Below are 57671 nucleotides of genomic sequence, written 5' to 3'. Positions count from 1 at the left end.
ACGGAGGAGGATTTAAAATGACACCATTGTTCGAAGAACGGTTGATGGCTGATTTATTTTCATCCACAAATAATCCGAGTTACGGTTTACCGACTTTCCCCGTATATGAAACAGATGGGTTGACGAAAGAGGTACAAGCACGTATTGTTAATGATGCCGAGCAAAAATCCTTGAGTTTAGGAATAATTCAATCAAGAGAGGAAGAACATGTATGATTCAGCAAAATACAGTTCGCGCTTGGCTCGCTAGTCGAATCAAAAAATAATGATCTACCAGGATTACCTATTTTCCAAAACGATATAGCGCGTCAGCGCGCATGATAAAGAGCCGAAGCGGATTCCCGCCTCGGCTCTCTTTTGTTATTTTTTAATTAATCCTTCTTCAATCAAGAAGTCACGTGCCACATCTTCCGGACGTTCTTTTTCGACATCCGCTTTAAAGTTCAATTCTTGCATCTTTTCATCTGTGATTTTATCCTTCAACAGATTCAAGACTTCCTTCAGTTCCGGATGTTCTTCCAGTGTTTCTTGACGCACAATCGGGACTGCATAGTACGGTGGGAAAAACTCTTTATCATCCTCTAGGACCGTCAAATCAAACTTCTTTAACAAGCCGTCTGTCGAAAAACTATCGATGACATTCGTTTTTCCATTTGTCAATGCAGTATAACGAAGTCCACCATCGACAGGCTGAACATCTTTGAATTTCATATCAGGATATTTCTCTTTCAATCCGAGGTATCCATCTTCGCGGTTCGCGAATTCAATCGTTGATCCGAGAATAAGACGATTACTGACCGCTGCCATATCGGATACCGTTTTTAAGTCGTACTTTTCAATATCTTCTTTTGTCATTGCTAAGGCATACGTGTTATTAAAACCAATTGAATCGAGAACATCGACTTGACTTTTCTCAGGAATCATTTTGCTGACCTTTTCATAAACGGCTTTCGGATCGGTCTCGACATCTTGTTTCAAGACATCGATCAATAACGTGCCTGTATACTCGACGTAGGCATCGATCTCACCCGTTTCTAAAGCGCCGTAGGCAACTTTCGTTCCCCCGAGATTAAGTTGACGTTCAACTTCTAAATCGGTTTTGTCTTCAATTAAATCAGCTAACATATTTCCTAAAATCAATTGTTCCGTAAAGTTTTTTGAACCGATGACGATTTTATCCGTTTTTAAGAACGAGTACGCGACAGTTCCGCCAATCAACAGGAAAATGATACTCACAATCGCAATTTTCTTTCCGGCCGTCATCGCTTTTCGGCGTTTACGCGCTTTATTTTTAATCCGACCGTCTGCCAGTTGAATTCCGTTTGGTGCGACAGAATATTCAATTCGACTGACGATGAAATCGATCGCAAGGGCTAAGATACCTGCAGGAATCGCTCCGGCAAGGATTTGGTTATTATCGACGGTCTGGATACCCGAGAAAACGAGATAACCAAGTCCACCGGCACCGATGAAGGCGGAAATTGTCATCAGACCAACAGCCGTCACGGCAGAAATCCGAATTCCAGCCATCATGATCGGTAACGCAAGCGGAATCTGTACCTTTCCTAAAACTTGTCGTTCGGTCAATCCAATCCCTTTTGCAGCTTCCAACATATCTCCTGGAATACTTGATAAACCTGTGTACGTATTTTTGACAATCGGGAGTAAGGAATACAAGACAACCATGATAATGGCTGGTGTTGATCCAATCCCGATAAATGGAATCAAGAATCCAAGTAAAGCAAGGCTAGGGACGGCTTGGACGACACTCGTCAAGGCGAGTACGGGTTTTGCAAATCGTTGATACCGTGTAATCAGAATACCGATTGGAATACCGAGAACGACCGCAATGACGACGGCAAACACAGTTAACTGTAAGTGTTCGAGTAATAAGTCAAAAATCTGACCGGTATTGTTCTGCACATAATCTAAAAATCCATTCATTGTACTTCCTCCTCCTGAATGAACTGCTCACTCAAGACGGAAAGTAAGCTACTTCTTGTAATTAACCCACGTAATTGACCCAATTTGTTGGTAACGGGTAAATAACCTGTTTCTTCATGGTTCATGACTTCAAGTACATCGAGCAACGAGTCTTGTTCATCGACGGCGACGAGTTCACCTTCCATGACGTCTTCAATCCGTACCCCTTTGTCAGGCGCCGTTTGAATATTCTTCAGTTTGACGATTCCCTGGAGGATGCGATCACGATCTGTGATCAACAGGCTGTCGACTTTTCGGCCCCGCATGATTTCAATCCCTTGCAGCAGGGTCCGTTTCCCACTGATGGAAACAGGATCTTCAATCATGATGTCCTCTGCTTTAATGAACGCCGGACTGCTCCAAATTTTATTTTTCCCAATAAAGGATTCGACGTATTCATCTTTCGGATGCCGTAAGATTTCTTCCGGTGTATCAAACTGAACGATTTCTCCATCGCGCATGATACAAATTCGATCCGCTAGTTTAATCGCTTCATCCATATCATGGGTGACGAAAACAATCGTTTTCTTGACTTCTTCCTGGAGGTTGAATAATTCTTCTTGGAGGTCATTTCGTGTGACGGGGTCAAGCGCACTGAACGGTTCATCCATTAGGATGACGTCCGGATCATTCATCAAGGCTCGGGCAAAACCGACGCGTTGCTGTTGTCCACCACTGAGTTCACTCGGGTAACGGTCAATGAATTGTTTTGGATCAAGGCCGACCATTTGCAGCAACTCTTCCGTTCGAGCATCCATCTGATCGTGGTCTTTTCCTTCAAGCCCGGCAATCAATTGAATATTCTCTCGTACAGTCATGTGCGGAAAGAGACCGGTCTGTTGGATGACGTATCCCATATGACGACGTAATTCAATCGTATCCGTCTTCATGATGTCCTTTCCATTGACTAAAATCGTTCCTGACGAGGGTTCAATCAAACGATTGATCATTTTTAAGGATGTTGTTTTTCCACATCCACTCGGTCCGATGAATACAACCAGCTCGCCCTCTTTGATTTCGAGAGTCAAGCCTTTTAAGACAACGTTGTCTTTAAATTGCTTCCCGACGTTTTTAAATTCAATCATCCATTTCCACTCCTTTTACTATTTCCATATACCATATGTTCCCTATTCATTTCCGGACTAAACAATTATTTGAGTTTATTCCGTTTAAACTCATAATAATTCGGGAATTATTTCCCTCTTTTTTAGTTTTTTTGCTCAAAAAGGGTAATAGATAAGTAGAGACAAGTGAGATGTAGTCATCCTAGAAAAAGGAGGCGACGTACACATGCACGGGAAATGGATTCGGATCATCATGATCATGTTAATATCGCTTTTTCCTTTCTTCAGTTACGGTTTGACAGCAGATGCAGCCAGTTCGACATTTGTTACAAAAGGATCGACGACCAGTAAAGTCGTCGCACTGACATTTGATGACGGTTCAGATGGTGGCAATATCACGAAGATTCTCAGCATCTTGAAAAGTAACAACGTCAAAGCAACCTTTTTCCTGACCGGTGCAGGGGCGAACAATCATCCTCAACTGATCAAAAACATCGCTACTGCGACTCCGACACATCAGGTTGGAAATCACTCATACACGCACCCTGATTTTACGAAATTAACCGCCACCCAAATGACGAGTGAACTATCAAAAACCGAAAACTTAATCAAATCATTGACCGGTCGGACGACTAAACCGATTTTCCGCGCACCGTTTGGCGCCAGTAACAGCACTGTCCTTGCTGCCGTCGGCAATGCCGGATATACCAAAACGATTCAATGGAACATCGATACGACCGACTGGAAAGGCATCAGTTCAACGGCCATCTTGGCGCGTGTCGTGCCGAACGTCGTACCGGGTTCCATCGTCTTGATGCACACCGGTGTAGGAGCACCGGGTACTCCTGTCGCTCTTCCCTCGATGATTTCGCAACTCAAAGCCAAAGGATATAAATTCGTCACGATCTCCGAATTACTGAAATTGCCTCCAAGCGGCAGTAAAACGTATACGGTTAAATCGGGCGATACCCTTTATAAAATCGCGAGCCTCTACAATGTCACAGTTGCAGCTCTCGCTAAAGCTAACAACATCACGAACTACAATCTGATCACTGTCGGGCAAGTCCTTGTCATCCCGGGGACAACCCCACCTCCAACCACTACCGTCACCTATACTGTCAAAGCCGGTGACACGTTATATTCCATTGCAACGAAGTATGGCGTGACTGTCACGGCTCTTGCCAGTGCCAACAAAATCACCAATGTCAATTTGATTTCGGTGGGACAAGTCCTTGTCATTCCGAAATAACTAAAAAACACCTTCGTCCGCTAAAGACGAAGGTGTTTTTGGGTCATTTTAAGAAGATGGAATGTTTTCCAATCCCAAATCACACTGAATCAAATCGGCATACGTCTGGCGACGAACAGCTTCGCGAGACTCACCTTCGTTGACGAATACGACAGCCGGTCGTAAAAATTGATTGTAATTGCTCGCCATCGAATAGTTGTAGGCACCTGTTCCGAACACAGCCAGTGTATCTCCACTGACAGGTTCCGCTAGATCAGCTGACTCAGCGACTAAATCTCCTGATTCACACGCCGCACCAACAACCGTTACATGACGTGTTTCTCCCTTGATTCGATTGGCGATGACGGTTTCATACACAGCACCATACAGTGCCGGACGGATATTGTCCGCCATTCCGCCGTCGACTGACAGATACGTTCGGACGCCCTGCACTTCCTTGATGGCACCAACTGTATAAAGCGTCGTCCCGGCATTCGCGACGACCCAACGCCCCGGTTCAATCCCGATTCGTGGACGGTCAATCGCAAGACGCGTTGTCTCTTCATCGATGATCGCCATCACCCGCTCCATCGTTTGTTCAAAATCAAGCGGCTGATCGTCTTGCGTATAGGCAATCCCGAATCCACCGCCGAGATTCACTTCGCTTGCGATGAAGGATGTCCGTTCATGAATCGTTTCGACAAATCCCATCATCGTCCGGGCCGTCCGTTCAAACAGCTCAATCTCCTGAATCTGTGACCCGACGTGACAATGAATACCAAGCAGTACCAGGTGCTCCGCTGCCAGAATCGCTTCGACGGCTTCCAGATATGAATCATCATGCGTCGAGAAACCGAACTTCGTATCGACACCGCCGGTTTGGATCTTCGTGTGCGCACCGCCAATGACTTGCGGCACAATCCGAATCAATACCTGAACGGTTTGACACGCTTCTGCGGCAATTTGATTCAGCTGGGCGATCTCTTCATAATGATCGATGACGATTTTCCCGACAGCCTCTTCGACGGCATACCGTAAATCCTGAGTCGATTTGTTCGAGCCGTGGAAATAAATCCGTTCCGCCGGCACACCGGCTTTACGGGCGATGAATAGTTCACCGCCTGTCACGACGTCAATGCCAAGACCATGTCGGACAACTTGCTGATATACGGCACCAATCGTCAAGGCTTTAGAAGCAAACGAGGCGTACGTATTCGGAAATTTTTCTAAAAAGGCATCGCGTACGGTCGCCAGACGGTCCGTCAATTCACGTTCTGCCATGATATAGAGTGGTGTCCCGTATTGTTCGGCGAGCTTTGTTGCTTCCACCCCGTCAATCTGTAGTGCATTGTTTTGTTCCGTCAAATATTGGCTTCCGTACATCTGAATTCCCCCTTATAAATAACGATGTGTTAAACGCCACGAACGGGCGCACATCTGCTCCGAATTATTGGCTGTCCCGGTCCGGGTGATATCATCGATTTCAATACCATCGCCGTATAACACCACTTTATCACCAATCTCAACCGTCGAATCCACGGCAATGAACGTATGACTCATAAACAACTTACTGATGATCGGATAACGTTTCCCGTTGATAATGACGGGCAGTGAGGACCGTCCGCGAACGACCCCGTCCCCGTACCCGACCGGCAGAACCGCAACACGAATCGCTGTCGGTGCCGTATACGACGTACCGTAGCCGACGTGTTCGCCTGCTTCCACTTGACGAATCTCAACGACTTCCGTCGTCATCCGGAGCGATGGCACGAGCCAATCCATTTTTTCAATCGGTGAGTAACCGAACAGGAAGATGCCGGGCCGAACGTAATTGCAACAGGCAAGGCGCGGATCATGTTTGACGATCGTTGCACTGTTTTCGGCATGGATGTATGTGAACGCGTGTTTCTCCTGTAACGGATTCCCGATTTTGAGGAATCGTTCGACTTGACCGTCATGATCGGCTCCCGGCTCATCGGCAAGCGGGAAATGCGTATAGAGACCCGTCATGATCAGTTCCTGCTCCTGTACGGTTTCGAGCACTGCTAACGCTTCTTCCAGCGAACTGACACCAAAACGGTTCATCCCGACATTTATTTTTAGATGAAGTTCAATTCCCGATAAATCCGCCTGATGGCGTTGCAGCCAGTCGAGCGAAGGAATTCCGAGCGCTACTCCGTGCAAGCGGACCTCTTTAAAATCCGATGCCGGATTCATCGCCAGGACATAACTGTCTGGAAAATTCGTTTTGATTTCAATTGCTTCGTAGACTTCTGCCACTGCGAAATGCCGGACACCGGCTTCCATCAATGTGGCGACCATCTCAATCATTCCTAAGTTGTAAGCATTGTTTTTGACGACGGCAAAAATCTGCTTATTGGACCGGGCGAAAACCGATGCGACATTATGCCGCACCGCTTCCCGATCGATTGTAACGATAGTTCGTGAACTCATTATTCTGCGATGGCTGGTGTCACGTAAGTCAACCACGATGCATATTGTGGCAGTTGACCCGAGACCGCTTGACGGTAAAGACCAAGTAACTCATCTGCGACAGCCCGTGTTCCGCCGTTGATGACGATATGATCAATTTCACCGACACTTGTGATTTCTGCAGCCGTACCTGTTAAGAAGATTTCATCTGCAACGTATAACTCATCACGGCCGATGTGACGCTCGACGACCGGATATCCCTGATCCTGTGCGAGACGCATGATGACTTGACGTGTGATTCCGTCTAGTACTGAACAATCGAGTGAAGGCGTGTAGATCGTGCCGTTTTTCAACATGAACAAGTTGGCAACACTCGCTTCACTGACATTTCCGTTCATATCAAGAGCAATCGCCTCGTCAAATCCATCGCGAAGTGCTTCCCCTTTTAAGAGTTGCGAGTTCATGTAGTTGGCGGCAGCTTTTGCCTGCATCGGCATCATCGTTGACGAAACACGGCGGTAAGAAGCGACTTTCGCCCGGATACCGGTACCTTTGTCAAAGTATTCACCAAGTTCCCAACAAGAAATACCGACGTGAACCGTCGTATCTTTTGCCATCAGTGCCTGCCACGGTGTACCGAGGAAAACAAACGGGCGGATGTAACAAGACTCAAAGCCGTTTTTGGCGACAAGATCAATCGTCGCTTGAACAAGTTCTTCCACTGTATAAGGAATCGTCACGTGATAGAACGCGCAACTGCGGAACAGACGTTCAATGTGTTCCGTCAATTGGAAAATCGCCGGACCATCCGGTGTCGCATACGCACGGATGCCTTCAAAAAATCCGCTTCCGTAATGAATCGCATGGGACATGACGCTCGTATTTGCCTCTTTTGGATCATGAAAAACCCCGTCTAACCAAATTGCTTCTCCATACTGTGTATCCACTGCCATGTGTTTTCCTCCTCTTCGACGTCAATCAGAGTGAACGTAAATCATCCACCAGTTGCGTCTTCTCTGCTGTTTTTGCATCTTTCTGTTTGATGACACGTGCTGGCGTACCAGCCACTACGCTGCCTGCAGGAACGTCTTCTGTGACGACACTGCCTGCTGCGACGACCGCATCTTTTCCGACACGGACACCTTCTAGGATGACGGCATTCGCTCCGATTAAGACACCATCTTCAATGATGACCGGTGTTTTTGAAGGTGGTTCAAGAACCCCTGCGACCACGGCACCGGCGCCGACATGAACGTTTTTGCCGATTGTGCCACGTGCTCCGACAACGGCGTTCATATCAATCATTGTACCATCTCCGATTGATGCACCGATATTAATGATTGCGCCCATCATGATGACCGCGTTATCGCCGATGACGACATGATCGCGAATCCATGAACCCGGTTCGATCCGGGCATTCAAATGACGTGTATCAAGCATCGGCACGGCACTGTTGCGGCGGTCATATTCGACATGCACTTCAGTAATCCGGTCTGCATATTCTTCTAAGAAAGTTGAAGCAAGTCCTGCATCAGCGAAGAAAATTTTTGATTGATCCGTTCCGAATGCCGTCGCTCCTTCAATCGTCAGTCCTGCCAAGTCACCATTGACGTATAGTTTAACCGGTGTTTGTTTTTTAGCATCTTTAATGAATTTTGCAATTTCATAAGCATCAGTTAATAACATGTGAATCCTCCTGTGTGTAAAGCGTCTCCAGTGTATAGAGTCCCGCTGATTTTTGAATGAGCGCTTCCGCCGCTTTGATGGCACCTGAAGCGAATACTTTTTTTGATAACGCCGTGTGTTTGATTTCAATCAATTCATCGACGCCCGCAAACAATACTTCATGTTCGCCGAAAATCGTTCCCCCACGCATCGAGTGCATGCCGATTTCGTTCGCTTCACGCTTCTCACGGGTCGACTCCCGTTCATAGACGGGTTTGACGTCCCGCAGGTCTTGAATCGTCCGCAGTAAAAGTTCCGCCGTCCCGCTCGGTGCATCGACTTTTTGATTATGGTGTTTCTCAAGCAGCTCGATATCGAATGCTCCGGCGAGCGGAACCAATGTTTTTAACAACTGTTGCATCATCGCGATCCCAAACGACATGTTATACGATTGGAAAATCGGAATTTGTGTCGAAGCATCGTGAATCGTCTGCAGCTCTGCTTCCGAGAAACCGGTCGTCGCGATGACGAGTGGTGTCTTCGTTTTAATGCCATAATCCAGTAGATCCGGCAACAAGCTCGGGTGTGAGAAGTCAATGATTGCATCGACCGATTCCGTCATCTCGGCGAGCATGCCGTATGAGGGAACACGTTCCGCCGTTTTCGTTTTGTCGATGACGGCGACGACAGCATCCGGTGCCAGTTCATGCACGTAATGTCCTGTCGCTCCGTATCCGTGAATGGCGAGTCTCATCCAACCACTCCTTTATAACTCCGCATCGTCTCAAGCAGGTGCGCATGTCCCGCTTCCGACTGACGGACGAGCGGCAGACGGGGAGCACCAACAGCAATTCCGATTTCTTCAAGTGCTGCTTTGACGGGAATAGGATTGACATCGCTGAACAAGGCGGAAATGACGGGCATCAGATCACTCTGAATCCGGCGTGCCGTGTCGTAGTCATTTGCGAGCAGGGCTTCTGCCAAAGCTTGCGTCTCAGCTGGATACGGATTCGACAAGACGGAAATCACGCCTTGTGCCCCCCATGCCATATAAGGAAGAATTTGATCATCGTTACCGCAGAAGACTGCAAAGCCATCTGGTAAGGCCGTCATCAATTCCCCCATGAAACTGACGTCTCCACTTGCTTCTTTAAACGCTTGGATGTTCGGATGTTTGGCAAGTGTGACGGCTGTTTCGACGGAAATCGCGACCCCTGTCCGTGACGGAACATTGTAGAGCATGATTGGCAAATCGACTGCATCCGCAACCGCCGTGAAGTGGGCGACGAGTCCTGCTTGTGATGTCTTATTGTAGTAAGGTGTGACCAGCATGGCAGCATCAGCACCAAGTCGGGCTGCCGTCTGTGTTTTTTCAATCGTTTGAGCCGTATTGTTCGTTCCTGTTCCGGCAATGACCGGGACACGTCCAGCTGTCACGCGGACTGCCGTTTCAAGTAACGTTTCAAACTCTTCATTCGTCAACGTTGACCCTTCTCCGGTCGTTCCCCCGACGACTAACGCTTGAATGTTCGCTGCGAGTTGTTGTTCGATCAGTTGTTCAAATACCGCTAAATCCAGCTCACCGGTTGATGTAAATGGTGTAGCCAGTGCTGTTCCTGCTCCTTTAAACATATCGGATTCCTCCTCGTTTCTTACGAATGGATTGAACTTTCAAGTGCTTGCCGTGCTACCTGGACAGCGTTCGAAGCGGCCCCTTTACGGATATTATCGGCGACACACCAGATGTGGAATGTATTCGGCAGGCTCTGATCCTGACGAATTCGTCCGACATAGACGTCGTCTGTTCCGCTTGCATCAAGCGGCATCGGATATTGGTTTTGACTGACATCATCGACCAAAACGACGCCTGGTGCTTCAGCTAATGCGGCGCGGATGGCTGCAACGCTTGTCTCCTGCTCGAATGTCACGTTGATCGCGACAGAATGAGAGTTCGTGACCGGGACACGAACACATGTCGCACTGACCGGTAACTCCGGTAGCTGGAAGATTTTTCGTGTTTCGTCAATCATTTTCTGTTCTTCTTTCGTGTAACCGTCCGGTAAGAAGACATCGATATGCGGCAGAATGTTATCGTGAATCGGATGCGGATAATTGACCGGCTCTTCGCCGCGGCTGCCGCGGGCTAAATCCTCGATTCCTTTTTGACCGGAACCGGACACGGCTTGATACGTCGTATAGTTAACACGTTTCAAACCAAATTGTTGAAGTGGTGCTAGGGCGACGACCGATTGAATCGTCGAACAGTTCGGGTTGGCAATCAAACGGTCATTTGGTCCGATTGCTTGTGGATTCACTTCCGGTACGACAAGCGGGATATCGGCCTGCATCCGGAAGGCGCTTGAATTGTCGACGACCAGTGTGCCTGCTGCAGCCAGTAACGGTGCATACTGCTCACTGATGCTGCCGCCTGCTGCAAACAGCGCCACATCGATGCCGTCTTCTGTGATTTGCTCCGATAATGCTTGAATCGTGACGTCCTGTCCTTTGAACTGGACGGTTTTCCCGGCAGAACGGGCTGAAGCGTACGCTGAAATCTGACGAACTGGAAAGTCGAGTTCCGCCAGGACTTGTAACATTTTTTGACCAACGGCGCCGGTTGCGCCAATGACTGCGACATGATACATATGATTTCCTCCTTACAGGTCGAATGCTTGAGCGATTGCTGCGACGGTCCGTTCGATGTCAGCTTGGGCGATCGTATATGAGATGCTGATCTCTGATGTTGTAACCTGATAAAACGTGATGTTTTCGGCCCGGAAAATCGCAAATAATTTCGAAGCGACGCCGGTTGCATCCCGCATGCCGATTCCGACGACCGATAATTTGGCATGTTGGTTATGACGATCGACTTTGACGGTCGGGAAACGATTGATGATATCCTGCAAAGCCTCTTCCAAAAACTCTTCTTCGTCTAACGGACAAGAGAAGGAAAGGAAGATGTCACTGTCAAACGTCGTCTGACTGATCATATCAATGTTGACGTGGCGACCTGACAACAGTTCAAAGATATCCGCGACCGCTGAATTCGTCTGTGGAACGTGTTTGATTGATACCGTCAGGACGTTTTTCGTCACACTGACACTCGTTACTGCTTTCTGTTCCATCGTTTCCGTTGCCTCCATAATCCAAGTCCCTCTTTTCGATTCTAGTGTTTTTCCGACGAAGATGTGGACGCCGTATTTTTTACCGAGTTCGACACTGCGCATCTCCATGACTTTTGAGCCAAGAGCACTCATTTCCATCATCTCATCGTATGAAATGTGCGGAATCGGCTGCGCTGCAGCATGAATCCGTGGATCTGCCGTATAGACACCGTCAACATCCGTATAGATCTCACAACGTTTATCAAGGACGGCTGCTAAGGCAACGGCTGTCGTATCTGATCCGCCGCGTCCGAGCGTCGTGACATCCCCCAGTTCATTGACCCCTTGGAAACCGGCGACGATGATCACATCGTAGGTTTCAAGTTTTTTCCGGAGCAGTTCACCGTCGATTTGTTTGATTTTACTTTTCGTATGCAGCCCCATCGTACTGATGCCGGCTTGGGCTCCCGTTTGCGACAAGGCTTTTGTCCCGAGTGAATTCAGCGCGATGCTGAGTAACGAAATCGTCTGTTCTTCTCCGATTGCAAGCAGACGATCAAGTTCGCGCCGTTCCGGCCGGTCCGTAATGGCTTGGGCTTGCGCAATCAATGAATCCGTCATTTTTCCCATCGCTGACACGACGACGACTAATTTCTCCCCTTGATCCGTCCGATTCTTCAAATAATTCGCAATTGACTGAATCTGTTCGACAGTCGCAACCGAACTACCACCAAATTTAAGTACAGTTGTCACAATCCTATCTCCTTTTGTCCCGAAACAGAAAAAAACGACGGGCCGGTAGGAGCGTTCCTACGGCCCGTCGTTATCACGATCGGACAAACGATGACAGTGTCATTCGTTCTTTTACGTAAGATAGCGCTCCGAAACGTGGGTTTCGGCAGTACAACGGATCTTAACCGTTGTACCAGCAATCAAGAAAAAGCATTTTCCTGTTCACTTCGGCGGATTTCCCCTTTCACATCACTTGGCATGCTTGCCTTTATAAGTGTTGCTACTGATGTCATCCGCGCCTCTATCTGTCGGTTGTTAGTTACAGTTATAGCAAACATTTTTTGTTAAATCCAGTGATTTGCCAAACTTTTTTTGAATTTTATAATTTTCCAAGGTACTTCTTTGCTAATGTGAGTTGTTCCCGGACGGCTGTAAAACCGGTCCCGCCGTAGCTTCCCCGTCGTGCGACGGCTTGAACCGGATCGAGCAACGGATAGACATCTTCCGCAATGACCGGATGGAACGTCTGATACGTCGACAGCGTCAAATCTTTTAAGAAACATCCGCTCTGCACACAATGTAAGACGGCTTTCCCGACGATTTCATGCGCTTCCCGGAACGGAATCCCTTTTGTGACCAGATAATCTGCCAGTTCCGTTGCATTCGAGAAGTCTTGCATCGTCGCCTTCTTGAGCGCTTCTGTCTTAAACGTAGCGGATTCGATCATCCCTGTAAAAATTTGAACGGATTGCAACACCGTATCAGCGGTATCAAAGACACCTTCTTTATCTTCCTGCATATCTTTATTGTAGGCGAGCGGCAGAGCCTTCATCGTCGTCAGAAAGCCCATCAGGTTACCATAGACACGTCCTGTTTTACCACGAATCAGTTCTGCAAAATCCGGATTTTTTTTCTGCGGCATCATACTCGATCCCGTTGAAAACGCATCGGATAATTCGATGAATGAAAACTCCTGCGAAGCCCAGATGATGATTTCTTCGCAAAAGCGTGACAAGTGCATCATCACGGTTGAGGCGATACCGAGATACTCGATGACGAAGTCCCGGTCCGAGACCGCATCCAGACTATTCGGATAGACCTGTTCAAAACCAAGCAGCTCAGCTGACTTGAACCGGTCAATCGGGAAAGTCGTTCCCGCCAGTGCCCCGGCACCGAGCGGCGACATCCGGATCCGCTTTAAGTTATCCGTCAATCGATCGGCATCCCGTTCAAACATCCAAAAGTAAGCAAGCAGATGGTGCGCCAGTGAAATCGGCTGCGCCCGTTGCAGATGGGTGTAACCCGGCATGACCGTCTCGACATGTTGCTCCGCTTGTTCCGTAATGACGGATTGCAGGTTACGGATGCTGGTCAGGAGTTCGAGAACATGTTGCTCCATCCAAAGATGAAGATCGGTCGCAACCTGATCGTTTCGACTGCGGGCTGTGTGCAGCTTCCCGGCAACGGGACCAATCTGTTCCGTCAGCAACCGCTCAAGATTCATATGGATGTCTTCGTCAACCGTCGTGTAGACGTGCTGATCGAGTGTCGTTTGTAACTGTTTCAGCCCGGCTTCGATTTGTTGCCACTCGGTTTTCTCAAGAATTCCTTGTTCATGCAACATCTGTGCATGAGCCAGGCTGCCTTGCAAATCAACGGCTGCTAATTTCTGATCAAATGAAATCGATGCCCCGAAGGCCTCCGCTTGAGCGGAAGCACTTTCCGTAAAACGTCCGCCCCATAGTTTCGTCATTTTTTCACGCCTTCCTGACGATGGACACTGGCATGTGTCGCAATCGCAAGACCATGCAATTTAATGAATCCTTTCGCTGCTTCGTGATCAAAGGCATCTTCTTTTGTGTAGGTCGCGAGTTTTTCGTCGTAGAGCGAAACGGCTGACTGACGTCCTGTGACGGTTGCGTTTCCTTTATAGAGTTTGACACGGACTTCGCCGCTCACGTCCTGTTGCGTTGCCGTCAAGAAGGCTTTGAGGCCTTTTGTCAGCGGTGCATGGAATAATCCGTTGTAAATCGTTTCTGCATATTGTTTGCTGAGAATCGGTTTAAAGTGGGCAACATCTTTTGTCAATGTGATGGTCTCAAGAGCTGCATGTGCTTTGAGTAAGACCGTTGCACCCGGGCACTCATAGACTTCACGTGACTTGATCCCGACCAAACGGTTCTCGACATGGTCAATCCGTCCGACGCCGTGTGCACCGGCGATAATATTCAGTTCGGTAATCAATTTTGCCAGTGGATACGCTGTCCCATTGATGGAAACCGGGACACCTGCTTCAAAACCGATAATGACTTCTTCCGCCTGATCCGGTGCGTCTTCCGGTGCGACCGTCAGGGCATATGCATCTTGCGGCGGCTCTGTCCATGGATTTTCAAGAACGCCACATTCGTTACTGCGTCCCCATAAGTTCATATCGATTGAATACGGGCTGTCGAGATTGATCGGAATCGGCACATTGTTTTCTTTTGCATAAGCGATTTCTTCTTCACGTGACCATTTCCATTCCCGAACCGGCGCGATGACTTCGAGTGATGGATCAAGCGCAGCAACCGAAACTTCGAACCGGACTTGGTCGTTTCCTTTTCCGGTACAGCCGTGGGCGACTGCTGTGGCACCGTGGGCATGCGCCACTTCGACCAGTTTTTCAGCAATCAACGGACGAGATAAAGCGGAAATCAGAGGATAGGCTCCTTCATAATGCGCACCATACTGAAGGGCCGGCAAAACAAAGTCATTTGCGAATTCGTCTTTGACATCAAGAACAATCGATTCGATCGCACCGACGAGTAACGCCTTTTCTTTGATGACCGACAAATCTTTTCCTTCGCCGACATCCATACACAATGCGACGACGTCATAATCCTTGCTCAACCATTTGATGGCGACTGAAGTATCCAGTCCACCCGAATACGCTAAAATCAATTTTTGTTTTGTCATTCTTATTTCCTCCTTGAATTCGACTGTATCTGTCTGTATAAAAATTCACTATGAATTATATATATACATAGACTTTTAAAAAAAGAAACCCTTTTTTCAGGATTTCTCAAAAAATCAGTGTTAAATTTTTTTCTCCATCGTCCGGTGCGGGATTCCGGCATCGTCAAATTCATCGGAAACAATCGCATAACCTAGCCCTTGATAAAACGGAATTGCCTGGACCTGGGCACCGAGTGTCAAAATCGTCCGATCTTCACGGCGGGCAATCCGTTCCATTGCCTGCATCAGTTCGCCGCCATACCCTTTTCCTCTTGTCGCCGCAAGTGTCGCGACACGTTCGACCTTCATCCGTTGCTCGTCATACGGGCGGGTCCGCCCCGTCGCTACCGGACGGTTCATCTCATCGAGGACAAGCAAATGAATCGCTGTTTCATCGTGTGTATCATATTCCAAATGGCGCGGAACCCCTTGTTCCTCGACAAAAACACGTTCCCGGATCATTCGGACCGCTTGCTGCTGTTCTGCTGTTTTCACTTGAATCACTGTCATGTATGTAATTCCTCCTTTAATGCTTCTACATAAGCTTGTGCCTCTTCATACGTCTGGAACAATGCCTGGGCATTGTTTTCACTTCCACCGCCACGTCCATTAAACTGCTTTAGATTTGTTTTGGCAAATTGTCCGAGATGAATCGAGCCGGCACTGCACATGAATAATTTTTTAGCTGTCTCGTTCCAGACGAATCCTGTCCGTCCTGCTTCGGCTAGAGCTTTCAGCAGTTTTTCTGAAAAGCGGATGTCCTCTTGACCATGTCGTACGGTGAGAACCGGTTCGTCCGTCGCCAGGATTTGTTTCAAGACCGTTTTGACATGCATATCTTCAGTCTGTCCGATCTGACGGTTCAGACGCACTTGCTCCTGCTTCAGTTCCTCCACGACGAGATGGACCTGGTCTTTTTTAGCAGATAATGCACGTGCAGTCTCTGCTAAGACACGCCGTTCGGTCGTCAGTAATCGAAATGCCCGGTCTTTCGCCACATACGCCAAGCGGATATTTCCCCGAACCTTTTCCAGTCCTGTGAATAAAATCAGTTCCAATTCCGATGTCGAGGCCATATGTGTCCCTCCACAGGCACTATAATCGAGTTCACCGATTTGAACGACTCGGATTTTCCCTGTTACCTGTGGTGTTTTTCTTAAGGGTAACTGGAGTGCCGCTTCTTCTGTATACTCTGTCGCCGTGATTGGCAGTTTGGCTTGAATCACCGTCCGCAACCGTTCCTCCAGACGACCTTGAAGAGTGTCGTCCCATGCATCAAGATTGAGATCCAGGGTCGATTCTTCCGTACCGGTCCGAAAACTGATTGTCTTGATTTGGAACTCGTCTTGAAGAATCGCGGAAATGACGTGTTGCGCCGTATGTTGCGCCGCGTGATCGGTTCGAATGACATCATCGACTTCACCCTGCACTTCGGTTTTAAGAAGCGGACTTTCGAGGCGATGCCAGACGTGCCCATCTTCAAGCTGAACATCTAGGACGGGAATACCGTTTAAAGTGCCCCGATCAGCAGGCTGTCCGCCACTCTCCGGATAAAAGTAACTTTGTTGTAGCGTCACCCAGTATCCTTGTTCGTCCTTAGTACCCGTCACGATTGATTCGAAGGTCCGGACGTCCGGATAAATTTGCTCAGAACGCATCTTCATTCCACCTTTTTGTACTGAATTTGCTTCTATTATGACACAAATCACTTACAATCGTTTGTCGACATCTTCATTTCCTAGTACACTAGATGAAAGACTATCGACCGCGAAGGGACGAAATGCCGTGATTCAGCACATCAATAAAAATTCACCACTTCCAATCTACTACCAAATTGAAGCTGCCCTAAAACAACAAATCGAGGATGGTCTGTTACAACCCGGCGATTTAATTCCCTCGGAACGCGAATTCGCCGAGGCCCATCAAATCAGCCGGATGACTGTCCGTCAAGCCATCTCGAACCTCGTCAACGCCGGTTATCTGATTCGTCAAAAAGGACGCGGCACATTCGTTGCCAATAAAAAAATCGTCATGCAACTGTCTGGTTTGACCAGTTTTTCTGAAGAGATGGAACATCTTGGATTGGAACCGGCAAGTGAATTGTTGTCCTACCAAACGATTGCTGCTGAAATGACGATTGCGAATAAACTCGGTATCCGGGAAGGTGCCAAAATTTATGAATTAAAACGTTTACGCATCGCAAACGAACAACCGCTTGCGCTCGAAACCGTCTATATCCCTGAACAGTTGTTACCCGGTTTGAACCAGGACGTTGCCATCACGTCACTTTATGCCTTTGCAGAGGCCAGTGGACTGAATCTTGGTCGTGCCAGTCAAACTTTCGAATCACGTCTCGCGACAAAAGAAGAAGCGCAACATCTCGGTCTGTCGGTCAGTTCACCTGTTTTGTCCGTCGAGCAACTGACTTTCCTTGCCACCGATCAACCGTTTGAATACGTCATCTCCGCTTATCGTGGCGATCGGTACACATTCACAGTCGAAATGGAACGGCAACGCTGAGTCTGATTTGAAAACAGGAGAGAGCCCTCTCCTGTTTTCGAATCAAAAAGCACATGTTTCGAGATACTTTTCAAGAAAGTATCTGAAACATGTGCTTTTTTTAGGATCATCCGTCTTAAACGGTTATTGAACCGGCTGCTCGACTGTCGTCGAATCCGTTTCCGACGGTGTGCTTGTCTCTTCTTTCATTGGTGATACTTCTTGTCCTTGCATCGCCTTGGTCAAGTTGGCTTTGACACGATCAAGTTGATTCGGATCAAGATGGTATTCCCATTTCCCGCTGATTCCAATGTATCCTTCACCTGCGAGCTGGTATTCCGTCGTATTACGTAGAGCTGTCGTAAAATCAGCTAAACGGAGATAATCGTTTGGACCTAAATTCGTCTCGACATTGTCGCCTACAGCGTCTAAGATGTCGCGATACGCACCGAGCGAACGGAAACTTGCCGCTTCTTTCGCAACAGCTTGAATGACTTGCATCTGCTTTTGTCCTCGGCCAATATCTCCGAGTGGATCATCATGGCGATTTCGGACGTAAGCGAGTGCCTGTTCCCCAGTCAAATGCTGCAGACCTTTCGGAACGGTGATCGTTCCTGCTTTACGCGCTGAATCCTGTTCTTTGAACGCATAACGCACATCGATATCAACTCCATCAAGCGCATCGATCAACTGAACGAATCCTTGGAAGTTAACTTTAACGACATGGTTGATTTCAATGCCAAGCAGATTTTCAGTCGTCTCACGTGCCAGTTTAATGCCGTTGTATGAACTCGATTTATCCATCGAACCAAAATAATGCGCATGGGTGATTTTATCCTGCTCGACACCCGTTTTTCCGTACGGCACATCATATTTAGAATAATCAATATTGACGAGTGAATCCCGTGGAATACTAGTCAGTACCAATTGCTCGGTCTTCTTATTCAAGACACCGACAATCATGACATCCGATCGTGCCGGTTCCTTGCGTTCTTTACTAGCTTTTGTCTCATCCGTTCCTAGAATCAAAAAAGATTCGGACGGAACATCATCATATTTCGAACTGACTTTCGAACCCGGAATGTTGATTTGTGTTCTCGCCAGAGTTTCCTGCGTCTTTATGAAAACCGCTCCCGCATAACCGGAACCGATAACGGTCAAAAGTAATAACAAGGCAGCGATCACTTTGATGAACATCTTGCCAGCACTCGGTTGCCTCTTTCTTGCTGATCTCGTCTGCATCTGTAAGCCCTCATTTTCATGTAAATTTTCTGTAAAGTTCACTATTCTCCATTATCCCGACTTTTATTAAAATGTCAATTTACGATTCGATTAAGAAGATGTGATTTCACTGTTTTTGCGATGAAACAGCTAAACCAAAATTAAATACAAAACTCGCCTCTTGAGAAGACCGGTCTAAAGCAGTCCGGTCTCATCAAAGACGAGTTGTTGTTTCATTTCATGAAGTTCGTATAGGCAGCTCGGCCTGTTCGTTTCGCTTCGTCCGATAACAAGCTTGCGGCTTCTTCGTCCAGGACAACCATCACATCAGCATGCCGTTGTAAAATCGTTGCCGGGCATGCAGTCGTCGCCGGACCTTCCATCATATCGCGAATCGCCTCCGCTTTTCGCTCGCTTGAAGCCACTAACAGAATCTTCTTCGCTTCCATGATCGTTCCAATCCCCATCGTAATAGCTTCTGTCGGCACATCCTCCAACCGGTCAAAAAATCGTTGGTTGGCAATCCGGGTCGACTCGGTCAGTTGGGTGACGTGGGTTTTGGCATCAAAAGGTGTGCCGGGTTCATTAAACGCGATATGACCATTCGAACCGATGCCGAGCAACTGAATATCGATGCCTAACTTCCGGACAAGCTGTTCATACCGTTCACTCTCTTGACTTGGATCAACTGTATTTCCAATCGGTACATACGATTCTTTGAAGTCGACCGCATCAAACAAATGCTCCTGCATGAACGTATGATAACTGTGCGCATGATCCGGACTGAGTCCGACGTATTCGTCCAAATTGACGGTCGTCACATGCCGGCAATCGACTTGATCCTTGCGCCATTCTTCATATACACCGAGCGGAGAGCTGCCGGTCGCAAGTCCGATCGTCAATCCTTCCGGGTGTCTTACAATCTCCTGTTTGAGCAGTTGGTAAGAGACATTTGCCAATTCTTCTGCTTTTTCTACAATCATCCATTTCATCAGTTGTTACCCCTTTCCGTTTGTAAATCGGTGCACTTCCCCGCGGTGAACGGTTTGTTCAACTTTCAAGTCTGCCGTCAATACGACAAAATCAGCATCCTTGCCCCGCTCGAGTCGTCCTTTATGTGTTAAGCCAAATTCTTCTGCCTGGTTGATTGAAGTCATCTGTACTGCTTGTTCGAGTGAACAGCCGGTAAAGGTGATGATATTGCGTAATGCCTGATCCATCGTCAGGACACTGCCTGCCAAGTTCCCGCTGGCAAGACGCGCAGCTCCATCCTTGACGTGCACCGTCTGTCCGCCGAGTTCATATTCTCCGTCCGACAATCCCTTCGCTCGCATGGCATCAGTGATGACCGTCAAACGGTCTGGTCCTTTCATCCGGTAAGCAAATTCGACCATCTCTTTCGAACTGTGAATCCCGTCCGGAATGATTTCCGCGTATACCGATCGTTCGAGGAGGCAATATCCGACGGTGCCGGGTTCCCGGTGATGCAAGGCACGCATTTGATTATAGAGATGTGTCCCGTGGGTGACATTGCCTAAATGATTTTGGTCAAATGTCGCATCGGTATGTCCGGCAGATGGAATCGCGCCCGTCTCTCGAACAGCCGCTTCAAAATCACGGGCACCCGACCGTTCCGGAGCGTACGTGACCAGTTTGATCTGATTTCCGGATGCTTGTTGCCATTTTAAAAATTGATCCGCATCCGGTTCGACGATGTATTCCAACGGTTGGGCTCCGGCATAGTCCGGATTGATGAATGGTCCTTCTAGATGAATGCCTTCAATCGTCGTCTGCCGGGAATCGATGACATCTCGCGTGACTTTCAATGCCTGCGTAATCTGATCCCAGTCTTGTGTGATCGTCGTCGCAAAAAAAGACGTGACGCCTTCCGCAAGCATCGCTTTACTCAACCGGTGCATTGCTTCCGCATCCGCATCCATCGTGTCGACATCATATCCACCGTGGATATGAACATCAATCATTCCTGGAATCAGTCGTTTCCCTTCAAGATTGACGACGACTTCGTCGCGTGGTGTGTAATCTGACATCTTTCCGATTTCTTGGATGGTCTCTTCAAAGCGGATGAATCCATCTTGAATGACGGTTTGTCCCGTATAAATTTCTGCATGAATCATGCTTGGCATCTTGTTTCTTCCTTTCTCTTTTTGATTCCGACAAGTGATATATCTTCACCATTAGTATACCGTTGTTGATTCTAGTTGTATAGACCTTTATACATTTAATCAACTATGAAAAAGAAGATTCCGGAGTCTAGTCCAGAATCTTCTTTATTTACGGCAATAAAATCCGGTCTTTTTTCTTTGAAATCAGACGTGTCGCTTTTAAAATCGCAATCGTTAACGATTGACGTTTACGGTATGCGAGGTAACGTCCTTCCCACTTCGGATCATATTTTTCCTTATAGCGTCTCAACCCGGTAAAGCTGTACATGTAGCGGATGTTGTTGAATACATCGGCAGCTACACGTTCCTGCCAAAATGATGTTTCGTCCTCACCAACGGATGAGAGCGGAGCCATTCCCATATTAAAGGTATGGTAGCCCTGCTCAGTCGCATAGTCAAACAAGCGGATAAACATGGCATCCATAATCCCGTTCGGACCATCCGGACGAAAACGCATCAAATCAATCGAGAGAACACCTTCCTGATACGCCGGCATGAATGTCATGAAGCCAAGCATCTGCCGATTGGCATCACGCATGATACCAATCGGGGCTTGATTCAAATAAGACTCGTTGAAATAGCCCAATGAAAATCCTTTTTCGGATTTCCCTCCTAACCATTCATCCGAGACGTCACGTAATTGGTTCAGCAACGCTTCACTGAACGGAGGTGATACGACTTCAAATGTCATGCCTTCCCGTTCAAAACGATTTTTAATGGAACGTAATCCGGCCCGTTTTTTCCCGGAAACGGTAAAGGTCGTCATGTCGACGATTGCTTCTTCCCCGAGTTTAAAGAAGTTAAAGCCAAAATCATGATACAACGACATGTTCTGTGCCTGAATCTGATAGATATTCGGGATATAACCCAAATCCTCGACACGCCGTAAAAAACAGGCGATCAACTGGGAATGTTCTTCCGGATTTCCGCTCGGATCACCAAGCATCATAATCCGGTTTCCGGTCTGACTGAACTGAATAAATGAACGTCCGGACTCAGAGAAGAAAAAGCGTTTATCGCCGAGAAAAGCCAGGTGACTTAAATAATTTCCCCCTTCTTCCGTCAAGACATCCTTAACTTTTTGCAAATCTAACTTTTCACCCAAGACCGGCTGATTAAACGTATTGAATAAACGAATGAAGACGAGTGTGTAGACAAGTGCAAAAATCGAGGCACTCGCAGCAAACATGAAGATCTCATGCGCAGGATAAACCTTTGTTCCGTCAGCCGAACCGAGTGTATAAAAGGCATATCCGAAGAAGATGAATCCGCCGATGTATAAAAAACCGGCAAAAGCTGCCCGGATCAGTCGAGTCGTCGTAATCAGCGTCCGTTCACGATGAAAGGCATTTCTTGACATTGTGACCAACACCAAGACAATCAGAACGACGGATAAGGAGATCAAGTTAAATCCACGCAACGCCATCCCAATCAAAGCAAAAGCCGAAACACCATAAATCATATACAGCGAACGTTTCGTCCGTCGGTACAGAGACGGGGCAAGCAGTACATACAACAAGCCGGCCATCAAAAAGAAACTGTTCGCAAGCAGCAACAATTCATGCGGCAGACGGGCTTCCAAATATTCATACTGCGTCGAGTTAGGCGGTAAAATCGCCAACCCCCAAATCGCGATGCCTGCGAGTAACGTAATCAAGGCTAACGTAAAATGTCGTACTTTACTTAAAAAGCGTAACTGAAGCCGCCAAATGACACCACCGACCTCAACAGACGGACCGACAATCGGTTTATCCTCAATCATCTTGACGACCGGACCACTGAACTCACGCGCCGAGAAAATGACGCCGATCACGAATGGAATCAAATAATACACCAGACGATAAATCAGCAATCCAGTAAGGACGATACCTTCTTCGACACCGGCGCGCTGCATGCCAATCAAAAAAACCAAGTCGAACGAACCGAATCCACCCGGCACCATCGAAATCAATCCGGCAGTTGCGGCGATGATGAAGACGCCGATGACTTTAGAAAAACTGACATCCGTTCCGAGTGCCGCCAAAATGAAATAGACGACGACTCCCGCACTGAACCATTCCGCCAGTGAGACAAGCGAATAGAGGGCAATGGATGACGGACGGATACTGCTGCTCCCCCGTCGGAAAGTAAACAACAGATAGACCGGGAAGAAAAAGGCAACACCGATGATGACCGGCCATAACCATTTCTTTAAATCCAACACTTCAAACGCCGGAAAAACGTTTAATAAGGATAATGCCGATAAAATCGATAATCCGCTGATCAGTGTCGGAGCCATCCAACCGATGGCTTTCAATAACCGGGTTCCTTCGACGAACGGTCGATAGAGGGCTGTTCTGACGCCCATTCCGGCAAGTCCTCCAAAACCGATGATCCCGTTAAACGAGTTGGCAATCCAAGATGCCCGGAAAATCAGCCCGATCGGAACCTTCACTTGAAGCGAACGCAATAAAAAGAAATCGTAAAAAAACATCGTCGCGACCGCTGCAAGTCCCGACACAATCAATAAAATGAACTTCCAGGACGGAATTTGCTGAATCGCCCGAATCGATTCTTTTAACGATAGACTTCTTAATTCGTTTTGTCCTTGATAAAAAATGAACGCAATCAAGATAATCGGCAAAATGATTTTCGCCATTGTCAACACACGTTGTTTATTGAATCTCATTTCACGACCTCCTTTGATTTTCTGACAAGATGCATCAGGCGGAGCAGGAGAAGACTGGCTCCAACGGCAAGTCCGATGATCAATCCCCACCAATACCCGTCCGGTCCAAGTTCCGTAAACCGCTCAAAATAAAATCCGAGTGGCAGTCCGATGACCCAGTACGCGGTAATCGTCAAAATAAACGTGACGTTGACATCTTTAAATCCACGGAGCGCTCCTTGCGTCGGCGCTGCGACCGCATCGGATAACTGAAAGAAAATCGCTAAAATCATGAAATGAGCCGCCATTTTGATGACTGCCGGATCATTGCTGTAAAGTGCCGCAATCCGTTCATTTTGAATGTACAGCAATCCACCTGAGAAAAGGGAGACAACCAGGCACAGCAACAGGCCAATCCATACGTATTGAACAGCATCCTTGACCCGCTTGGCTCCCATCTCGAACCCGACCGTAATCGTCAGGGCTGATGCGGCCGAGAGCGGAATCATGTAGACGAACGAGGCAAAGTTGATCGCTGCCTGATAAGCTCCAATGACGACATCGCCGTAGGCGCCAAGCAGCAAAGTCACGGCTGAAAAGATACTGACTTCCGAAAAGATCGCTAAGCCGATTGGCGCACCGAGCAAGACCAATTCCTTGATTCTTTTTACATCCGGTTTATAAAAACGACGGAGAATCCCGAGCCGTTGAAACAGTTCACCTTTTAAGACGACACCAATAACTGCAATACATAAAATCCAGTATGTGATGGCTGTCGCCACTCCTGCTCCGATGCCCCCCAGTTCCGGGAAACCAAACTTTCCGAAGATAAACAGATAGTTGAAAGCAACATTAATGGGTAAAGAGAATAATAATAACGTCATTGTGATGTTCGATTTGCCTAACGAATCAATTAAGGTACGCAGGACGAAGAAAACGAACATCGGAATGATACCAAAACCTAACATGACAAGATAGATGCGGGCAACATGGCGTGCCTGATCCGATAATTCCATTTGGTTCAAAATCGGATTAACGAGCACTAGTCCAAGCAGAATCGTCAAAACGATAATGACGACGGACACATACAATGCCTGTATCACGATTCGCTTCACTTCCCGCTCTTTTCTTGCTCCCATTGCTTGGGACACAAGTGGCGCCACGGCTAATAAAATACCCGTCAATCCTGTATAAACAGGTGCCCACAGACTGGCTCCGACGCCGACGCCCGCTAAATCAGCCGACCCGTATCGTCCGGCCATGACCGTATCAAAAAAACTAATTAAGTAAAACGCTACCTGTGTGACCAGAATCGGAAAGAAAATCTTCATGAACTGTTGAATCTTTCCCGATAGCGTAGTTGTCTCTAACATTGTTCCACCACATTCCAGGGCAACCTGCGCCCTATTTTTATTAAAGCATTCAGTTTCGCACTTTGTTCTACGTAAATTATTTAAGGAGGGATTCATTTGAATCATCGTGATGCGGAAAATTTAACTTTTGAATTACTCGAGACCTGGTCGACATTTAATCATTATGCCGGGGAAGCTCAAACCTTTAAAAATCCTGAAGACGTCCACCAAGCGCGGATCCGTTTACGTAAATTAATCACATTCGCGAAGTTGGTGGATCAAACGGAGGAACCGATTTATCTCATTTGGAAACGATTGATGGCTGCGTTCGGTCAAGTACGGGATCTTGATGTCCAACTCAGTCAACAAGCTGTTACTTCTCCCATTGAACAGTTATTCGCGGAACATCTTGCCTTACAACTGCAAGGCAAACGGGCCACATTACTGGAAACGATGCATCTGTTGATTTCTGATGAACTGGACCGCTCCGTCCGTCGATTTTTAGCCGGCCGGTTAACAAAACAATTAAAACGGATTGATGAAAAAGATCTTCTTCAGACAGCTGAAAAACGATTTGATAAAAAGAAACTTCACTATGAAAAAGTTCAGCATAAGGAAGGGAACAAGCGGATTCAGATGATGCATGAGTTACGGCTTGCAACGAAGTTCTACCGCTATACGGTCGAGTATTTACGTCCTTATACCGATTTTCCGAAATCGTCCGTCGACCGGTTAAAACGGATTCAAACCCAATTAGGTGATATCAATGATACGTATAATCGCCTCGAACGTTGGCGCATCTTCAGCGTTCCTGACGATCAGCTTGCGCAACAACAAAAAGAAATCACCCGGCTTGAGAAAAAGCTTTCGAAACTGCTTGATCAAATGACGTTTGATTAAGGATGACGCTGGACGAGCAACTCTAACATCTTCGTTCCGGCAATCGAATTCCCTTTCAAGTCAAGTGCCGGTCCGAAGATGCCGATTCCAAGGTCCGCCATGTCGAAGTCACTTCGACCACAGGCAACGATGGCACCTGATACCCCGCTTTTTCCGGGTAACCCGACCTGGACTGAAAATTCTCCGGACGCATCGTACATGCCGCATGTCGTCATGATCGCCCGGATGATCCGTGCATTCCGGCGGGAGATGACTTGATTCCCGGATGGTGTTTTTCCGGACTGACTTAAGATTTTCCCCATCATTGCGAGTCCTTTACAATTGGTCAAAATCGCACACTGCTTCGTATAGACATCGATGATTTCTTCCACGTTTCCTTCGATGACTCCATGATACCGCATGAAGTACAGCAGAGCCCGATTTAAGTCAGTCGTCTCGAATTCGGATTTAGCGACCTCTGCGTCGTATTTGACCATATCAAGTTCGATGTCCAGCAGATCGGCAATGAATTGGCGTAACCGGTTCAGCTTATCGGCGGCGTCTTCCCCCGGTAACATGCTCGTCACCGCGAGTGCACCGGCATTGATCATCGGATTAAGGGGTTTCGTCGGAATCGTCTCTTCAAGCTTCGCAATCGAGTTGAATGCGTCTCCCGTCGGTTCCATACCGACCTTCGAGAACACGTAATCTTCACCAAATGTCTCGAGGACAAAGGCTAACGTGATGATTTTTGAAACACTTTGTAAGGTGAACATCGTTTCGGCATCTCCCGCTGATACAAAACTGCCGTCTGCATTACAAACAGCGATTCCAAGCTGGGTCGGTTCCGATTTTGCCAGTTCTGGTATATAACTCGCCACCTGTCCAAGTACGGTATAGGGGCGACATTCAGCGATCAACTCTTCTAGTTGTTGTTGCGTTACGTTCATCGTAGTCCCTCTTCCTGTCGTTTTCATTAGCTTATCATGCTTTTTCGTCACGAGATATGCCGTTGTTCTTTTTAGTTTTCCCTCTCATGAAAAAGGTCGTCTCTCCTCTGACAGTCAGAGGATGAGACGACCTTTTGAACTATACTTTAGCGGATAACCAATTCTGTACCGTCTGTATCAATCGCGACATGCGAACCATCCTGGATGGAGCCACTAATCAGAGCCCGTGCCAGTTTCGTTTCAATCGTCCGCTGGATGTACCGGTTGATTGGACGTGCACCGTATTGTGGTTCAAACGCCTCGTTGAAAATTAACGTTTTTGCCGCTTCTGTTACATCGATTGTAATTTCACGACCGGACAGACGATCTGCCATCTTGCTGACTGCTTTGTCGATGATCCGTTCGATTTCCGCCCGGTGGAGAGGATGGAAGAGGATCGTGTCATCAATCCGGTTCAGGAATTCTGGCCGGAAATACTTTTTCAGCTCTTGACGGACCGCTTCTTCTTCTGCCGCATCAATCTCCCCGTCTTTTGCCGCTTCGAGCAAAATATTCGATCCGATGTTAGATGTCATGATGACAATTGTGTTCTTGAAATCGACCATTCGTCCTTGAGCATCAGTCAAACGGCCATCGTCCAATACTTGAAGTAAAATATTAAAGACGTCACCATGTGCTTTTTCGATTTCGTCAAACAACAACACCGAATACGGACTCCGGCGGACGGCTTCCGTCAATTGACCGCCTTCTTCATAACCGACATAACCGGGAGGTGCTCCGACCAGGCGGGAAACATTGTGTTTCTCCATGTATTCGGACATATCGATCCGAACGATGTGTTCCTCACTGTCAAACATGGCTGCTGCGAGAGCTTTCGCAAGCTCCGTTTTCCCGACCCCTGTCGGTCCAAGGAACAGGAACGAACCGATTGGACGATTCGGATCTTTGATTCCCGCCCGTGCGCGGATGACAGCATCCGAAACCAGCCGGACTGCTTCATCCTGACCAAAAACACGTTCATGCAACGTATCTTCTAAATACAGTAACTTTTCGCGTTCCCCTTGTGCGAGACGGCTGACGGGAATTCCCGTCCACTTCGACACGATATCGGAAATTTCTTCGTCTGTCACAGCTTCCCGGACGAGTTCATGCGAGACGTGTTCCGCTGATTCTTCCGCCACTTTCAACTGATTTTCAAGTGCCGGAATCTGTCCGTATTTGATTTCAGACGCTGTATTCAAATCATATCGTCCTTCTGCTTCCTGAAGAGCGAGTTTTGCTTTTTCAAGATCTGCCCGCAACTGCTGAACGTTTTGGGAACTGTCTTTCTCGCGTTCCCATCGTGTCCGGAGCGCACTTTCGTCTTCCCGGACAGAACTGAGTTCCTGTTGCAGAGTCTCGAGTCGTTTCCGGGATGCTTCATCGGTTTCTTTTTTCAGTGCTGCTTCTTCAATTTCAAGTTGCATGACACGTCGGACTAACGAATCCAGTTCCGCCGGCATCGATTCCATGTCGGTCCGAATCATCGCACACGCTTCATCCACTAAATCAATGGCTTTATCGGGCATGAAACGGTCCGTGATGTACCGGTCTGACAGGATGGCTGCCGCAACCAGGGCATTATCATGAATCCGGACACCATGATGGATTTCAAACCGTTCTTTCAGCCCACGTAAAATCGAAATCGTATCTTCGACATCCGGTTCCGCGACCAGCACTTGTTGGAAGCGGCGTTCAAGTGCAGGATCTTTTTCGATGTACTTCCGGTATTCATCTAAAGTCGTCGCACCGATACAGTGCAGCTCGCCGCGGGCAAGCATCGGTTTCAGCATGTTTCCGGCATCCATCGCGCCTTCGGTCTTCCCGGCACCGACAATCGTGTGCAATTCGTCGATGAACAACAGAATCTGTCCTTCCGCTTCCTTAACTTCATTTAAGACCGCCTGAAGACGTTCTTCGAATTCACCACGGTATTTGGCACCCGCGACAAGCGTACTCATATCGAGGCTAAACAACTGTTTGTTTTTCAGACTCTCCGGTACATCACCCCGGACAATCCGTTGGGCCAGGCCTTCGACGATTGCCGTTTTCCCGACTCCCGGTTCGCCGATTAAGACCGGGTTATTTTTCGTTTTCCGGCTGAGAATCCGGATGACCCGGCGAATCTCGTCATCCCGTCCGATGACCGGATCCGTTTTACCGGACCGGAAATCCGCGACGAGATCCCGCCCGTATTTCTTCAGGACATCAAAGGTCGCTTCCGGATTTTTCGTCGTCACCTTCCGATTACCGCGCATTTCAATGATTGCTTCTCGCAAGACCTGTTCCGTCACACCTTGACTCCGTAAATATTGTGTCGCCGGACTCGACTGTTTCACAAGACCTAACAGCAAATGCTCGACAGATACGTAATCGTCCTGCATCAAACGGGCTTCGGTTTCCGCTTCCGTCAAGACCTGCAACAAGGAGTTGCTGATGCGCGGCGTCGAGGATTGAGCAAGCGCCGGTAACCGTCCGAGTGCTTCATTGACTCCTGTCTCCAGCTGATCAATCCGTTGGTCGAGCTTCTCAAAAACAATCCGTGCAATCCCCTCTTCTTGTGAAAGCAGAGCCAGCAACAAGTGCCACTCTGTAATCTCACTGTGTCGACGTTGTTTGGCAATGGCTTGTGCCGATACGATGGCTTCATGTGCCCGGTCCGTTAATTTTTCGAAATCCATTTTTCCGTCACTCCTTCACAGATAAACGATTTTCCCATTCTTCATAAAATGCTGGTTCCATTTCCGGCAGTTTGACTTCCAGTTGTACCAACAGGGCACCGCGATGTCCTTCCCGGTTACTAAGTCCCCGATTCGGGATACGGAGACGGGACCCGGGTTTTGTGCCGGGCTTGATTTTCAATTTGACACGTTTTCCTTCCAACGTATCCGCCACGACTTCGCCCCCGAGAACAAATACCGTCGGATAAACACGGACGGTCGAGATGACATCGGTTTCCTGACGGCGGAACTGCTCATCATCCTTCAGATGAATCGTCACATACACATCTCCCGCGATTCCTTTACGGTTACGTTTCGAACTTTTCCCGCGTAACCGGACTTTTTTTCCGTCATACAAATCTTTTGGCAAACTCATTTGGATGGCACCTGTCGCTAATCGGATCGTCACTTTATCATTTTGACTCAGATGACTTAACGGAACCGTCAATTCGAGTTCTTCGTCCGTTTCTTCCGGTTCTTGACTAAAAAACGAACCGAACATATCTTCAAATCCAAACGATTGTCCTGCCGATCCGGTCGATCGGGATTGACGTCCGTTGAATTGGCGGAAAAGATCGTCGTAGTCGGCTGACTGTCCATACCCTGCTCCAGCCATCCGTTCATAGTTACTTCCATATTGATCATACTGCGCTCGTTTTTCTTCATCCCCGAGGACATCAAACGCTTCCTGAATATCTTTGAAACGCTGATCCGCACTCGCTTCCTGATTGACGTCCGGATGGTATTGTTTCGCAAGCTTCCGGTATGCCCGTTTGATTTCCTGGTTCGATGCTGTCTTCTCGACACCAAGCGTTCGATAATAGTCTTTCGCCACTCCGATCACTCCCTTAACTTTTTATTCTGTATCTTAATTATAGAATTGGTCAGTCAATTGGTCAAATATAGTCAAACTTTTTTTGACGATTCTTTTGTTCTTTTCACTTTACGCATTTTCCTCAAACAAGTTTCGTTCCAGGAAACCATGATATACTGACAACTAGCATTATGAAAAAGGAGCGATCAAGACATGGATGGTAAAAAACGCGCCGACGTCAAAATCGGGCAACACGTCAGTATCGTATTAAAACAAGACCAGCGGACAGGAAAACGGACGGAAGGTATCGTCAAGGATCTGTTAACCAAGTCACCGAATCACCCGCACGGTATCAAAGTCCGTCTCGAAGACGGGCAAGTCGGTCGGGTTCAGGAAATCTTATAAGAGAGCACATGAAAAAGACACCCGCTTTCCGGTCATCTGCCGGAGTACGGGTGTCTTTTCGTCAATTACCGGAATGTTCGAGGTAACGTAAGGTCACTTCGATTAAGATCCGGGCCGCATGCTGCATCGCCTGTTCTTCAAAATCAAACTTCGGATGATGATGGGGATAAAAGGTTTCGTCTCCTGCGCCCGTAAAGAAAAAGGTACCAGGCACTTGTTGCAAATAATACGCGAAGTCTTCACCGCCCATCGTCGGAGCAATTTCAAAGACGTGCTCCGCACCCATGATGTCAGACGCAACAGTCCGCAAAAGGTTCGTTTCTTCCGGATGGTTGACGACCGCCGGATACCCTCTTTCGTACGTAAACGAATAGGTCGCTCCCGCCGCGTCACACACCCCTTTAATCGTCCGTTCCATTTCCCGGACGATTTGTTCGGCGACTGCTGGATCAAACGTCCGGATCGTCCCGGTCAGTTCCGCACTGTCGGCAATGACATTAAACGTATTCCCGGCATGGAGTGTACCAATGGTCAAGACCGCTTGCTGAAGCGGATCGAGACGCCGGCTGACAATACTTTGTAATTCTTTGACAATGGTCGCCCCGAGTACGACGGCATCAATCGTTTCGTGTGGCTTCGCGCCATGTCCTCCGCGCCCGAACAGTGTCAGCTCGAACTTATCGGCCGCTGCCATGACAGGACCAACCCGATAACCAATCGTTCCAAGTTTCGTCGTCGACCACAAATGGGTTCCGAAAATGACGTCGACACCGTCGAGGCATCCGTCGGCAACCATGTCCCGTGCCCCGCCCGGAACGACTTCTTCCGCGTGTTGATGAATCAAGACGACATTTCCTGCCAACTGTTCCTTTTGGCGGACAAGAATTTCTGCGACTGCAAGCAGCGTCGCTGTATGTCCGTCATGCCCGCATGCATGCATGACACCGGGTACGGTCGACCGGTAATCCACGGTTTTTTCATCCTGAATCGGCAATGCATCAAAATCTGCCCGCAGTGCGACCGTTTTTCCCGGTTTCCCTCCGCGAATCGTTCCGACCACACCGCGTCCGCCGACACCGGTCCGGACTTCAATTCTAAGCTCCGTCAACCGGTCCGCAATGAATTGCGGGGTATCGACTTCATGAAACGATAACTCCGGATGTTGATGTAAATACCGGCGCCGGTCGACCATCACTGGAAATAACTGCTCCACCATCTCTTCCACCGTCTGTTTCATTATGTACGCCCCCTATTTTTTACTGTGCAACATCTTGACACTTTCCCGTGTATACTGCAGCCGTTCAATCGTATCGTCATAATGGACGGCGGCATAGGATAAAAACAATACATCAATCGCAAACAACTGGGCGAGACGCGAACTCAAGGCCGCACTGCGTAACGGCGCTTCCGGAGCCCGTGACGTCCATAAGGCGATATCCGCCAGTTGACTGACACGATTATCCCCGAACCGCGTCAAACTGATGACCTTCAGCCCGCGAATCTTGGCGAGCCGGATCAACTCGACGACTTCCTCGGTTTCCCCGCTGTAGGAAATCGCAAAAAAGACATCATCCGGGCTGGCATTCGCAAGAATCGTCGCGACGAGATGTTGATCCGATTCCTGAATCGTCAGTTTCCCGACACGTGTCCATTTTTGGGCGGCATCCAGTGCGACGACGTTCGATGCACCAATCCCGTAAAAGTAAATCGCCCGTGCCTGATCCAATATATCCGTCGCTTCGGCAATCCGGTCTTCACTCAATTGTTTCGCCGTATCTTGTAAGGCTTGAATGCTGTTGCTGACCGTTTTTTCCACTAAGTCAGCAGGCCGTTCATTTTTTTCAATATCATGATACCCCTTTAAATCTGTTCGTGCCGTATCCGCTGAAATCCGCATCCGGAGTTCTGGATATCCTTTTAAACCGAGTGCCCTGCAAAAACGGACGACAGCTGCGGCACTTGTTCCCGATTCCTCGGCTAAATGATGAATCGTCATCCCCGCGATTTCATTCATATGCGCTAAAACAAAATCAGCGACTTTCCGCGAAGAAGAAGGCAACTCTTCGTGGACAGCGTTAATCTGTGAAAAAATACCACCTTTCATGCGACCCGCTCCCTTACCATGGATTAAAACAGGCGAATCCAGCGTGTCTCTGCTGATTCGCATGATGCTTCTTTTCTATTATGCGCTTTCAAGACGGCTTTCGTAAATCTAAAGAAATCTGACAATAGTAAATCGTTGTTTTGTTGTGCTTAAAAGTCTGGTTAAACTCAACAAAAAAGACTCCTGCTTGCGCAAGGAGTCTGTCTGTTCAAATGAAATCAACGGATTTTGACAATCGGTTTTTTCGTATCCGGCTCGATGAATAACATCGCTTCCGTATCGCCGTTCAAGTTCGTGACGGTAATCGTTGTCGGGACATTCCGATTGTATTCCCAACGATTTTCGAGCAAGTAGGTCACGTATTGAATGAACGCTACGAGTTCTGCTTTTCCGTAAAACTGAACCGGAATCTTGATTTCCAACTTCTTCAGTTCACCTTCCTGATAAAAGCCTTCTCCCATCATACCGGTGTAGTTCGGGAAATAGTCTTCGAGGCGGTCCTTGAACAAATCAAACTTCGCGGCATCATCACGGACATCGTTCGTTGCGGCACCCGATGGGTAGTAATAATATTTTTCATCATAGTTCTTCCAGTCGTTCGAACTGATCTGATTGCCGCGCCCGATAAAGGCGGAAGATACATAATGTCCGGAAACCGGTGACCCTTCACTTTCCTGTAAATACAAGGCGACGTGGATCGGTGTCGTTTTGATACCGTCCGTTTTCCGCATTTTCTTGACCAATTCATTTGCCATCCGTTTTCCTTCTGCGATGACTTTTTTCTCGTCGAGTTTCACGGTATAGGTCGGACCGTAGTTTTCATCCTGGAAAACATATTCGCTGTTTAAGACTAAAGCGACGGATGTCCCACCGAGTTCGAGTTTTTTATCTTCTTCCAACATGTAGTCCTGTTCCAAAATGTGCGATAGAATCAAAGGAGACTTTTGGTTTTTTTCTTTGTAAGACTTTCCGGTCGTATAAGCAGGGTTCAAGCCGTTCGGATCACTGACGCCATCCCCGGCTTTTCCTTTTCGTAACAACCACTGGGCAATTTGATCGGCCTCGAGCAGTTGTCCTTCTTGATAATAGTATTTATCCGGAGCAAAAAATTGAGTGGAGTGACGCATCAATCCGGTCTCGATTTCATCCAGCTCCAGGCGTGAACTGACTCGTTTTTGTGTCATCCCGCGGGCGACACTCGGCCGGAACGGTAAGACGGTCCGGTAATAGGAATCGGTCGTATCAATCGCCGGACTGACGACAGCCTGGACTTCTTTTCCTTGTTCACTCTCTGTAATGACTTCTTTTGTATCGCTTTTTTGTGATAAATCAAACGAACACGCGCCGAGGAATAATGTACTCGTCAACGTCAACGCGACTATTTTTTTAGATTTCATCTGTTTTCGCACCCCATGTTTTCAAAATCGTTCTCTCTATCATAACAGAATAGTTTTCCATCGGGGAAGGTGTAGTTTTTCCCTGATTTTCAAAAAAGTATATCCTGCTTTTCAGCAGATGAAAGGATTTTTTTATGAAACGACGACTTCTTGGTCTTCTTCTTTTGATTGCCGGCATCCTGCTCATTCTTTGGCCGATGTATACCAATCATCAAAAACAACAGGCCGCTGACGAACTAAAACAGCAATGGACACAAAATTTAAAGGCGGTCGATGCCAAAGAAACGAAGAAACCGGTCGCAACGAACGGTAGCGGCTTACTGACGATTCCGTCACTTGATTTTGAACAAGTCATCTTAGAAGGGGCTTCGACGACCGTTCTCGACAAAAGCATCGGTCACCTGAAAGGAACCGGTGCGCCCGGTAAAGGGAATTACGCCTTAGCGGGACACCGCAGTTTCACGAAAGGACTCCATTTCAACCGTCTGCCCGAGTTGAAAACGGGTGCACATGTCATCGTGACAACAAAAAGTCATCGGTATACCTATCAAATGAAGACCTCACAACTCGTTAAACCAACGGATTTGTCCGTCTTGCACCAGGACGTGAAACAAGCAACCATTACACTGATTACGTGTGATCCGCCGGAAACGGCAACCAACCGGTTAATCAAACAAGGTGTGTTAATCAAAACCGAATCGTTGTAACACACCATTTCAACAGCAAACAGGGAAGACGCATGATCCACGGCGTCTTCCCTGTTTGTATTCCCATCATCCGTTTGACGGATGTTCTGTTATCCTTCGTATTTCGCCAACTCTTCAAGCAATTGTGTTTCATTCCAAATCTCGATTCCGAGCGACTCGGCTTTCGTTAACTTCGAACCGGCTTTTTCTCCGGCCACCAAAATATCCGTCTTTTTACTGACGCTGCCGGTCACGTCCGCACCAAGCAACTCGAGCCGTTTCCCGGCTTCTGAACGTTTTAACGTCTCCAGTGTTCCGGTCAACACAATCGTCTTCCCAGCGAGCGGTGCATTCGATTGATCGACCCGTTGTCCGAGAAACTGTTGGTTCAATCCGAGTGCTGCCAAGTCCTTGATCAGGTCTTGTGCTTCCGGATGTTCAAAATATTTCGTGACGGAATCGGCAATTTTACTGCCAATCCCATCAATCGCTAAAATTTCTTCATACTCCGCCTGTGCGATCCCGTCCAGTGAATCAAAGCGCTCTGCGAGCAGGTAAGCCGCTTTTTGACCGACCAATCGAATTCCGAGGCCAAACACCAGTCGTTCCAAGGAATTCTGCTTCGAAGCTTCAATTGCGGTGAGAAGATTATCGACCGACGTTTCACCCATCCGTTCATACGTCAACAACTCATCCCGGTCGAGACGGTATAAATCGGCGAGCGTCCGGATGGCTTCATGTTCATACAATTGACGCACCACTTTTTCACCGAGACCGTCGATGTTCATCGCTTGACGCGATACGAAGTGAATGATGCCTTCCACAAGTTGGGCCGGACATTCCGGACTGACACACCGAATATCCGCTTCGCCTTCTAACCGAACGAGTTCGGATTGGCAGGCCGGACAATGGGCCGGGAATGCAATCGGCTGTTCGTCGCCCGTCCGTTCGGAAACGACGACGCTGACGACTGCCGGGATGACGTCCCCGGCTTTTTTGATGATGACTTGATCGTGCAGTCGAATGTCTTTTTCCGTGATGAAATCGGCATTGTGGAGTGTTGCATAACTAACCGTCGAGCCGGCGACGACGACCGGAGCGAACCGTGCACGTGGCGTGACTTTCCCTGTCCTTCCGACACTGAAATCGACTTCTTCGACCGTCGTCATGACTTCTTCTGCGGCAAATTTATACGCCGTCGCAAAGCGAGGACTTTTCGCCGTGAAACCAAGTTCTTCCTGATCGTCATACCGATCAACTTTCAGAACGATGCCGTCGATTTCGTACGGTAAATTGGAACGTTCCAGCGTCCAGTGGGCAATGTAGGCTAAAATTTCTTCGACCGTCTCACACGTCTGCATCTCCTTGTTCGTCGGTAATCCGAGTTCAGCTAGCTGCAACATCGCTTCGCTATGCGAACGGGCACTCAGTGTATTGACACCGACACCATAGACGAAAAGCGACAGATTACGGGATGCGGTAATCGAAGAATCGAGCTGCCGCAAACTTCCGGCTGCCGCATTACGCGGATTGGCAAACAAGGCTTCCTCACGTTCTGCCCGGTCTGCATTCAAGCGTTCAAACGATTGTTTCGGCATATAGGCTTCACCCCGGACCTCGACCGTCTGATTTTGACGCAGGCGGAGCGGCAAGGCTTTGATCGTCCGCAGGTTTTGTGTGATGTTCTCGCCGACCGTTCCGTCCCCTCGTGTCGCACCACGGACAAGTTGTCCGTCTTCGTACTTCAGGGAAATCGCGAGTCCGTCAAACTTCAACTCTGCAACATATGTCGTCGAACGTCCGAGTGAACGTTCGATGCGGGCGACCCACTCCCGAATTTCCGTCTCATCAAAGACGTTGCCGAGCGATAACATTGGTAAATCATGGGTCACCTTCTCAAAGGCATCGAGCGGCGCAGCACCGACGCGTTGCGTCGGTGAATCTGCCGTGATCAGTTCCGGATGTGCCGTTTCAAGTTCCGTCAGTTCCCGTAACAATTGATCATAGGTGCTGTCCGGAACAGTCGGCTGATCCTGCACGTAATATTCATAACTGTATTGGTTCAACTTTTGGCGTAATTCCTCGATTCGTGCCTGTTCTATCATCTTGACGCCTCCACTCATACCTTTTTGATTGGTGCGAATTTCGCAAGTAACCGTTTGACACCAACTTCCGGGAAGGCGATATCGATTTCTAAGCTGTCTCCTGCCCCGCGTGTCTGCACGACGGTTCCCCGGCCCCATTTTCCGTGTTCTGCTTTGTCACCGACGTTCCACCCGAGTGACTCTGCTCCTGACGTCTTCATTGCAGTCGGTTTCGTGACTGATCGGCCGATGACGGCTTTTCCTTGCGGTACCGGACGATCTTCCCATGGCAATGGTTTCGGTTTTTTACCGGTCCGTTCCAGTACTTCCTCCGGTAATTCAGCAAGAAAACGGGATTCGAGATTGGCATTGGTCCGGCCATACAGCGAACGCATCCGCGCGTGCGAAAGATACAATCGTTTTTCGGCCCGCGTAATGCCGACGTAGGCGAGGCGACGTTCTTCTTCCATTTCGTCTTCATCCTGCAACGAACGGCTGTGCGGGAACAAGCCTTCTTCCATTCCGATCAGGAAGACGATTGGGAACTCGAGACCTTTGGCCGAGTGTAACGTCATCAACGTCACTTGTTCACCCGGATCACTTTCATCCAGAGAATCGACATCGGCGACCAGCGTCAAATCCGTTAAGAACGCGATAATCGTTTGTTCTTCCGGATCTGCTTTTTCGGTCTCTTTTTCAAAATTTTGCGCAACCGTGATGAACTCGTTGATGTTCTCAAGACGGCTTTGTGCTTCGAGTGTCTTGTCTTCTTTTAAGACTTGACGGTAGCCGCTCTTCTCAAGCACTTCTTCCACCAATTCGGACAGGCTGATGAACTCTTGCATCTGTTGCAGACCAAGAATCATCGTCCGGAAATCCGTCAGTTTGGCTGCCGTTTTCGGCGCAATGCTCGACAATTCGATATCGCGAATCGCTTCCATTAGGGAAACTCCCTGCAAGTCGGCAAAATCACGCAATTTATCAATCGTTGTCGCGCCGATTCCGCGCTTCGGTTCATTGACGATTCGGGCAAACGATAAATCTTCGTTCGGATTCGAAATCAGACGCAGATAAGCCAAAACATCCTTGATTTCCTTCCGGTCGTAGAACTTCGTGCCGCCAATCATCTTGTACGGAACATTGGATTTGAGTAACGTTTCCTCAATCGCCCGCGACTGGGCATTGGTCCGGTACAGAATCGCGACATCGTTTAATTTCATTCCGTAACGTAAGGCATTGCGGATTTCCTGAACGATATAGAACGCTTCTTCCCGTTCATTTTCTGCTGTATGGACCACCAGTTTTTCGCCTTCCGCGTTTTCCGTCCAGAGTTTTTTATCTTTACGGGTGCTGTTGTTCTGAATGACGTGGTTCGCTGCGTCCAGAATCCGTTTTGAAGACCGGTAGTTTTGTTCAAGCAGGATGACTTTCGCTGTCGGATAGTCTTCCTCAAACGACAGGATATTGGCAATGTCGGCTCCGCGCCAACGGTAAATCGACTGATCCGAGTCCCCGACGACACATAAGTTTTGGTGCGCCGCTGCGAGCAGATTGACAAGATCATATTGGGCTTTGTTCGTATCTTGGTACTCATCGACATGGATGTATTGGAACTTGCGTTGGTAAAACGCCAGAACGTCCGGATTTTGTTTGAACAACTCGGTCGTCTTCCCGATCAAGTCGTCAAAATCCAGCGCGTTATTGCGGCGCAAGACGGCTTCGTATCCTTTGTAGATTTCAGCAACGGTTTTTTCGTACGGGTTCGTGACGATCGAGGCGTAAAACTCCGCGCTCCGCAATTCGTTTTTTTGACTCGAGATGATCGACAACATCGACCGGGGATCCCATTTCTTCGGATCAAGATTTTGTTCTTTTAACACAAGTTTAAGCGCCGACTGCTGGTCGCTTGAATCGAGAATCGTGAAGTTCCGGTTGTAGCCGATTTTTTCGATATCCCGACGTAACATCCGGACACACATCGAGTGGAAGGTCGACACCCAGATGTCATTGGCGACACCGCCGACGAGCCGGGAAATCCGGTCACGCATCTCGCGTGCCGCTTTGTTCGTAAACGTAATCGCCAAGATGTTCCATGGGGCGACTTGTTTCGCAGCCATCAAATAGGCGACGCGATGCGTCAAAACACGTGTTTTTCCTGATCCTGCTCCCGCCATGATCAGCAGGGGTCCGTCCGTATGTTTGACCGCTTTTGCTTGCTCCGGATTCAGACCGCTGACAAGCTGTTCACTTAAATTAAACATCTAAATAGCCTCATTTCTATATTCCGAACTTTTGTTCTTATATTTTATCGTGTTGCCGTGACTGTCGCAAGTGCTGCTTCCAAATTCTCATAGATGATGTTGCCGACGATGATCGTATCGGCATGTTCCAGCATTTCTTTCGCCCGCTCGACCGAGTCGATGCCGCCGCCGTAAAACAAACGACCTTGCTTCAGCACTCGTTTGACCGAGGCGACCAGCTTCGGATCACCGTAGATCCCGCTGTATTCCAGATAAACGACCGGCATCCGGAACACGCTGTCTGCGAGTTGCGCGTAGGCAATGACCGTGTCGTCCGCCAATGGCTTGGCTTGCGTGACACGGGCGACCTTGGCATCAGGATTCAGTACGATATACCCTTCCCCGACAAGATCGGCGTGCGCCAACATATGACCCACTTCCTCGAGCGCCTCGACTTGTTTTTCAATGACGTGCTCAAGCGTTCCGCTGTTGAGGACGCTTGGTGTCAAATACGTATCGAACCCCATCGTCGCCGCTTCGAGCTCTGATACTTCCAGGGCAACGGCCACCGGATAACGACGCAATCGCATCAGTAAATCAAGTGTCGCATCGAGCGTGATGTCATCGGTTCCTCCGACGATGATGGCGTCGGTTCCTGACGTGGCAATCGCTTGGAGGGCGTCTTCTTCAATCTCCTTTGCCGGATCGAGCTTAAAGACATGACGCCATTCATTATACGGTAACAACATGTTGGTTCCACCCTCTCTTTTGATTCGCTGTGTCCAGTATAAAACAAAAACCCATCCCGCGCAGAGCGAGATGGGACAGACCTTTCAAGTCCGGACTTGGCGTTTCGTCAACAACGCGGCAAGTCCAAGGGCGAGGAAGGCATAGAGGACGGCAAACGCCCATGGTTCAGCCAAGAAAAAACCAAGCACCGGCACGTCCAGTAACGGGGAGTCCGGCGAACAGAGCGCCCGCCCGTTGACGATGGCCAGAAACGGCAAAGCCGGAACCATGAAGATATAACCAAAGTTGATCCAAAATGCACGTTGCATGACGCAACCTCCTTAACCGATGATAACCGATTCTTTTGGATAATTATAATTCCGTTTCGGCTGGTTGGCTTTGAGCAGCAGCACAAAGGAAATGACACCGATTCGTCCGATGAACATCAAGACGGACAAGGTCCACTTGCCGACATCGGATAATTCACTCGTAATTCCAAGTGACAATCCGGTTGTTCCAAACGCGGAACAGGCTTCAAAAAACAGGACGAGGAATGGAGCATCTTCAAAGATCAATAAGACAATCAATCCAATCATCGTCACACCGGTCGAAACGACGATGACGACAAACGCTTTCCAAATATCCGACTGTCCGATCTCACGTCCGAAAATCTTGATGCCGTACTCGCCGCGAATAAAGGCGATGACACTGAGTACGGCGACGGCAAATGTCGTCGTCCGGATGCCTCCTCCGACCGAGGACGGCGAGGCTCCGATGAACATCAAAATCGATAAGACAAAAATTGATGCTTGGGAAAACGACGTAATATCGACCGTTGTCAGTCCGCCATTTCGGGTCGTCACCGATTGGAACAAGGCATCGACCATTTTTTCATTAATCGGTAATCCTTTAAACGATTGATTCCACTCAAACAGCAACAGGCTGACCGTTCCGAACAAAACCAAGATGAAAAAGGTCGACGCCGTTAATTTAGTGAATAATGAAAAGTGGTACGGTTGACGGGTCGCTTGACGGGTCGCGCGGTAAGAGATGTACCGCCGGACTTCAACCAAAACCGGAAAACCAATCGCACCAAGCGTCAACAGTAAAATCTGCATAAAGACGACAAATAAATCTCCCCGAAACGGCAGGAGGGATTCTCCGGTAATGTCGAACCCGGCATTGGTCGTCGCACTGACCGAACCAAACAATCCTTGCAACATCGCTTCACCCAGCGTCGGAAAATATTTCGTGTAGTACAACCCTAAAATCAACGCACCGATGATTTCAATCGACAGGATGATGATGATGACTTCCCGAATGTACTTGACGACCCCTTGCATCGTCGTCTGGTTTTGGTCACGGACAACCAGTTGCCGCTCCCGAAAGCCGATCCGCTTGCCGAGGATGACCCACATCGCGATATGCAGAGACATCAAGCCGATTCCGCTGACCTGCACGAGAATCATGATCATAAAGTAACCGAACGTCGTGAATGTGTCCGAGACGGAGACGGTCGTCAATCCGGTCACGCTGACGCAACTGACCGCCATGAAGACAAGATCCGTGAAATCCCAGTTGTAATTCCCCTGTGTCGACCAGGGCAACCCGAGTAAAATGACACCGATGATGACGGCAATAAAATAAATAATGACGAGTGACTGGATCGGCGTCAGTTTTCGAATGAAGTGTTGCAGTCTTTGTTGATACGCTAAATCCATCCGGCTTCGTCCTCCTTCACAGAAATAGCGGATAACCGGTTAGTTATCCGCTACTTCCTCTTCTACGAGACCTAATCGTGCGAGCGCCAAATCGTAGCCGCCGGAACCGTAATTCAGACACCGTTTCACACGCGAAATCGTTGCTGTCGAAGCACCTGTCGCCTTTTCGATTTTATGATATGTGTTACCTTCGCGTAACTGACGGGCGACTTCGAGACGTTGTGCCAATGCTTGAATCTCATTGACCGTCGCTAGGTCTTCAAACAGCGTATAACAATCTTCTAATGAATCCATCTTCATGATGGCTGTAAATAATTGATCGAGTTCTTTTCCACGCAATTTATCGAGTTGCATCGTCTAACTCCCTTTCCCATGTGTTGCTCTTTAACAGTTTAAAGTGCGACGTTTTAAATTTCAAGCGTCAGCGTAAAATTGCCGGGAAAAGTACTTTTTTCCGTAACACTTCATAAATCCCTTGCGGCGTAATCCGGACATACGGCAGATGGGTCGATGCCAAGAACAAGAGTGTATAGATAGGATCTTCATACTGATATCCGCGTGCGAACAAAGCTTCCCGCAGTGCCGTTTCCTGCACAATCAAGTCTTCGAGCGGTAAATCGGACGTCTGCCCCATCAAGGTCAATGGAACTTCTGCAATCACTTCACCGTCGTCGACAAGGACGACACCGCCGCCGAATGATTTCATCCGCTCAAAGGCAATCTGCATGTCTCGTTTCGATTTTCCAATCAATAAGATATCGCCGCTGATCGAATACGAACTGACGAGTCCGCCGACATGCGTCGCAAAGTTTTTTAAGACCGTGTTCAGACGCCATTTACCTTCCCGGTCGATCAGCATCAAAAATGACTCATCACATCCGGCGGGCAATACCTGCATGCTTGTATCATGTTCAACCTGATACAGCTTCATGATGACCGAATTGACCATTTCAAGACCAACCGGCATGCTGAAGGAAAAGTCCTGTTCGGTCAACTCAATCCCCACTTGCGAGGTCGGCATCAAATCCATCGCCCGATCCAGTGCTTCGACCGGATAACACGGAATATCGTTTTTCCGAACCCAGGTGCCGCGTGCTACGACATCGACCGGTGTCGGCTTATCTTTTGCCTCGAGTATGTTTAAATGAGCAATCCGTCCGGGTGCGATACTGCCAAGCAGATGATCGAGATTAAAGTGACGCGCTGCGTTGTACGAAGCAATCCGGTATGCTTCTTCCGGAGCAATTCCCGCAGCAAGCATCAATCTGATCGTCTCGTCCATCAACCCGGCTTTATAAAAGGAGGGTGTCGATCCGTCCGTCGTCACCAACACCTTTTCATAATTTTGTAATCCGGCTTCGACCAGACCGGCAAAGATATCCGGTAAATCCGGACGAATCGACGAATATCGGATCGTCGTCGTATAACCAAGTTCAAGTCGGGTCAACGCTTCTTCGACCGTCATCGCTTCATGATCACTCGTGACGCCGAACAGAGCCATTTTCGTCAATGTCTTAGCAGAAGCACCCGGAAAATGTCCTTCGATTGGCTTGCCAAGTTTCATCGCATCCTGCATCCACTGCAACAGCTCGTCGTCACCTTGCGACAGGCGCGGCCAGCCCGTCAATTCACCGGCTTGGATGACTTGCGGATGTTTCAGCCACGCTTGAATCCGTCGGTTATCAATCGTGATGCTGTCGGCATCGAGTTCCGTTTGGGCATCCAGTCGCGCCCACCAGTACATCGATGTCGGAAGGTCTGCCAATGCGTCGACCTGCGCAAACGCTTGCTCCATCGGCTCTAATAAAAGCAGCATATTATCGTTAACGAGTGTCGTTGTTCCGCGCTCTGCCGCAAATTTTGCGAGTGTCGCCGGATTATACAACTGAAACGGATGGGCATGCGGTTCGATGTAACCCGGGACGATGAATTTGCCCGTCGCATCGTAGACTTCATCCGCCATTTCCGGCATGTCCGGTCCAACGTAAATAATGCGGTCGCCGCTGATCCAAATGTTTGCTGTCCGCCATGCTTTGAGTCCTTGATTTAAGTACGTCGCATTTTCAATCACGAGTGTAGGTGCAAGCTTTCCGTTGATGACCGCTTGATGCGTACGGACTTCTGTTTTCGTCCATGGGGACCGTCCACAATTTTTTTTCATGAAAGCTCGACCTCCTTTATATTTGAAAACGCTTTCTTATAGTTCTTATACTAAAATGTTACCGGAAAAGTTTCAAGCTTATTCGTCGTCAATTCAATTCATTTCGCCAAAATAACACAAAACCGCCACGGAAGACAAGCCACGTTCGCCGTTCCGTTCAAAAAAAGCCGATCCCTTCACAATGATGTGAGCGGAACCGGCTTATGGAAAGTAAGCAATTATGTCGTGCGAAATGCTTTTTTAGCGATATCCGTCCGGTAAAAGAAGCCGGTGTGGTCAAACGAATCGAGTCCGCTGTAAACGGTCGATACGGCCTGTTCCATGTCTTTTGCTTTGGCCACACAGACAAGGACACGTCCTCCGGCCGAAAGAATCACATCATTATCGCCTACGGCCGTTCCCGCATGGAAAATGAGCACATCAGAACCAATCGTCGATGTTTGGACAGGGTGTCCCGTGATCGGTTGTTCTGGATAACCGTTCGCCGCGATGACGACACCGACGACGGCATCGTTCGACCAGACGACTTCCGGAATGTCCCCTTGCATCAATGGCATGATGACGTCAAGCAGCTCCGTTTCAAGCCGCGGCAGGATGACTTCCGTTTCCGGATCACCGAAACGGGCGTTGAACTCAATGACGGATGGTCCACGACTCGTCAACATCAGACCCGCATACAGGAAACCGGTAAACGGAATTCCTTCGCTTGCCATCTGCTCGACGAGCGGACGGAGGACACGTTGCATCGCTTCTTCCGTCACGGCCTGTTCGTCAAATTGCGGCAAGGGACTGTAAGCACCCATTCCGCCTGTATTCGGACCGGTGTCGCCGTCAAAAGCCCGTTTATGATCTTGCGACAGGACCATCGGAATGACAGTTTCTTCATGCACGAAAGCCATCAGCGAACATTCTTCACCGACGAGACATTCTTCAATCACGACACTGCTCTGCTGCCCAAAGTCGCCGGCAAAAATCTCATCGACTGCCTGAATCGCCTGATTGGTTGTCGTCGCAACGGTAACTCCTTTCCCTGCCGCAAGGCCGTCGGCTTTGATGACGATTGGCGCTCCCTGCTTGCGGATATAGGCATTTGCTTCCACCGCTGACGTAAAGACGGCATAATCAGCCGTCGGAATACCAGCCCGGTCCATCAAAGCTTTTGCGAATTGTTTGCTGCCTTCAATCGCCGCCGCTTCGCGTGACGGTCCGAAGATCTTTAATCCGGCTGCCTGAAACGCATTAACGATTCCAAGCACAAGCGGCCCCTCTGGTCCGACAATCGTCCAGTCAATCTGTTCGTCCCGCGCGAACCGAACTAGCTCGTCAATCGCATCTTCCCGGATTGGCACGCAGACCGCTTCCGTCATCCCGACGTTGCCGGGTGCCGCATACACAGTTTCAACACGCGCGTCCTGCGCTAATTTCCAAACGAGCGCATGCTCGCGTCCACCTTTACCGACTACTAGTACTTTCATTCGGATCGCCTCCGCTTAGTGTTTGAAATGACGCACGTTCGTAAAGATCATCGTGATGCCGTGTTTATTGCAGGCATCGATTGATTCCTGATCACGGATTGATCCGCCCGGTTGAATGATAGCTGTAATCCCGGCCGCTGCTGCTGCTTCGACCGTATCGCCCATCGGGAAGAACGCATCCGAGCCCATTGCAGCCCCGATCGCTTTCTCACCGGCTTGGGTAATCGCGATATTCGCTGAACCGACACGATTCATCTGTCCGGCACCAACACCGACCGTCACTTCGTCTTTTGCAATGACGATCGCATTGGATTTCACGTGTTTGACTGCACGCCAAGCAAGTTTCAAGTCTTCCCATTCAGCGGCTGTCGGTTTCCGGTCGGTCACGACACGTGCTGATGCATCATCAAGTGTTTCGTCATCACTGTCTTGGACGAGCATCCCGCCTGCAACTGCCGTATAGCGGATTGCTTGGACGCGTTTGACATCCAGTTCGAGTAACCGGAGATTTTTCTTCGCCGAAAGTAACGCAAAGGCGTCTTCTGTAAAGGACGGAGCAATGATGATTTCAAGGAAGATACCGCTCAGTTGTTCCGCTGTCGCGAGATCGACTTCGCGGTTCAAGGCGACGATTCCACCGAAAATCGAGATTGGATCCGCGGCATGGGCACGACGGAACGCTTCATCAATCGTCGGACCAACAGCGACACCGCACGGGTTCATGTGTTTAACAACGACCGCTGCCGCTTCACGGAACTCATCGAGAATCTCAAGTGCCGCATTAGCATCCTGAATGTTGTTGTAAGACAATTCTTTGCCGTGGAGTTGCTTCGCTGAAGCGAGCGATGCCCCGCGATAAATCGGAGTTTTGTAAAAGGCCGCTTCCTGGTGCGGGTTTTCTCCGTACCGTAAGTCCTGCACTTTTTCGAGCGTAATCGTCAGTTGGTCCGGGAACTTTTCTCCCGTCTGCGTCAGGAAGTAGTCGGCAATCAACGCATCGTACGCCGCTGTATGGCGGAAGGCTTTTGCTGCCAGCTTTTGACGTGTTTCAAATGTCGTTCCACCGAGATGAATTTCCTTTATGACGGCTTGATAATCCGCCGGATCGACGACGACCGTCACAGCGGCATGATTTTTGGCAGCTGACCGGAGCATGCTTGGTCCGCCGATATCGATGTTCTCGATCGCATCAGCATACGAGACATCTTCATTCATGACCGTTTCTTTGAACGGATAGAGATTGACGACCACAAAATCAATCGGTTTGATGTGTTGTTCCGCCATCTGTTCCCGATGACTTTCAAGGTCCCGCCGTCCGAGCAGTCCACCATGGACCATCGGATGGAGGGTCTTGACCCGACCGTCGAGCATTTCCGGGAATTGTGTGACTTCACTGATGCCAATGACCGGAAGTCCTGCTGCTTCAAGGGCTTGATGTGTCCCGCCTGTCGAAATCAATTCGATTCCGGCTTCATGCATCGCCTGTCCCAGTTCGACGATACCTGTTTTGTCTGATACGCTGATTAACGCTCTCATACGTTTGCCTCCTCTTTCATCCACTCTTCGATGACTTGCGGGTACAATCTGTGCTCCACCTGCTGAATCGCCTGTTGGAGCGTTTCCCGCGTCATATCCTCTGTGATCCGAACCGCTTCTTGTGCGATGATCGGTCCTGTATCCATGCCTTCATCGACTATATGAATTGTAACACCTGTGATTTTGACTCCGCCACGAAATGCTTGCCCGATCGCATCTTTTCCCGGAAACGCCGGGAGCAGCGACGGGTGGATATTGACGATCCGTCCGGCATAATGCGACAGCAGGACGTCTCCGATCAACCGCATGTATCCGGCTAAGATAATCCGTTCCACGCCCCGCCGCTCCAGTTCCGCAACGATTTCCCGTTCGAACGACGGTTTATCCGGATAGTCTTTTGCCGTGAAGACGAAGACATCACAGCCGCGGGCCTGAGCCCGTTCAATCACTTTTGCTTGTTTTTGATCACAGACGACGAGTTCAATCGTAGCCTGCAGACGTCCTGTTTCAACTGCTTCGAATAACGCTTCGACATTACTGCCACTTCCCGAGGCAAAGCAAGCAATCTTCATTGGTCGACTCCAAGAATCCGGACACCCGGCTCACCTGTCACTGTCCCGATCGTATAGACGGTCTCATTTTCACGGGCAAGGCGTGCCGTAACGGCATCGACATCTTCCGGTTTAACGATCATCATGTAACCAATCCCCATATTAAAGACATTGTACATATCGTGACGCGGAACGTTTCCGGCTTGTTCGAGCCAATCGAAGACCGGTAACGTCGGCCATTTTTTCGGATCAAACGTCGCACCGCATCCTTCAGGAAGAACACGCGGAACGTTTTCGTAAAAACCGCCGCCCGTAATATGGACCATCGCCTGAATTTTTTCTGTCTCAAGGGCCGCTTTGACCGCTTCGACGTAAATCCGGGTCGGCATCAACAATGTATTGCCGATCGTACTGCCGAACATCATCAGCTCATCTTCATAGCGAAGACCGCTTTCCGCAACGATTTTTCGAACGAGCGAGAAGCCGTTCGAATGGACACCGGATGAAGCGAGACCGAGAATGACATCTCCCGGTTGAACGTGTTCTCCTGTGATCAATTTTTGTTTTTCGACGGCACCGACGGCAAAGCCGGCAATATCATACTCACCGTCTGCATACATCCCCGGCATTTCTGCCGTTTCCCCGCCGATCAATGTACAACCGGACTGGACACAACCTTCGGCAACGCCGGCAACGATCCGTTCGATTTTAGCGGGAACCGCTTTTCCAAGAGCGATGTAATCGAGGAAATAGAGCGGTTCCGCGCCTTGGACGATGATGTCATTGACACACATCGCGACACAATCAATCCCGATCGTATCGTGCTGATCGAGGGCAAAAGCGAGCTTCAGCTTTGTGCCAACGCCGTCCGTTCCGCTGACGAGGACCGGTTCTTTCAGATTCAATTGACTGAGGTCGAACATTGCACCGAAACTGCCGAGTCCCGTCATGACTTCTTTGCGCATCGAGCGGGCCACATGTTTTTTCATTCGAGAAACGGATTCGTATCCTGCCGTCAGGCTGACACCTGCTGCTTCGTATTGTTTACTCATGCTTTGTTCCCCCATCTGTTCAAAGTTTGGCTTCTAGTTCTAATGCACCGATTGGTGTTGGATATTCGCCTGTGAAACAAGCCGTACACTGACCTTTTAACGGACCATCAAACGGTCGGTCAATTGCATTGACCATTCCGTTGACCGTCAGAAACTCAAGTGAATCGGCTCCAATTTCCTGGCAAATCTCGTCTGGTGTCAAGCGGGCGGAAATCAATTCATCTTTTGAAGACGTATCGATGCCGTAATAACACGGATTCGTGATCGGCGGTGCCGTAATCCGGACGTGGACTTCCGTTGCCCCGGCTTCCCGTAACAGCCCAACGATGCGGCGACTTGTCGTTCCGCGAACGATTGAATCATCGACCATGATGACCCGTTTGCCGTTGACGACACCCCGTAACGCCGATAACTTCATCTTGACGCCGCGTTCGCGCAGTTCTTGCGACGGCTGAATGAATGTTCGACCAACATAACGGTTTTTGATCAATCCCATTTCATACGGAATGCCGCTCGCTTCCGCGTAACCGATCGCTGCCGAGATACTGGAATCGGGCACACCGGTGACGACGTCTGCCTCGACCGGTGCTTCTTCGAACATCTTTTTGCCAAGTGCTTTTCGTGCCGTATGCACGTTGACCCCATCAATCATCGAATCGGGACGGGAAAAGTAGATGTATTCCATCGAACACATCGCCCGCTCATGTGGTTCCATATACTGACGTGATGACATGCCGGATGTCGTGATGGTCACGAGCTCCCCAGGCTCGATATCCCGAATAAACTCCGCACCGACGATATCAAACGCACACGTCTCGGATGAAAAGACGATCCCGCCGTCCGGTGTTTTCCCGAGCGACAACGGACGCAGACCGTGTGGATCGACGGCGACGTACAACGTATCTTCCGTTAAAAACAGGAAGGCGAATGCGCCGACGAGTCGTGCCAGACTATCGGCAATCCGGTCTTCAAGCGTCGGTAACTTACTCCGTTTGACGAGATGAGCGACAACTTCCGTATCACTCGTCGTTTGGAAAATCGCCCCTTCTGCTTCGAGTAGATGTTTTAACGAATCGGCATTGACGAGGTTCCCGTTGTGCGCAAGCGCCAAGTCGCCCGTCCGTGATTTAAAATGGAGCGGTTGTGTATTCTCGAGCGTATTTCCCCCGGCCGTCGAATAGCGGACATGTCCGATGGCATGGTGCCCCGATAAGGAATCAAGTGTTTCCTGTGAAAAGACTTCCGTGACAAGTCCTTGTCCGCGGTGCGGCAGAAGCAGTTTACCGTCGCTTGCAACGATTCCTGCCCCTTCCTGTCCCCGGTGTTGCAGGCTGTGGAGACCGTAATAGGCAAGTTGCGCCGCTTCCGGTTGTCCGAAAATCCCGAATACCCCACACTCTTCATTTAATCCTTTGATGTCATATAACACGCGATCGCCCCTTCCCAGTCGGCTTGCAGTGTTGAACGTTTCGCTTCGATGAGTGTATCGTTAGTCTTGATTTGCAAAGCATCTTGATCGGTAACGTATCCTAGTTTATGCGCCCCTGTATGTTTGATGAAGGCTGCTTCCTGTTCCGGCTTCACCGTCACGACGAAACGTGATTGCGATTCACTGAACAGATGCAGGGCTGGTCCGTCAAATGTCACGTCCAGACCAAGCGTCGTTCCGAATGTCATTTCGGCTAAGGCAACGGCGAGACCACCTTCTGCCACGTCATGGATTGCCGTGACGAGTCCCGCTTGAACCGCTGCTTGCAAGGCAAGTAACCGCTCTTGTTCGACGGCTAAGTCAATCTGCGGTGCTTTCCCAAATGATTTTTCGAATTGCAGGTATTGCAGTTCACTTCCACCGAATTCTGCTGTCGTTTCTCCGAGCAGGTAGACAGCGTCACCTGCTTGCTTGACGTGTTGCGTCGTAATCCATTCTGTCTGTTCGTGAAGACCGACCATCCCGACGACCGGCGTCGGATGGACTGCTTTGCCAGCAGATTCATTGTATAAGGAAACATTCCCACCGATGACCGGCGTCTCGAGCACGCGACACGCTTCTGCCATTCCGGCCGTCGCTTGTTGCAACTGCCAGAAGCCTTCCGGTTTATCCGGATTCCCGAAGTTCAGACAATCTGTGATGGCGAGTGGCGTTGCCCCGCTAGCAACGATGTTGCGGGCTGCTTCGGCGACGGCAATCTGTCCGCCGACGAACGGATCGAGGTAAACGAAACGGCTGTTGCAGTCTGTCGTCATCGCGAGTGCTTTGTTCGTTCCGCGAACCCGGATGACCGCTGCATCAGAACCCGGTGCAACGACCGTTGACGTTTGGACCATATGATCGTATTGATCGTAGACCCAACGTTTTGAAGCGATGGTCGGCTGTTTGAGCAAGGCACGCCATGTTTCGACGACATCTTCGACGACCGGTAACGTTTCGTCCATTGCTTGGAACTCTTCATAATATGCCGGGACACGGGATGGTTTGTTATAGACCGGTGCTTCTTCTGCGAGCGCATCGACAGGGACTTCAGCGACAATCTTACCGTGGTGAACGAGACGAAGGACTTTCTCGTCGATGACTTCTCCAACATGCACTGCATGAAGTCCCCATTTGCTGACGATGGCTTCGATTTCCGATTCGCGTCCGCGTTCGACGACGAGCAACATCCGTTCTTGTGATTCTGACAACATCATTTCATAAGCTGTCATCCCGGTTTCCCGTTGCGGGACGTCATCCAGATGCATCTCGATGCCCATACCGGCTTTTGAAGCCATCTCGGCTGATGAAGAGGTCAGTCCGGCAGCTCCCATATCCTGCATCCCGACAAGCGCCGGATGACCAACGATTTCGAGACAGGCTTCGATCAATAATTTCTCCATGAACGGATCCCCAACCTGAACGGCCGGACGTTTCGCTTCCGTATCTTCTCCAAGATCCTCTGAAGCAAAGGTCGCCCCGTGAATGCCGTCGCGTCCGGTTGCTGCTCCGACGTACATGACCGAGTTCCCCGCCCCTTTGGCGAGACCTTTTTGGATATCTTCGTGATTGATCAAGCCGATACACATCGCATTGACAAGCGGGTTGCCCTCATACGAATGATCAAAGCCGACTTCTCCTCCGATCGTCGGAATCCCGACACAGTTCCCGTATCCGGCGATTCCAGCGACCACTTGTTCAAACAGTTGATTGACGCGTGGTGTACCGAGGTGTCCGAAACGAAGCGAGTTCATCAAGGCGACAGGACGGGCTCCCATCGAGAAGATATCACGGATGATGCCACCGACACCGGTCGCTGCTCCTTGATACGGTTCGACGGCTGACGGGTGGTTGTGGCTCTCGATTTTAAAGACGACCGCTTGATTGTCACCGATGTCGACGACACCCGCTCCTTCACCGGGACCTTGCAGGACGCGTGGTCCGGTCGTCGGAAACTGGCGTAAGACCGGCTTCGACGTCTTATACGAACAGTGCTCCGACCACATGACGGAAAACAATCCGATTTCTGTGTAGTTCGGTTGGCGTCCGAGTAAGTTGACGACCATCTCGTATTCCGCGTCACTCAGTCCCATCGTTGCGTAGATCCGTTGTTCCTGAATTTGCTCCATCGTTGGTTCAGACTGTTGTTTTAACATGGTGTGCCCCCTGTTTGACGAGTGAAGTGAATAACTTAAGTCCATCGGTTCCGCCGGTCAGCAGCTCAACTGCCCGTTCCGGGTGTGGCATCATGCCGAGGACGTTCCCGGCTTTATTCGTGATGCCGGCGATATCGCCGCGTGATCCGTTCGGGTTATCGGTATACGTAAAGGCAATTTGTCGGTTCGTCTGTAACATCGCATACGTCGCATCGTCACAGTAGTAGTTGCCTTCTCCATGCGCGATCGGAATCGTAATCGTTTCTTGCGCTGCATAGTCGGATGTAAAACGCGTCTCATTGTTTTCGACCTTCAGTTCAACCGTCCGGCACATGAACTTCAGTCCCGTATTGCGGTGCAAGACACCCGGGAGAAGACCGGCTTCAACGAGAATTTGGAACCCGTTGCAGACGCCGAGGACTGTTTTCCCTTCTGCCGCAAATCGTTTCACTTCCTCCATGATCGGTGAGAATTGAGCGATTGCTCCACACCGGAGATAGTCGCCGTAGGAGAAGCCGCCCGGTAACAAGACGCCGTCGTATCCTTCAAGGGACGTTTCTGTATGGAAGACATAGTCCGCTTCTTCGCCAAGTGCATCTTTGACAGCATGATACATATCTAGATCACAGTTCGATCCGGGAAAAACGATGACGGCAAACTTCATACGGTCGTCACCTCTTCTACGTCAAAACGGTAATCTTCCATCACAGTGTTAACGAGCAGTTTCTGACACATCTCATGAATCATCGCGTCCGTCGTCTCGTCTGAAACGAGCAACTCAATCCGCTTGCCGATCCGAACTTCTTCGACACCTGCAAAACCAAGCTGGCTAAGACCGCCTTTGACCGCGACACCTTGTGGATCTAAAATACTTTCTCGTAATGCGACCGCTACTGTAACCTTTTTCATTGTCCGTTTCCCCCTAGGCGATTGAATAGTGTTTGGTATGTGTCGATGAGTGATCCGATATTGCGGCGAAAAACATCTTTGTCGAGGTGTTCGCCTGTTTCCTTATCCCATAACCGGCATGTGTCCGGTGAGATTTCGTCTGCTAGTAAAATATCACCCGCCGGTGTTTTACCGTATTCGAGTTTAAAATCAATCAGTGTGATTCCTTTTTCATCAAAGTAAGGACGTAAGACATCGTTGACACGATGTGCTTCCTGTTCAAGCAGTAAAAGCTCTTCCGTAGTCGCAATCTTCAGTAAATTGATGTGTGCCGGTGTGACAAGCGGATCACCTAAGCTGTCATCTTTATAATAAAACTCGACGATCGGCGTCTCAAGCACCGTTCCTTCTTCAATGCCCAGCCGTTTACTGAGGCTGCCGGCGACGACGTTTCGCACGACGACCTCAAGTGGAATGATGGTGACACGACGTACGAGCTGTTCGCGCTCCGATGTCCGTTCAATGAAGTGGGTCGGAATTCCCGCCGCTGCGAGGACCTCAAAAAAGTGGCTCGTCAAACGGTTGTTGAGTTCTCCCTTACCGGCAAACTCTGCCTTCTTCTCTCCATTAAATGCTGTTGCCTCGTCTTTGTAGACGATGCGGAGCACATCCTGCTCCTGCGTCGTGTATAACCGTTTCGCCTTGCCTTCATAAAGTGGTTGCATCGATTTCGTCCCCCATGATCCTAAGATGTAGACGGGAGCTCAGCTCCCGTCCCAGGTTGATTAGTTCAAGCCACACCGTTCAAAGATTTCATCCACTCGGCTCGTATGATACGTTGGATCAAAACAAGCATCGAGTTCTTCTTCTGTAAAGAGTTGTTGAATGTCCGCTTCCTGCCATAAGACATCGCGGAACATGATTTGTTCTTCCCATGCCTGCATCGCCCGCGGTTGGACGAAGTCGTATGCCGCTTCACGTGACCAACCTTTTTCAATCAAGGCGAGTAAGACGTGACCGGAGAAGATGACACCAAACGTCCGGTCCATGTTGCGTTTCATATTTTCCGGGAAGACCGTCAGATTTTTAATGATGTTACCGAACCGGTTCAGCATGTAGTTGAGTAATCCCGTCGCATCCGGCAAAATGATCCGTTCCGCAGACGAGTGCGAGATATCGCGTTCATGCCACAGCGAAACGTTTTCATACGCTGTCACCATATGGCCGCGGATAACCCGTGCAAGACCGGTCATGTTCTCTGAACCGATTGGATTGCGTTTATGCGGCATCGCCGATGATCCCTTTTGACCTTTGGCGAAGAATTCTTCGACTTCACGTGTCTCCGTTTTTTGAAGGCCACGAATTTCCGTCGCCATCTTTTCAATCGATGTCGCGATTAAGGCAATCGTCGACATGTAATGGGCATGACGATCACGTTGCAGGGTTTGCGTCGAGACCGGTGCCGGTTTCGTACCAAGCTTCTCGCAGACATATTTTTCGATGAACGGGTCGATGTTCGCAAACGTTCCGACCGCCCCCGACATCTTGCCGTATTCGACTGTTTCCCGTGCTGCCTCGAACCGGACTTTATTGCGTTTCATTTCTTCGTACCAAAGGGCGAGCTTCAGACCAAACGTCGTCGGCTCGGCGTGTACGCCGTGTGTACGTCCCATCATGACCGTATATTTATGTTCGTTGGCTTTGACTTTTAAAATCTCGATGAAACGATCGAGATCGGCCGCCAAGATATCATTTGCTTGTTTCAACAGATACGATAACGCCGTATCAACGACGTCCGTTGACGTCAGTCCGTAATGAACCCATTTGCGTTCTTCGCCAAGTGTCTCCGATACGGCACGTGTGAAGGCGATGACGTCGTGTCGTGTCTCTTGCTCGATTTCATTGATCCGATTGACATCAAACGAAGCGTTTTCCCACAGCAACTCGACGTCTTCTTTTGGAATCACCCCAAGTTCACTCCATGCTTCACATGCTAAAATCTCAACTTTCAACCAAGCCTCGAATTTATTCTGTTCTGTCCAGATCGCTTTCATCTCAGGACGTGTATAGCGTTCGATCATCTAACCGTCTCCTTCCATATCTGCAGGCGCGCAACTTCGGCTAACGCTTCTTCGACCGAATCCGCCAAGATGTTCAGATGCCCCATCTTCCGCCCTTGTTTTGCGTCCTGTTTTCCGTATAAATGGACTTTCGTCCGTGAGGATAACATCGGTAATGCCTCGTCTAATGCTGTGATATGTTGACCTAGGATGTTCGCCATGACGACCGGTGTCGTCAAGCGGGTATCGCCGAGCGGCAGTCCGCAGATGGCTCGTATGTGTTGTTCGAACTGTGACGTCTCGCACGCATCAATCGAATAATGACCCGAGTTATGCGGGCGCGGTGCCAGTTCGTTGACGATCAGTTCGGAACCGACGACGAACAGTTCGATTGCCAGTGTGCCGATCAAATCGACATCGTTCGCGAGACGCGTCGCCAGGTCAACCGCTTGTTGTTCCAAGCCGCTTGAGATACGGGCGGGAACGATCGACAGATGCAGGATGTTGTCTTGATGGATATTTTCACTGACTGGGAACACTTTTGTGTCCCGCTCACTTCGCGCGACAATGACGGAGATTTCTTGATCAAACGGCAACCATTTTTCTGCAACATACTCGGTTGACTCAAAGGTCTTCATCGCTGTTTGTAAATCCAGCTCTGTCCGAATGACCATCTGTCCTTTTCCATCGTAACCAAAGCGTGCTGTTTTCAAGACGAACGGGAGACCTAACTGCTGTTTGGCTTCGAGAAGATCTTCGCTTGTCTGAACTGCCTGGTAAGGCGCTACCTTGTAACCAAGCTGTTCAATCAGTTCTTTCTCCCGAATCCGGTGTTGGGTCCGAAACAAAAGTTCTGTCCCGTGAATCAGTTTATTGCCGATTGCTTCCGCTACTTCGTGTGAGATATTCTCAAACTCATAGGTCACGACATCTGATTCGGCGGCAAGTCGTTTCGCTGCCTCGACGTCCGTAAACGGTGCTTGAATCTGTTGATCCGCTACTTGCGCACACGGTGCGTTTTCAGTTGGATCAAGCGTGATGAGCGAATAGCCCATTTGCCGTGCAGATAAAGCCATCATCCGACCTAGTTGTCCCCCACCTAAGATACCGATCCGTTTCATGTCAGATGCACCTCGGAAGCGATGACATCTCCTTCTAGTTCGACCCGCATATGGTCTAAAGCTCGGGCAATCCGTTCGTCGACCGTTCCAAGAATCTGAGCAGCAAGTAAACCCGCATTTTTTGCTCCAGCGTCACCAATCGCAACTGTCGCGACTGGAACACCACCGGGCATTTGGACGATTGAGAGTAAGGAATCGATGCCTTGAAGTGCTTTGCTTTGAATTGGGACACCGATTACCGGTAATGTCGTCTTTGCAGCAACCATTCCCGGAAGATGGGCGGCTCCGCCTGCACCGGCAATGATGACTTTTAATCCTCGTTCCCGAGCAGATTCCGCATAACGAAACATTAAGTCAGGTGTCCGGTGTGCCGACACAACTTTCTTTTCGTACGCAATATCCAACTGATCCAGTACATCACACGTTTTCTGCATGGTCACCCAATCCGATTGACTGCCCATGATGACTCCGATTTCCACCTTACTCATCTGCGTGTCCTCCTTTTTGCATAAAAAAAGCCCAAACCACGTCTAAAAGGGTGGCTTAGGGTATAAAAAGGTACGCCAAAGAATCATCGACGAACATCCATATACCCCATAGTCCAACGATTTAGGGTCGTCGGGTAGAAACTTGCAAGCCATATCCCTGCTATTATACGAGGTGTTATATTCAATCTTCCTATCACGCCTTCATCTTAACAAGACTTCGGTCCGTTCGTCAACCAAAGACGAACAATTTAATTATCTGAAAATTCATCGTTCGGTTTTATGGATGAATTGTTCTATTCACTTAGTTCAGCATTCGGAAATTTAAAAAGCTGCTAAACTAACGACAAGAAAATCACAAAAAAATACGACCCTTTCTTTTACGAAAGAGTCGTATTTTTGAAAAGATATCTCGATTCAGACATTCTCAGCTTCGAGTTTCGGTTTGCAGTCAAAAATGATTTGCTGACGGATAGGATACGGTTCGCCATTCGCATCCAGTCCAAAAATCGGTTCTTCTCGTCGTACGGTCGGACGATAACCCATGGCATCGATCCGATCCAGACAATCACTGATCGTTTCATTTTCTTCTACGGCAACTCGCATTTTTTGCTTTTTTGCCATGAGTATCACATTCCTTCCTTATTATATATATGAAAAAACCAAAAAAAGTCCATAAAAAAGCGGCGGCCCTTGAGCGTATGCTCCAGAACCACCGTTTGCCTGGCAACGTCCTATCCTCACAGGGGGAAGCCCCCAACTACTTTCGGCGTTCAAGTGCTTAACTTCCGTGTTCGGCATGGGAACGGGTGTGACCACTTGGCTATCGTCACCAGACGACGGGCT

At 49.0% G+C, this 57671-nt stretch carries 51 protein-coding genes, 1 rRNA gene and 2 riboswitches; of the genes, 6 read left to right on the top strand and 46 right to left on the bottom strand.

What is annotated here, in order from left to right; genetic code table 11:
• Positions 1-17: 17 nt before the first annotated feature.
• Positions 18-215 (top strand): hypothetical protein, encoded by a 198-nt coding sequence (locus tag MUN34_RS14195; protein ID WP_026829266.1) that lies wholly within the window; start codon positions 18-20, stop codon positions 213-215.
• Positions 216-359: 144 nt separating this feature from the next.
• Here the strand turns inward: MUN34_RS14195 and MUN34_RS14190 are convergent, their stop codons facing one another.
• Entirely contained in the window at positions 360-1943 is a 1584-nt protein-coding gene (locus tag MUN34_RS14190) for an ABC transporter permease/substrate-binding protein (protein ID WP_026829267.1), read from the bottom strand.
• Complete coding sequence (locus tag MUN34_RS14185) at positions 1940-3067, bottom strand: ABC transporter ATP-binding protein (protein ID WP_247858140.1); 1128 nt, start codon at positions 3065-3067, stop codon at positions 1940-1942. The genes MUN34_RS14190 and MUN34_RS14185 overlap by 4 nt, the downstream gene beginning before the upstream one ends.
• Positions 3068-3272: 205 nt before the next feature.
• Between MUN34_RS14185 and MUN34_RS14180 the strand changes: the two genes are divergently transcribed.
• On the top strand, positions 3273-4295 hold the full coding sequence (locus MUN34_RS14180; RefSeq protein ID WP_247858139.1) for a LysM peptidoglycan-binding domain-containing protein: 1023 nt from the start codon (positions 3273-3275) through the stop codon (positions 4293-4295).
• 48 nt (positions 4296-4343) lie between these two features.
• Here MUN34_RS14180 and lysA read toward each other — a convergent pair whose 3' ends face one another.
• The 12 genes from lysA to MUN34_RS14120 all read right to left on the bottom strand — a co-directional run bounded on the left by lysA (position 4344) and on the right by MUN34_RS14120 (position 16860).
• Positions 4344-5657 (bottom strand): diaminopimelate decarboxylase, encoded by a 1314-nt coding sequence (lysA, locus tag MUN34_RS14175; protein WP_247858138.1) that lies wholly within the window; start codon positions 5655-5657, stop codon positions 4344-4346.
• 12 nt (positions 5658-5669) lie between these two features.
• Complete coding sequence (gene alr, locus MUN34_RS14170; RefSeq protein WP_247858137.1) at positions 5670-6728, bottom strand: alanine racemase; 1059 nt, start codon at positions 6726-6728, stop codon at positions 5670-5672.
• A complete protein-coding gene (locus MUN34_RS14165; protein ID WP_026829272.1) occupies positions 6728-7660 on the bottom strand; it encodes a branched-chain amino acid transaminase in 933 nt (310 codons plus the stop codon). Before MUN34_RS14165 ends, alr begins: the two co-directional genes overlap by 1 nt.
• A gap of 25 nt (positions 7661-7685) precedes the next feature.
• Positions 7686-8393: a 2,3,4,5-tetrahydropyridine-2,6-dicarboxylate N-acetyltransferase gene (gene dapD / locus MUN34_RS14160; RefSeq protein WP_026829273.1), complete on the bottom strand. Its 708-nt coding sequence runs from the start codon at positions 8391-8393 to the stop codon at positions 7686-7688.
• Positions 8380-9126, bottom strand: coding sequence for a 4-hydroxy-tetrahydrodipicolinate reductase (gene dapB / locus MUN34_RS14155; RefSeq protein WP_247858136.1), 747 nt, complete (start codon positions 9124-9126; stop codon positions 8380-8382). Before dapB ends, dapD begins: the two co-directional genes overlap by 14 nt.
• Positions 9123-10004, bottom strand: coding sequence for a 4-hydroxy-tetrahydrodipicolinate synthase (gene dapA, locus MUN34_RS14150; protein ID WP_026829275.1), 882 nt, complete (start codon positions 10002-10004; stop codon positions 9123-9125). Before dapA ends, dapB begins: the two co-directional genes overlap by 4 nt.
• 20 nt (positions 10005-10024) lie before the next feature.
• Positions 10025-11017 carry an aspartate-semialdehyde dehydrogenase gene (locus MUN34_RS14145; protein ID WP_247858135.1) on the bottom strand — a complete coding sequence of 331 codons (993 nt, stop codon included), beginning with the start codon at positions 11015-11017 and terminating at the stop codon, positions 10025-10027.
• Between the two features lie 12 nt (positions 11018-11029).
• Entirely contained in the window at positions 11030-12229 is a 1200-nt protein-coding gene (locus MUN34_RS14140; RefSeq protein WP_026829277.1) for an aspartate kinase, read from the bottom strand.
• Positions 12230-12342: 113 nt separating this feature from the next.
• A riboswitch (Lysine riboswitch) is annotated at positions 12343-12520 on the bottom strand.
• A 67-nt stretch (positions 12521-12587) separates the two neighbouring features.
• Positions 12588-13961, bottom strand: coding sequence for an argininosuccinate lyase (gene argH / locus MUN34_RS14135; protein WP_247858134.1), 1374 nt, complete (start codon positions 13959-13961; stop codon positions 12588-12590).
• Complete coding sequence (locus MUN34_RS14130; RefSeq protein ID WP_247858133.1) at positions 13958-15163, bottom strand: argininosuccinate synthase; 1206 nt, start codon at positions 15161-15163, stop codon at positions 13958-13960. The genes argH and MUN34_RS14130 overlap by 4 nt, the downstream gene beginning before the upstream one ends.
• Positions 15164-15283: 120 nt before the next feature.
• Positions 15284-15712: a GNAT family N-acetyltransferase gene (locus MUN34_RS14125; RefSeq protein WP_026829280.1), complete on the bottom strand. Its 429-nt coding sequence runs from the start codon at positions 15710-15712 to the stop codon at positions 15284-15286.
• Positions 15709-16860: an alanyl-tRNA editing protein gene (locus MUN34_RS14120; RefSeq protein WP_247858132.1), complete on the bottom strand. Its 1152-nt coding sequence runs from the start codon at positions 16858-16860 to the stop codon at positions 15709-15711. Before MUN34_RS14120 ends, MUN34_RS14125 begins: the two co-directional genes overlap by 4 nt.
• A gap of 127 nt (positions 16861-16987) precedes the next feature.
• Here MUN34_RS14120 and phnF point away from each other — a divergent pair, with 127 nt between their 5' ends.
• On the top strand, positions 16988-17722 hold the full coding sequence (phnF, locus tag MUN34_RS14115; protein WP_026829282.1) for a phosphonate metabolism transcriptional regulator PhnF: 735 nt from the start codon (positions 16988-16990) through the stop codon (positions 17720-17722).
• A 123-nt stretch (positions 17723-17845) separates the two neighbouring features.
• Here phnF and MUN34_RS14110 read toward each other — a convergent pair whose 3' ends face one another.
• The 5 genes from MUN34_RS14110 to MUN34_RS14090 all read right to left on the bottom strand — a co-directional run bounded on the left by MUN34_RS14110 (position 17846) and on the right by MUN34_RS14090 (position 25125).
• Complete coding sequence (locus tag MUN34_RS14110; RefSeq protein ID WP_034770050.1) at positions 17846-18943, bottom strand: LCP family protein; 1098 nt, start codon at positions 18941-18943, stop codon at positions 17846-17848.
• A gap of 212 nt (positions 18944-19155) precedes the next feature.
• On the bottom strand, positions 19156-19914 hold the full coding sequence (gene nagB / locus MUN34_RS14105; protein ID WP_026829284.1) for a glucosamine-6-phosphate deaminase: 759 nt from the start codon (positions 19912-19914) through the stop codon (positions 19156-19158).
• Positions 19915-19920: 6 nt separating this feature from the next.
• Positions 19921-21066: an N-acetylglucosamine-6-phosphate deacetylase gene (gene nagA, locus MUN34_RS14100; protein WP_247858131.1), complete on the bottom strand. Its 1146-nt coding sequence runs from the start codon at positions 21064-21066 to the stop codon at positions 19921-19923.
• Positions 21067-21214: 148 nt separating this feature from the next.
• Positions 21215-23773 (bottom strand): bifunctional lysylphosphatidylglycerol flippase/synthetase MprF, encoded by a 2559-nt coding sequence (gene mprF / locus MUN34_RS14095; RefSeq protein ID WP_247858130.1) that lies wholly within the window; start codon positions 23771-23773, stop codon positions 21215-21217.
• Positions 23770-25125, bottom strand: coding sequence for an MATE family efflux transporter (locus tag MUN34_RS14090; protein WP_026829287.1), 1356 nt, complete (start codon positions 25123-25125; stop codon positions 23770-23772). The genes mprF and MUN34_RS14090 overlap by 4 nt, the downstream gene beginning before the upstream one ends.
• Positions 25126-25221: 96 nt before the next feature.
• On the opposite strand from MUN34_RS14090, the gene MUN34_RS14085 reads away from it, so the two are divergent.
• Positions 25222-26004 (top strand): CHAD domain-containing protein, encoded by a 783-nt coding sequence (locus MUN34_RS14085; RefSeq protein WP_026829288.1) that lies wholly within the window; start codon positions 25222-25224, stop codon positions 26002-26004.
• Here MUN34_RS14085 and glsA read toward each other — a convergent pair.
• The 3 genes from glsA to MUN34_RS15985 all read right to left on the bottom strand — a co-directional run bounded on the left by glsA (position 26001) and on the right by MUN34_RS15985 (position 30527).
• Positions 26001-26933, bottom strand: a complete 933-nt coding sequence (gene glsA / locus MUN34_RS14080; protein ID WP_012369379.1) for a glutaminase A — start codon at positions 26931-26933, stop codon at positions 26001-26003. The two genes, MUN34_RS14085 and glsA, sit on opposite strands and share 4 nt — an antisense overlap.
• Before the next feature lie 146 nt (positions 26934-27079).
• Positions 27080-29653: an ATP-dependent chaperone ClpB gene (gene clpB, locus MUN34_RS14075; RefSeq protein ID WP_026829289.1), complete on the bottom strand. Its 2574-nt coding sequence runs from the start codon at positions 29651-29653 to the stop codon at positions 27080-27082.
• A gap of 7 nt (positions 29654-29660) precedes the next feature.
• Entirely contained in the window at positions 29661-30527 is an 867-nt protein-coding gene (locus MUN34_RS15985; RefSeq protein WP_026829290.1) for a DnaJ C-terminal domain-containing protein, read from the bottom strand.
• 192 nt (positions 30528-30719) lie between these two features.
• Between MUN34_RS15985 and MUN34_RS14065 the strand changes: the two genes are divergently transcribed.
• On the top strand, positions 30720-30911 hold the full coding sequence (locus MUN34_RS14065; RefSeq protein WP_012369376.1) for a YwbE family protein: 192 nt from the start codon (positions 30720-30722) through the stop codon (positions 30909-30911).
• A gap of 61 nt (positions 30912-30972) precedes the next feature.
• On the opposite strand, the gene MUN34_RS14060 is transcribed toward MUN34_RS14065, so the two are convergent.
• The 3 genes from MUN34_RS14060 to MUN34_RS14050 all read right to left on the bottom strand — a co-directional run bounded on the left by MUN34_RS14060 (position 30973) and on the right by MUN34_RS14050 (position 34412).
• Positions 30973-32148, bottom strand: a complete 1176-nt coding sequence (locus tag MUN34_RS14060) for an amidohydrolase (protein ID WP_247858129.1) — start codon at positions 32146-32148, stop codon at positions 30973-30975.
• Between the two features lie 12 nt (positions 32149-32160).
• On the bottom strand, positions 32161-33015 hold the full coding sequence (locus MUN34_RS14055) for a MurR/RpiR family transcriptional regulator (protein ID WP_026829292.1): 855 nt from the start codon (positions 33013-33015) through the stop codon (positions 32161-32163).
• 218 nt (positions 33016-33233) lie between these two features.
• Positions 33234-34412, bottom strand: coding sequence for a CamS family sex pheromone protein (locus MUN34_RS14050; protein ID WP_026829293.1), 1179 nt, complete (start codon positions 34410-34412; stop codon positions 33234-33236).
• A gap of 134 nt (positions 34413-34546) precedes the next feature.
• Between MUN34_RS14050 and MUN34_RS14045 the strand changes: the two genes are divergently transcribed.
• Positions 34547-35119 carry a class D sortase gene (locus MUN34_RS14045; RefSeq protein WP_247858128.1) on the top strand — a complete coding sequence of 191 codons (573 nt, stop codon included), beginning with the start codon at positions 34547-34549 and terminating at the stop codon, positions 35117-35119.
• Positions 35120-35208: 89 nt separating this feature from the next.
• Here MUN34_RS14045 and ligA read toward each other — a convergent pair whose 3' ends face one another.
• The 21 genes from ligA to rrf all read right to left on the bottom strand — a co-directional run bounded on the left by ligA (position 35209) and on the right by rrf (position 57662).
• The gene (ligA, locus tag MUN34_RS14040) at positions 35209-37203 is read right to left on the bottom strand and encodes an NAD-dependent DNA ligase LigA (protein WP_026829295.1); all 1995 of its coding nucleotides are present in this window, start codon (positions 37201-37203) and stop codon (positions 35209-35211) included.
• Between the two features lie 14 nt (positions 37204-37217).
• Entirely contained in the window at positions 37218-39443 is a 2226-nt protein-coding gene (pcrA, locus tag MUN34_RS14035; protein ID WP_247858127.1) for a DNA helicase PcrA, read from the bottom strand.
• 44 nt (positions 39444-39487) lie between these two features.
• Positions 39488-40171: a heptaprenylglyceryl phosphate synthase gene (gene pcrB / locus MUN34_RS14030; RefSeq protein ID WP_247858126.1), complete on the bottom strand. Its 684-nt coding sequence runs from the start codon at positions 40169-40171 to the stop codon at positions 39488-39490.
• An 84-nt stretch (positions 40172-40255) separates the two neighbouring features.
• Positions 40256-40480, bottom strand: coding sequence for a hypothetical protein (locus MUN34_RS14025; RefSeq protein WP_026829299.1), 225 nt, complete (start codon positions 40478-40480; stop codon positions 40256-40258).
• 12 nt (positions 40481-40492) lie between these two features.
• Positions 40493-41872 (bottom strand): TrkH family potassium uptake protein, encoded by a 1380-nt coding sequence (locus tag MUN34_RS14020; RefSeq protein ID WP_247858125.1) that lies wholly within the window; start codon positions 41870-41872, stop codon positions 40493-40495.
• Positions 41873-41911: 39 nt separating this feature from the next.
• Entirely contained in the window at positions 41912-42226 is a 315-nt protein-coding gene (locus tag MUN34_RS14015; protein ID WP_012369366.1) for a YerC/YecD family TrpR-related protein, read from the bottom strand.
• Positions 42227-42293: 67 nt separating this feature from the next.
• Positions 42294-44033 carry an adenine deaminase C-terminal domain-containing protein gene (locus MUN34_RS14010; RefSeq protein ID WP_247858124.1) on the bottom strand — a complete coding sequence of 580 codons (1740 nt, stop codon included), beginning with the start codon at positions 44031-44033 and terminating at the stop codon, positions 42294-42296.
• A 218-nt stretch (positions 44034-44251) separates the two neighbouring features.
• Positions 44252-45508 (bottom strand): phosphoribosylamine--glycine ligase, encoded by a 1257-nt coding sequence (purD, locus tag MUN34_RS14005; protein WP_247858123.1) that lies wholly within the window; start codon positions 45506-45508, stop codon positions 44252-44254.
• A gap of 15 nt (positions 45509-45523) precedes the next feature.
• Positions 45524-47044, bottom strand: coding sequence for a bifunctional phosphoribosylaminoimidazolecarboxamide formyltransferase/IMP cyclohydrolase (gene purH / locus MUN34_RS14000; RefSeq protein WP_247858122.1), 1521 nt, complete (start codon positions 47042-47044; stop codon positions 45524-45526).
• Positions 47041-47616 carry a phosphoribosylglycinamide formyltransferase gene (purN, locus tag MUN34_RS13995; RefSeq protein WP_247858121.1) on the bottom strand — a complete coding sequence of 192 codons (576 nt, stop codon included), beginning with the start codon at positions 47614-47616 and terminating at the stop codon, positions 47041-47043. The genes purH and purN overlap by 4 nt, the downstream gene beginning before the upstream one ends.
• Entirely contained in the window at positions 47613-48647 is a 1035-nt protein-coding gene (gene purM / locus MUN34_RS13990; RefSeq protein ID WP_247858120.1) for a phosphoribosylformylglycinamidine cyclo-ligase, read from the bottom strand. Before purM ends, purN begins: the two co-directional genes overlap by 4 nt.
• Positions 48648-48666: 19 nt before the next feature.
• On the bottom strand, positions 48667-50076 hold the full coding sequence (gene purF, locus MUN34_RS13985) for an amidophosphoribosyltransferase (RefSeq protein ID WP_247858119.1): 1410 nt from the start codon (positions 50074-50076) through the stop codon (positions 48667-48669).
• Positions 50052-52271: a phosphoribosylformylglycinamidine synthase subunit PurL gene (gene purL, locus MUN34_RS13980; RefSeq protein WP_247858118.1), complete on the bottom strand. Its 2220-nt coding sequence runs from the start codon at positions 52269-52271 to the stop codon at positions 50052-50054. The genes purF and purL overlap by 25 nt, the downstream gene beginning before the upstream one ends.
• Positions 52252-52935, bottom strand: a complete 684-nt coding sequence (gene purQ / locus MUN34_RS13975; protein ID WP_026829307.1) for a phosphoribosylformylglycinamidine synthase subunit PurQ — start codon at positions 52933-52935, stop codon at positions 52252-52254. The genes purL and purQ overlap by 20 nt, the downstream gene beginning before the upstream one ends.
• Positions 52932-53180 carry a phosphoribosylformylglycinamidine synthase subunit PurS gene (purS, locus tag MUN34_RS13970; protein WP_026829308.1) on the bottom strand — a complete coding sequence of 83 codons (249 nt, stop codon included), beginning with the start codon at positions 53178-53180 and terminating at the stop codon, positions 52932-52934. The genes purQ and purS overlap by 4 nt, the downstream gene beginning before the upstream one ends.
• Positions 53177-53884 carry a phosphoribosylaminoimidazolesuccinocarboxamide synthase gene (gene purC / locus MUN34_RS13965; protein WP_247858117.1) on the bottom strand — a complete coding sequence of 236 codons (708 nt, stop codon included), beginning with the start codon at positions 53882-53884 and terminating at the stop codon, positions 53177-53179. The genes purS and purC overlap by 4 nt, the downstream gene beginning before the upstream one ends.
• Positions 53885-53944: 60 nt before the next feature.
• Positions 53945-55240: an adenylosuccinate lyase gene (purB, locus tag MUN34_RS13960; protein ID WP_026829310.1), complete on the bottom strand. Its 1296-nt coding sequence runs from the start codon at positions 55238-55240 to the stop codon at positions 53945-53947.
• Positions 55237-56340 carry a 5-(carboxyamino)imidazole ribonucleotide synthase gene (purK, locus tag MUN34_RS13955; RefSeq protein WP_247858116.1) on the bottom strand — a complete coding sequence of 368 codons (1104 nt, stop codon included), beginning with the start codon at positions 56338-56340 and terminating at the stop codon, positions 55237-55239. Before purK ends, purB begins: the two co-directional genes overlap by 4 nt.
• A complete protein-coding gene (purE, locus tag MUN34_RS13950; RefSeq protein WP_026829312.1) occupies positions 56337-56828 on the bottom strand; it encodes a 5-(carboxyamino)imidazole ribonucleotide mutase in 492 nt (163 codons plus the stop codon). Before purE ends, purK begins: the two co-directional genes overlap by 4 nt.
• An 89-nt stretch (positions 56829-56917) precedes the next feature.
• Positions 56918-57019, bottom strand: a riboswitch (purine riboswitch).
• A 223-nt stretch (positions 57020-57242) separates the two neighbouring features.
• Positions 57243-57449, bottom strand: a complete 207-nt coding sequence (locus tag MUN34_RS13945) for an NETI motif-containing protein (protein WP_026829313.1) — start codon at positions 57447-57449, stop codon at positions 57243-57245.
• A gap of 97 nt (positions 57450-57546) precedes the next feature.
• A 5S ribosomal RNA gene (rrf, locus tag MUN34_RS13940) occupies positions 57547-57662 on the bottom strand.
• Between the last annotated feature and the right edge of the window lie 9 nt (positions 57663-57671).

Origin of the sequence: Exiguobacterium sp. 17-1 (assembly GCF_023096305.1) — a bacterium.
Lineage (GTDB): Bacteria > Bacillota > Bacilli > Exiguobacteriales > Exiguobacteriaceae > Exiguobacterium_A > Exiguobacterium_A sibiricum_A.
This window is presented reverse-complemented; position numbering and strand designations above follow the sequence as displayed.

Excerpts from the sequence above, each read along its gene's own strand:
- purD (WP_247858123.1), bottom strand. The coding sequence starts at position 45,508 with ATGAAAGTACTAGTAGTCGGTAAAGGTGGACGCGAGCATGCGCTCGTT.
- MUN34_RS14050 (WP_026829293.1), bottom strand. The coding sequence starts at position 34,412 with ATGAAATCTAAAAAAATAGTCGCGTTGACGTTGACGAGTACATTATTC.
- dapA (WP_026829275.1), bottom strand. The coding sequence starts at position 10,004 with ATGTTTAAAGGAGCAGGAACAGCACTGGCTACACCATTTACATCAACC.
- MUN34_RS14110 (WP_034770050.1), bottom strand. The coding sequence starts at position 18,943 with ATGCAGACGAGATCAGCAAGAAAGAGGCAACCGAGTGCTGGCAAGATG.
- purE (WP_026829312.1), bottom strand. The coding sequence starts at position 56,828 with ATGAGTAAGGTGGAAATCGGAGTCATCATGGGCAGTCAATCGGATTGG.
- ligA (WP_026829295.1), bottom strand. The coding sequence starts at position 37,203 with ATGATAGAACAGGCACGAATCGAGGAATTACGCCAAAAGTTGAACCAA.
- alr (WP_247858137.1), bottom strand. The coding sequence starts at position 6,728 with ATGAGTTCACGAACTATCGTTACAATCGATCGGGAAGCGGTGCGGCAT.
- MUN34_RS14025 (WP_026829299.1), bottom strand. The coding sequence starts at position 40,480 with ATGCAACGTGCATTTTGGATCAACTTTGGTTATATCTTCATGGTTCCG.
- glsA (WP_012369379.1), bottom strand. The coding sequence starts at position 26,933 with ATGAACGTAACGCAACAACAACTAGAAGAGTTGATCGCTGAATGTCGC.
- clpB (WP_026829289.1), bottom strand. The coding sequence starts at position 29,653 with ATGGATTTCGAAAAATTAACGGACCGGGCACATGAAGCCATCGTATCG.
- MUN34_RS14055 (WP_026829292.1), bottom strand. The coding sequence starts at position 33,015 with ATGAAAGGTGGTATTTTTTCACAGATTAACGCTGTCCACGAAGAGTTG.
- MUN34_RS14010 (WP_247858124.1), bottom strand. The coding sequence starts at position 44,033 with ATGAAAAAAAATTGTGGACGGTCCCCATGGACGAAAACAGAAGTCCGT.
- mprF (WP_247858130.1), bottom strand. The coding sequence starts at position 23,773 with ATGAGATTCAATAAACAACGTGTGTTGACAATGGCGAAAATCATTTTG.
- MUN34_RS14120 (WP_247858132.1), bottom strand. The coding sequence starts at position 16,860 with ATGCGTTCTGAGCAAATTTATCCGGACGTCCGGACCTTCGAATCAATC.
- MUN34_RS14060 (WP_247858129.1), bottom strand. The coding sequence starts at position 32,148 with ATGAAACAGACGGTGGAAGAGATGGTGGAGCAGTTATTTCCAGTGATG.
- MUN34_RS13945 (WP_026829313.1), bottom strand. The coding sequence starts at position 57,449 with ATGGCAAAAAAGCAAAAAATGCGAGTTGCCGTAGAAGAAAATGAAACG.
- dapD (WP_026829273.1), bottom strand. The coding sequence starts at position 8,393 with ATGTTATTAACTGATGCTTATGAAATTGCAAAATTCATTAAAGATGCT.
- nagA (WP_247858131.1), bottom strand. The coding sequence starts at position 21,066 with ATGCCAAGCATGATTCATGCAGAAATTTATACGGGACAAACCGTCATT.
- MUN34_RS14125 (WP_026829280.1), bottom strand. The coding sequence starts at position 15,712 with ATGACAGTGATTCAAGTGAAAACAGCAGAACAGCAGCAAGCGGTCCGA.
- MUN34_RS14190 (WP_026829267.1), bottom strand. The coding sequence starts at position 1,943 with ATGAATGGATTTTTAGATTATGTGCAGAACAATACCGGTCAGATTTTT.
- MUN34_RS14145 (WP_247858135.1), bottom strand. The coding sequence starts at position 11,017 with ATGTATCATGTCGCAGTCATTGGCGCAACCGGCGCCGTTGGTCAAAAA.
- lysA (WP_247858138.1), bottom strand. The coding sequence starts at position 5,657 with ATGTACGGAAGCCAATATTTGACGGAACAAAACAATGCACTACAGATT.
- purC (WP_247858117.1), bottom strand. The coding sequence starts at position 53,884 with ATGCAACCACTTTATGAAGGCAAGGCGAAACGGTTATACACGACGCAG.
- MUN34_RS14090 (WP_026829287.1), bottom strand. The coding sequence starts at position 25,125 with ATGTTAGAGACAACTACGCTATCGGGAAAGATTCAACAGTTCATGAAG.
- MUN34_RS14195 (WP_026829266.1), top strand. The coding sequence starts at position 18 with ATGACACCATTGTTCGAAGAACGGTTGATGGCTGATTTATTTTCATCC.
- purB (WP_026829310.1), bottom strand. The coding sequence starts at position 55,240 with ATGATCGAACGCTATACACGTCCTGAGATGAAAGCGATCTGGACAGAA.
- MUN34_RS14065 (WP_012369376.1), top strand. The coding sequence starts at position 30,720 with ATGGATGGTAAAAAACGCGCCGACGTCAAAATCGGGCAACACGTCAGT.
- purM (WP_247858120.1), bottom strand. The coding sequence starts at position 48,647 with ATGAGTAAACAATACGAAGCAGCAGGTGTCAGCCTGACGGCAGGATAC.
- dapB (WP_247858136.1), bottom strand. The coding sequence starts at position 9,126 with ATGAGACTCGCCATTCACGGATACGGAGCGACAGGACATTACGTGCAT.
- purN (WP_247858121.1), bottom strand. The coding sequence starts at position 47,616 with ATGAAGATTGCTTGCTTTGCCTCGGGAAGTGGCAGTAATGTCGAAGCG.
- purK (WP_247858116.1), bottom strand. The coding sequence starts at position 56,340 with ATGAAACGGATCGGTATCTTAGGTGGGGGACAACTAGGTCGGATGATG.
- nagB (WP_026829284.1), bottom strand. The coding sequence starts at position 19,914 with ATGAAATGGATGATTGTAGAAAAAGCAGAAGAATTGGCAAATGTCTCT.
- pcrA (WP_247858127.1), bottom strand. The coding sequence starts at position 39,443 with ATGTTTAATTTAAGTGAACAGCTTGTCAGCGGTCTGAATCCGGAGCAA.
- MUN34_RS14165 (WP_026829272.1), bottom strand. The coding sequence starts at position 7,660 with ATGGCAGTGGATACACAGTATGGAGAAGCAATTTGGTTAGACGGGGTT.
- MUN34_RS14015 (WP_012369366.1), bottom strand. The coding sequence starts at position 42,226 with ATGCAACTCGATAAATTGCGTGGAAAAGAACTCGATCAATTATTTACA.
- purS (WP_026829308.1), bottom strand. The coding sequence starts at position 53,180 with ATGAAAAAGGTTACAGTAGCGGTCGCATTACGAGAAAGTATTTTAGAT.
- MUN34_RS14180 (WP_247858139.1), top strand. The coding sequence starts at position 3,273 with ATGCACGGGAAATGGATTCGGATCATCATGATCATGTTAATATCGCTT.
- MUN34_RS14045 (WP_247858128.1), top strand. The coding sequence starts at position 34,547 with ATGAAACGACGACTTCTTGGTCTTCTTCTTTTGATTGCCGGCATCCTG.
- MUN34_RS14020 (WP_247858125.1), bottom strand. The coding sequence starts at position 41,872 with ATGGATTTAGCGTATCAACAAAGACTGCAACACTTCATTCGAAAACTG.
- MUN34_RS14130 (WP_247858133.1), bottom strand. The coding sequence starts at position 15,163 with ATGACAAAACAAAAATTGATTTTAGCGTATTCGGGTGGACTGGATACT.
- purH (WP_247858122.1), bottom strand. The coding sequence starts at position 47,044 with ATGAGAGCGTTAATCAGCGTATCAGACAAAACAGGTATCGTCGAACTG.
- MUN34_RS14185 (WP_247858140.1), bottom strand. The coding sequence starts at position 3,067 with ATGATTGAATTTAAAAACGTCGGGAAGCAATTTAAAGACAACGTTGTC.
- argH (WP_247858134.1), bottom strand. The coding sequence starts at position 13,961 with ATGACGAAACTATGGGGCGGACGTTTTACGGAAAGTGCTTCCGCTCAA.
- purQ (WP_026829307.1), bottom strand. The coding sequence starts at position 52,935 with ATGAAGTTTGCCGTCATCGTTTTTCCCGGATCGAACTGTGATCTAGAT.
- pcrB (WP_247858126.1), bottom strand. The coding sequence starts at position 40,171 with ATGTTGTTACCGTATAATGAATGGCGTCATGTCTTTAAGCTCGATCCG.
- purL (WP_247858118.1), bottom strand. The coding sequence starts at position 52,271 with ATGTTAAAACAACAGTCTGAACCAACGATGGAGCAAATTCAGGAACAA.